Annotated in this window: 59 protein-coding genes and 1 tRNA gene (1 of these 60 cut by a window edge); 26 read left to right on the plus strand and 34 right to left on the minus strand. The window is 68.2% G+C overall.

The window, feature by feature from the left end:
- Positions 1 to 157: 157 nt before the first annotated feature.
- The 3 genes from ACFWUR_RS20875 to ACFWUR_RS20885 form a co-directional block, all read right to left on the minus strand.
- Positions 158 to 1,315 (minus strand): branched-chain amino acid ABC transporter substrate-binding protein, encoded by a 1,158-nt coding sequence (locus ACFWUR_RS20875; protein ID WP_378908929.1) that lies wholly within the window; start codon positions 1,313 to 1,315, stop codon positions 158 to 160.
- Positions 1,316 to 1,587: 272 nt separating this feature from the next.
- Positions 1,588 to 2,199, minus strand: a complete 612-nt coding sequence (locus tag ACFWUR_RS20880; RefSeq protein WP_378908930.1) for an ANTAR domain-containing response regulator — start codon at positions 2,197 to 2,199, stop codon at positions 1,588 to 1,590.
- Between the two features lie 165 nt (positions 2,200 to 2,364).
- Positions 2,365 to 2,451, minus strand: a tRNA-Leu gene (locus ACFWUR_RS20885).
- Between the two features lie 112 nt (positions 2,452 to 2,563).
- Between ACFWUR_RS20885 and ACFWUR_RS20890 the strand changes: the two genes are divergently transcribed.
- From ACFWUR_RS20890 to ACFWUR_RS20900, 3 genes are all read left to right on the plus strand, one after another.
- Positions 2,564 to 3,073 (plus strand): monooxygenase family protein, encoded by a 510-nt coding sequence (locus tag ACFWUR_RS20890; RefSeq protein ID WP_378908931.1) that lies wholly within the window; start codon positions 2,564 to 2,566, stop codon positions 3,071 to 3,073.
- A 185-nt stretch (positions 3,074 to 3,258) separates the two neighbouring features.
- Positions 3,259 to 3,879, plus strand: coding sequence for a low molecular weight phosphatase family protein (locus tag ACFWUR_RS20895; RefSeq protein ID WP_378908932.1), 621 nt, complete (start codon positions 3,259 to 3,261; stop codon positions 3,877 to 3,879).
- A gap of 165 nt (positions 3,880 to 4,044) precedes the next feature.
- The gene (locus ACFWUR_RS20900; RefSeq protein ID WP_378908933.1) at positions 4,045 to 4,428 is read left to right on the plus strand and encodes a hypothetical protein; all 384 of its coding nucleotides are present in this window, start codon (positions 4,045 to 4,047) and stop codon (positions 4,426 to 4,428) included.
- A 68-nt stretch (positions 4,429 to 4,496) separates the two neighbouring features.
- Here ACFWUR_RS20900 and ACFWUR_RS20905 read toward each other — a convergent pair whose 3' ends face one another.
- The 11 genes from ACFWUR_RS20905 to ACFWUR_RS20955 all read right to left on the minus strand — a co-directional run bounded on the left by ACFWUR_RS20905 (position 4,497) and on the right by ACFWUR_RS20955 (position 16,029).
- Complete coding sequence (locus ACFWUR_RS20905; protein ID WP_378908934.1) at positions 4,497 to 5,393, minus strand: acyl-CoA thioesterase; 897 nt, start codon at positions 5,391 to 5,393, stop codon at positions 4,497 to 4,499.
- A 2-nt stretch (positions 5,394 to 5,395) separates the two neighbouring features.
- Positions 5,396 to 6,814, minus strand: a complete 1,419-nt coding sequence (gene pyk / locus ACFWUR_RS20910) for a pyruvate kinase (RefSeq protein ID WP_378908935.1) — start codon at positions 6,812 to 6,814, stop codon at positions 5,396 to 5,398.
- Positions 6,815 to 6,984: 170 nt separating this feature from the next.
- Positions 6,985 to 7,656 carry an amino acid ABC transporter permease gene (locus tag ACFWUR_RS20915; RefSeq protein WP_378908936.1) on the minus strand — a complete coding sequence of 224 codons (672 nt, stop codon included), beginning with the start codon at positions 7,654 to 7,656 and terminating at the stop codon, positions 6,985 to 6,987.
- A 3-nt stretch (positions 7,657 to 7,659) separates the two neighbouring features.
- Positions 7,660 to 8,412 carry an amino acid ABC transporter substrate-binding protein gene (locus ACFWUR_RS20920; RefSeq protein ID WP_378908937.1) on the minus strand — a complete coding sequence of 251 codons (753 nt, stop codon included), beginning with the start codon at positions 8,410 to 8,412 and terminating at the stop codon, positions 7,660 to 7,662.
- Positions 8,413 to 8,588: 176 nt separating this feature from the next.
- Positions 8,589 to 9,116, minus strand: a complete 528-nt coding sequence (locus ACFWUR_RS20925) for an NINE protein (protein WP_378908938.1) — start codon at positions 9,114 to 9,116, stop codon at positions 8,589 to 8,591.
- 223 nt (positions 9,117 to 9,339) lie between these two features.
- A complete protein-coding gene (gene lgt, locus ACFWUR_RS20930; RefSeq protein WP_378908939.1) occupies positions 9,340 to 10,491 on the minus strand; it encodes a prolipoprotein diacylglyceryl transferase in 1,152 nt (383 codons plus the stop codon).
- A 152-nt stretch (positions 10,492 to 10,643) separates the two neighbouring features.
- On the minus strand, positions 10,644 to 11,444 hold the full coding sequence (gene trpA, locus ACFWUR_RS20935; protein WP_378908941.1) for a tryptophan synthase subunit alpha: 801 nt from the start codon (positions 11,442 to 11,444) through the stop codon (positions 10,644 to 10,646).
- A complete protein-coding gene (trpB, locus tag ACFWUR_RS20940) occupies positions 11,441 to 12,706 on the minus strand; it encodes a tryptophan synthase subunit beta (protein ID WP_378908942.1) in 1,266 nt (421 codons plus the stop codon). Before trpB ends, trpA begins: the two co-directional genes overlap by 4 nt.
- A complete protein-coding gene (gene trpC / locus ACFWUR_RS20945; RefSeq protein WP_056824640.1) occupies positions 12,703 to 13,524 on the minus strand; it encodes an indole-3-glycerol phosphate synthase TrpC in 822 nt (273 codons plus the stop codon). Before trpC ends, trpB begins: the two co-directional genes overlap by 4 nt.
- A gap of 124 nt (positions 13,525 to 13,648) precedes the next feature.
- Positions 13,649 to 14,494: a TIGR02234 family membrane protein gene (locus ACFWUR_RS20950; RefSeq protein ID WP_378908943.1), complete on the minus strand. Its 846-nt coding sequence runs from the start codon at positions 14,492 to 14,494 to the stop codon at positions 13,649 to 13,651.
- Positions 14,491 to 16,029, minus strand: a complete 1,539-nt coding sequence (locus ACFWUR_RS20955) for an anthranilate synthase component I (RefSeq protein WP_378908944.1) — start codon at positions 16,027 to 16,029, stop codon at positions 14,491 to 14,493. The genes ACFWUR_RS20950 and ACFWUR_RS20955 overlap by 4 nt, the downstream gene beginning before the upstream one ends.
- Positions 16,030 to 16,165: 136 nt before the next feature.
- Here ACFWUR_RS20955 and ACFWUR_RS20960 point away from each other — a divergent pair, with 136 nt between their 5' ends.
- The 4 genes from ACFWUR_RS20960 to ACFWUR_RS20975 all read left to right on the plus strand — a co-directional run bounded on the left by ACFWUR_RS20960 (position 16,166) and on the right by ACFWUR_RS20975 (position 18,237).
- Positions 16,166 to 16,441 (plus strand): hypothetical protein, encoded by a 276-nt coding sequence (locus tag ACFWUR_RS20960; RefSeq protein ID WP_378908945.1) that lies wholly within the window; start codon positions 16,166 to 16,168, stop codon positions 16,439 to 16,441.
- Positions 16,442 to 16,514: 73 nt separating this feature from the next.
- Positions 16,515 to 16,985 (plus strand): peroxiredoxin, encoded by a 471-nt coding sequence (locus ACFWUR_RS20965; RefSeq protein ID WP_378908947.1) that lies wholly within the window; start codon positions 16,515 to 16,517, stop codon positions 16,983 to 16,985.
- A gap of 67 nt (positions 16,986 to 17,052) precedes the next feature.
- Positions 17,053 to 17,625 carry a permease gene (locus ACFWUR_RS20970; RefSeq protein ID WP_378908948.1) on the plus strand — a complete coding sequence of 191 codons (573 nt, stop codon included), beginning with the start codon at positions 17,053 to 17,055 and terminating at the stop codon, positions 17,623 to 17,625.
- Positions 17,626 to 17,769: 144 nt separating this feature from the next.
- Positions 17,770 to 18,237 (plus strand): MarR family winged helix-turn-helix transcriptional regulator, encoded by a 468-nt coding sequence (locus tag ACFWUR_RS20975; RefSeq protein WP_378908949.1) that lies wholly within the window; start codon positions 17,770 to 17,772, stop codon positions 18,235 to 18,237.
- Here the strand turns inward: ACFWUR_RS20975 and hisI are convergent.
- Positions 18,234 to 18,578, minus strand: coding sequence for a phosphoribosyl-AMP cyclohydrolase (gene hisI / locus ACFWUR_RS20980; protein WP_378908950.1), 345 nt, complete (start codon positions 18,576 to 18,578; stop codon positions 18,234 to 18,236). The two genes, ACFWUR_RS20975 and hisI, sit on opposite strands and share 4 nt — an antisense overlap.
- Positions 18,575 to 19,873 carry a PucR family transcriptional regulator gene (locus ACFWUR_RS20985; RefSeq protein WP_378908952.1) on the minus strand — a complete coding sequence of 433 codons (1,299 nt, stop codon included), beginning with the start codon at positions 19,871 to 19,873 and terminating at the stop codon, positions 18,575 to 18,577. Before ACFWUR_RS20985 ends, hisI begins: the two co-directional genes overlap by 4 nt.
- A gap of 132 nt (positions 19,874 to 20,005) precedes the next feature.
- On the opposite strand from ACFWUR_RS20985, the gene ACFWUR_RS20990 reads away from it, so the two are divergent.
- From ACFWUR_RS20990 to ACFWUR_RS21025, 8 genes are all read left to right on the plus strand, one after another.
- Positions 20,006 to 20,764, plus strand: a complete 759-nt coding sequence (locus ACFWUR_RS20990) for an ABC transporter ATP-binding protein (protein WP_378908953.1) — start codon at positions 20,006 to 20,008, stop codon at positions 20,762 to 20,764.
- Positions 20,761 to 21,486: an ABC transporter ATP-binding protein gene (locus tag ACFWUR_RS20995; RefSeq protein ID WP_378908954.1), complete on the plus strand. Its 726-nt coding sequence runs from the start codon at positions 20,761 to 20,763 to the stop codon at positions 21,484 to 21,486. The genes ACFWUR_RS20990 and ACFWUR_RS20995 overlap by 4 nt, the downstream gene beginning before the upstream one ends.
- On the plus strand, positions 21,483 to 22,361 hold the full coding sequence (locus ACFWUR_RS21000) for a branched-chain amino acid ABC transporter permease (protein WP_378908956.1): 879 nt from the start codon (positions 21,483 to 21,485) through the stop codon (positions 22,359 to 22,361). The genes ACFWUR_RS20995 and ACFWUR_RS21000 overlap by 4 nt, the downstream gene beginning before the upstream one ends.
- On the plus strand, positions 22,358 to 23,398 hold the full coding sequence (locus tag ACFWUR_RS21005) for a branched-chain amino acid ABC transporter permease (protein WP_378908957.1): 1,041 nt from the start codon (positions 22,358 to 22,360) through the stop codon (positions 23,396 to 23,398). Before ACFWUR_RS21000 ends, ACFWUR_RS21005 begins: the two co-directional genes overlap by 4 nt.
- Positions 23,388 to 24,644: an ABC transporter substrate-binding protein gene (locus ACFWUR_RS21010; RefSeq protein ID WP_378908959.1), complete on the plus strand. Its 1,257-nt coding sequence runs from the start codon at positions 23,388 to 23,390 to the stop codon at positions 24,642 to 24,644. Before ACFWUR_RS21005 ends, ACFWUR_RS21010 begins: the two co-directional genes overlap by 11 nt.
- Before the next feature lie 75 nt (positions 24,645 to 24,719).
- Positions 24,720 to 25,472, plus strand: a complete 753-nt coding sequence (locus tag ACFWUR_RS21015; protein ID WP_378908960.1) for a hypothetical protein — start codon at positions 24,720 to 24,722, stop codon at positions 25,470 to 25,472.
- A gap of 86 nt (positions 25,473 to 25,558) precedes the next feature.
- Positions 25,559 to 26,716, plus strand: a complete 1,158-nt coding sequence (locus ACFWUR_RS21020; protein ID WP_378908961.1) for an acyl-CoA dehydrogenase family protein — start codon at positions 25,559 to 25,561, stop codon at positions 26,714 to 26,716.
- A 189-nt stretch (positions 26,717 to 26,905) separates the two neighbouring features.
- The gene (locus tag ACFWUR_RS21025; RefSeq protein ID WP_378908963.1) at positions 26,906 to 27,580 is read left to right on the plus strand and encodes a hypothetical protein; all 675 of its coding nucleotides are present in this window, start codon (positions 26,906 to 26,908) and stop codon (positions 27,578 to 27,580) included.
- A gap of 7 nt (positions 27,581 to 27,587) precedes the next feature.
- On the opposite strand, the gene hisF is transcribed toward ACFWUR_RS21025, so the two are convergent.
- The 3 genes from hisF to priA are packed head-to-tail and all read right to left on the minus strand — an operon-like array spanning position 27,588 to position 29,970.
- Entirely contained in the window at positions 27,588 to 28,403 is an 816-nt protein-coding gene (gene hisF, locus ACFWUR_RS21030; protein WP_378908964.1) for an imidazole glycerol phosphate synthase subunit HisF, read from the minus strand.
- 5 nt (positions 28,404 to 28,408) lie between these two features.
- On the minus strand, positions 28,409 to 29,230 hold the full coding sequence (locus ACFWUR_RS21035) for an inositol monophosphatase family protein (protein ID WP_378908965.1): 822 nt from the start codon (positions 29,228 to 29,230) through the stop codon (positions 28,409 to 28,411).
- 8 nt (positions 29,231 to 29,238) lie between these two features.
- Positions 29,239 to 29,970, minus strand: a complete 732-nt coding sequence (gene priA, locus ACFWUR_RS21040; protein WP_378908966.1) for a bifunctional 1-(5-phosphoribosyl)-5-((5-phosphoribosylamino)methylideneamino)imidazole-4-carboxamide isomerase/phosphoribosylanthranilate isomerase PriA — start codon at positions 29,968 to 29,970, stop codon at positions 29,239 to 29,241.
- Between the two features lie 178 nt (positions 29,971 to 30,148).
- Here priA and ACFWUR_RS21045 point away from each other — a divergent pair, with 178 nt between their 5' ends.
- On the plus strand, positions 30,149 to 30,772 hold the full coding sequence (locus tag ACFWUR_RS21045; RefSeq protein WP_378908967.1) for a hypothetical protein: 624 nt from the start codon (positions 30,149 to 30,151) through the stop codon (positions 30,770 to 30,772).
- A 3-nt stretch (positions 30,773 to 30,775) separates the two neighbouring features.
- Here ACFWUR_RS21045 and ACFWUR_RS21050 read toward each other — a convergent pair whose 3' ends face one another.
- Positions 30,776 to 31,378: a maleylpyruvate isomerase family mycothiol-dependent enzyme gene (locus ACFWUR_RS21050; RefSeq protein WP_378908968.1), complete on the minus strand. Its 603-nt coding sequence runs from the start codon at positions 31,376 to 31,378 to the stop codon at positions 30,776 to 30,778.
- Between the two features lie 154 nt (positions 31,379 to 31,532).
- Here ACFWUR_RS21050 and ACFWUR_RS21055 point away from each other — a divergent pair, with 154 nt between their 5' ends.
- The gene (locus ACFWUR_RS21055) at positions 31,533 to 32,849 is read left to right on the plus strand and encodes a DUF2786 domain-containing protein (protein WP_378908969.1); all 1,317 of its coding nucleotides are present in this window, start codon (positions 31,533 to 31,535) and stop codon (positions 32,847 to 32,849) included.
- Positions 32,850 to 32,956: 107 nt separating this feature from the next.
- On the opposite strand, the gene hisH is transcribed toward ACFWUR_RS21055, so the two are convergent.
- The 11 genes from hisH to ACFWUR_RS21110 form a co-directional block, all read right to left on the minus strand.
- Entirely contained in the window at positions 32,957 to 33,586 is a 630-nt protein-coding gene (hisH, locus tag ACFWUR_RS21060) for an imidazole glycerol phosphate synthase subunit HisH (RefSeq protein ID WP_378908971.1), read from the minus strand.
- Positions 33,583 to 34,197, minus strand: a complete 615-nt coding sequence (gene hisB, locus ACFWUR_RS21065; protein ID WP_378908973.1) for an imidazoleglycerol-phosphate dehydratase HisB — start codon at positions 34,195 to 34,197, stop codon at positions 33,583 to 33,585. The genes hisH and hisB overlap by 4 nt, the downstream gene beginning before the upstream one ends.
- A 23-nt stretch (positions 34,198 to 34,220) precedes the next feature.
- Positions 34,221 to 35,348 (minus strand): histidinol-phosphate transaminase, encoded by a 1,128-nt coding sequence (locus ACFWUR_RS21070; protein WP_378908974.1) that lies wholly within the window; start codon positions 35,346 to 35,348, stop codon positions 34,221 to 34,223.
- Positions 35,345 to 36,682 carry a histidinol dehydrogenase gene (gene hisD / locus ACFWUR_RS21075; protein ID WP_378908976.1) on the minus strand — a complete coding sequence of 446 codons (1,338 nt, stop codon included), beginning with the start codon at positions 36,680 to 36,682 and terminating at the stop codon, positions 35,345 to 35,347. Before hisD ends, ACFWUR_RS21070 begins: the two co-directional genes overlap by 4 nt.
- A 129-nt stretch (positions 36,683 to 36,811) precedes the next feature.
- Positions 36,812 to 38,410: a serine/threonine-protein kinase gene (locus ACFWUR_RS21080; RefSeq protein WP_378908977.1), complete on the minus strand. Its 1,599-nt coding sequence runs from the start codon at positions 38,408 to 38,410 to the stop codon at positions 36,812 to 36,814.
- A gap of 88 nt (positions 38,411 to 38,498) precedes the next feature.
- On the minus strand, positions 38,499 to 40,241 hold the full coding sequence (locus ACFWUR_RS21085; protein WP_378908978.1) for a penicillin-binding transpeptidase domain-containing protein: 1,743 nt from the start codon (positions 40,239 to 40,241) through the stop codon (positions 38,499 to 38,501).
- 67 nt (positions 40,242 to 40,308) lie between these two features.
- Positions 40,309 to 42,357 carry an acyltransferase family protein gene (locus tag ACFWUR_RS21090; protein ID WP_378909030.1) on the minus strand — a complete coding sequence of 683 codons (2,049 nt, stop codon included), beginning with the start codon at positions 42,355 to 42,357 and terminating at the stop codon, positions 40,309 to 40,311.
- A 120-nt stretch (positions 42,358 to 42,477) separates the two neighbouring features.
- Positions 42,478 to 43,338 (minus strand): arylamine N-acetyltransferase, encoded by an 861-nt coding sequence (locus ACFWUR_RS21095; RefSeq protein ID WP_378908980.1) that lies wholly within the window; start codon positions 43,336 to 43,338, stop codon positions 42,478 to 42,480.
- A 65-nt stretch (positions 43,339 to 43,403) separates the two neighbouring features.
- A complete protein-coding gene (locus ACFWUR_RS21100) occupies positions 43,404 to 44,396 on the minus strand; it encodes an alpha/beta hydrolase family protein (RefSeq protein ID WP_378908981.1) in 993 nt (330 codons plus the stop codon).
- A 142-nt stretch (positions 44,397 to 44,538) separates the two neighbouring features.
- Complete coding sequence (locus ACFWUR_RS21105) at positions 44,539 to 45,519, minus strand: TAXI family TRAP transporter solute-binding subunit (protein ID WP_378908982.1); 981 nt, start codon at positions 45,517 to 45,519, stop codon at positions 44,539 to 44,541.
- Positions 45,520 to 45,566: 47 nt separating this feature from the next.
- Positions 45,567 to 47,744 (minus strand): TRAP transporter permease, encoded by a 2,178-nt coding sequence (locus tag ACFWUR_RS21110; protein WP_378908984.1) that lies wholly within the window; start codon positions 47,742 to 47,744, stop codon positions 45,567 to 45,569.
- 176 nt (positions 47,745 to 47,920) lie between these two features.
- Here ACFWUR_RS21110 and ACFWUR_RS21115 point away from each other — a divergent pair, with 176 nt between their 5' ends.
- Together ACFWUR_RS21115 and ACFWUR_RS21120 are read left to right on the plus strand one after the other, a co-directional pair.
- The gene (locus ACFWUR_RS21115; protein ID WP_378908985.1) at positions 47,921 to 48,505 is read left to right on the plus strand and encodes a hypothetical protein; all 585 of its coding nucleotides are present in this window, start codon (positions 47,921 to 47,923) and stop codon (positions 48,503 to 48,505) included.
- 69 nt (positions 48,506 to 48,574) lie between these two features.
- Positions 48,575 to 49,753 (plus strand): winged helix DNA-binding domain-containing protein, encoded by a 1,179-nt coding sequence (locus ACFWUR_RS21120; RefSeq protein ID WP_378908986.1) that lies wholly within the window; start codon positions 48,575 to 48,577, stop codon positions 49,751 to 49,753.
- Between the two features lie 25 nt (positions 49,754 to 49,778).
- Here the strand turns inward: ACFWUR_RS21120 and ACFWUR_RS21125 are convergent, their stop codons facing one another.
- Complete coding sequence (locus tag ACFWUR_RS21125; protein WP_378908988.1) at positions 49,779 to 50,114, minus strand: YnfA family protein; 336 nt, start codon at positions 50,112 to 50,114, stop codon at positions 49,779 to 49,781.
- A 45-nt stretch (positions 50,115 to 50,159) separates the two neighbouring features.
- Complete coding sequence (locus ACFWUR_RS21130) at positions 50,160 to 50,519, minus strand: Rv2640c family ArsR-like transcriptional regulator (protein ID WP_378908989.1); 360 nt, start codon at positions 50,517 to 50,519, stop codon at positions 50,160 to 50,162.
- Positions 50,520 to 50,618: 99 nt separating this feature from the next.
- Between ACFWUR_RS21130 and ACFWUR_RS21135 the strand changes: the two genes are divergently transcribed.
- From ACFWUR_RS21135 to ACFWUR_RS21155, 5 genes are all read left to right on the plus strand, one after another.
- On the plus strand, positions 50,619 to 51,137 hold the full coding sequence (locus tag ACFWUR_RS21135) for an ArsI/CadI family heavy metal resistance metalloenzyme (protein ID WP_378908990.1): 519 nt from the start codon (positions 50,619 to 50,621) through the stop codon (positions 51,135 to 51,137).
- 67 nt (positions 51,138 to 51,204) lie between these two features.
- Positions 51,205 to 51,576, plus strand: coding sequence for an ArsR/SmtB family transcription factor (locus tag ACFWUR_RS21140; protein WP_378908991.1), 372 nt, complete (start codon positions 51,205 to 51,207; stop codon positions 51,574 to 51,576).
- On the plus strand, positions 51,573 to 52,670 hold the full coding sequence (gene arsB / locus ACFWUR_RS21145; protein WP_378908992.1) for an ACR3 family arsenite efflux transporter: 1,098 nt from the start codon (positions 51,573 to 51,575) through the stop codon (positions 52,668 to 52,670). Before ACFWUR_RS21140 ends, arsB begins: the two co-directional genes overlap by 4 nt.
- Entirely contained in the window at positions 52,667 to 53,083 is a 417-nt protein-coding gene (locus ACFWUR_RS21150) for a low molecular weight phosphatase family protein (protein WP_378908993.1), read from the plus strand. Before arsB ends, ACFWUR_RS21150 begins: the two co-directional genes overlap by 4 nt.
- 15 nt (positions 53,084 to 53,098) lie before the next feature.
- The gene (locus ACFWUR_RS21155) at positions 53,099 to 53,509 is read left to right on the plus strand and encodes an arsenate reductase ArsC (RefSeq protein WP_378908994.1); all 411 of its coding nucleotides are present in this window, start codon (positions 53,099 to 53,101) and stop codon (positions 53,507 to 53,509) included.
- A 74-nt stretch (positions 53,510 to 53,583) separates the two neighbouring features.
- On the opposite strand, the gene ACFWUR_RS21160 is transcribed toward ACFWUR_RS21155, so the two are convergent.
- The gene (locus tag ACFWUR_RS21160; RefSeq protein WP_378908995.1) at positions 53,584 to 54,300 is read right to left on the minus strand and encodes an NUDIX domain-containing protein; all 717 of its coding nucleotides are present in this window, start codon (positions 54,298 to 54,300) and stop codon (positions 53,584 to 53,586) included.
- Between the two features lie 78 nt (positions 54,301 to 54,378).
- Here ACFWUR_RS21160 and nadA point away from each other — a divergent pair, with 78 nt between their 5' ends.
- Positions 54,379 to 55,416, plus strand: coding sequence for a quinolinate synthase NadA (nadA, locus tag ACFWUR_RS21165; RefSeq protein ID WP_378908996.1), 1,038 nt, complete (start codon positions 54,379 to 54,381; stop codon positions 55,414 to 55,416).
- A gap of 31 nt (positions 55,417 to 55,447) precedes the next feature.
- On the plus strand, positions 55,448 to 55,515 hold the start of the coding sequence (locus tag ACFWUR_RS21170; RefSeq protein WP_378908998.1) for an L-aspartate oxidase. Its footprint extends 1,582 nt past the window's final position; 68 of the gene's 1,650 nt are visible here — the first part of the coding sequence; its start codon is at positions 55,448 to 55,450; the stop codon falls past the right edge of the window.

The raw sequence follows: 55,515 nt of genomic DNA on the forward strand, positions 1-55,515 counted from the left end.
TCCGTTGACCACCCCCCCGCTGTTTTTCAATCCCCGCCCCCCCCCCCAAAACCCTCCCCCCCCCCCCCACGCCTCTTTTTTCTTTTTCCCCCCCCCGCCCGGGCGGGGGGGGGGGGTGGCTGGCCCCCCCCCCCCACCGCCGCACAGTTCGTAGGAACTACTTGACCTGGTACATCCAGATCTGGATGTTGTCCAGTTCGCCGGTCTCGCTCCACTTGTAATTGCGGGCGAGGCCGGTGCCGCTGTAGTTGCGGACGAACTCGACGAGGTCGGCGCGAGTGACCTTGCCGGAGTCGATGCCCTTGAGCAGGATCGTGGTCAGGTCATAGCCCTCGACGGAGTAGACGCCGGGCGCCTGACCGTTGAGCGCCTTGTAGTCGGCGGCGAACTTCTCGGGCGCCGGGCTGCACGGGCACGACAGCAGCGCGTCCTTCGACGAGGAACCGGCCTGACGGACGAACTCGGGATCGTTGCTGCCGTCGGCGGAAACGAAGGCCGCGGTCACGCCACCGGAACGCAGCTGCTGCACGAACGGTGCCGCCTCCGCGTAGTAACCGGCGTAGAAGATGGCGTCGGGCTCGGCCGCCGACAGCTTCGACACTGCTGCCGAGAAATCCTTGTCACCTTCCTTGACACTGGTGCCGCAGGAGGCGTCGGCCGCGGGACCCGCGGCGGTGATGAACGCCTTCGCCAGACCGACACCGTAGTCGGTGTTGTCCTGCACGACACAGATCTTCTTGAAGCCCTTGTCCCCGGTCAGGTAGTTGGCCACGGCAGGACCCTGCGAGTCGTCGTTGCCAAGTCCGCGGAAGAAGCTCTTCCAACCGTTGCCGGTCAGCGCGGGGTTGGTGGCGGACGCGGTCAGCGTGGGCATGCCCGCCTCGCTGAGGATCTGGCCGGTCGCCTTGGTCTCGCCCGAGAAGGTAGGCCCGATCAGCGCGACGATGCTCGGATCGGCCACGATCGCCGGGATCACATTGGTGGCGATCTGCGGCTTGCCCTCGGTGTCGAATTCCTTCACCGAGACCTGGCAGTCGGGGTTGGCCTTGTTGTGCTTGTCGAGCGCGAGCTTCACGCCCATGATGATGTTGATGCCGAGCGCGGAGTTGGCGCCGGTCAGCGGGCCCGCCATGCTCAGGGTGACCGGCGCGCACTTGGCCTTGCCGTCGCCTGCGGGGTCCGCGGCCGACCCGGAGTCGGTCGTCGCGACCGCTTTGCCCGCGGTGTCGACCTGAACGACCGACTGGATGGACAGGTCGGTCTCGCCGCCCCCGCCGCCATCCGACGACTTGTCACTGCATCCCGACAACACCAACGACGCAGCAGCTCCGATAACCAGAACTCCTCGCGTCGACCGACTGCGCCATGTCGAACTGAGCACGTCTCACCTCTATGTTCTGTGCTCCCCGGGTTCACCGAGGGGGCCGACCACGTTCAGCCCGCAGAGAACATATCGCCGCTGTGTTAGATCTGCATCACATTCGCATCATGTTGGAAGTCAGCTGTCCAGCAATAGTTCACAATATTGTTTCGCTTACGTAAACATTTACCGTTTTCGGCCCACGAGACAGTAAGAGCGGAACCGAGTCACTGCGGAGTGAGATTCTCCAGCACGACTTCGGCGACCGCCTTCATCGTCGTGCGGCGATCCATCGCGGTGCGCTGAATCCATTTGAACGCCTGCGGTTCCGACAAACCCTGGGTCTGCATGAGCACACCCTTGGCGCGCTCGACCAGTTTGCGCGTCTCCAAACGGTCCGACAGATTCGCGACTTCTGTTTCCAGCGCGGTGATTTCGTGAAAACGACTCGCCGCGAGTTCGATCGCGGGCACCAGATCGGATTTGGTGAACGGCTTGACCAGGTAGGCCATCGCACCGGCATCGCGAGCGCGCTCGACCAGATCACGCTGACTGAACGCGGTCAGAATCACCACGGGCGCAACACGTTTCGTGGCGATCTCGGCCGCGGCATCGATGCCGTCACGGCGCGGCATCTTCACGTCCATGATCACCAGATCGGGGCGCAGCTCCTCGGCGAGCTCGACAGCCTGCTGACCGTCGCCCGCTTCACCGACGACGTCGTAGCCCTCTTCCCTGAGCATCTCGACGAGGTCCATCCGGATCAAGGCCTCATCCTCGGCGACGACGACCCGCTTGGCCGCGGCCTCACGCGTGGCGCCGGCTGCATTCGTGCTCATAGGTTCGACCCCTCTGGATTCCGATGCCTGTCGATCACACCACGACTGGCGTTGTAAAGAGTACCTTTCGCTTCAGCGCGGAGAATGCGCCTGCGATGAGATCGCGCACACCCTGCGCCGGATACTCCCCCGCGGAGCGCGGCCGCCTGCGCCGCGCTTCCGCCGTGGTGCCGAGTGTGGGACTCGAACCCACACGTCCTTCCGGACAACGGTTTTTGAGACCGTCGCGTCTGCCAGTTCCGCCAACCCGGCGCACCGCGGTCACTATAGCCCCTCGGCGCGCCGGGAAGCGAACCGCCGGTCGAACCGAAGGCCCACCCGCCCCGTAGTACCTCGAAAGGGCACCACGGAAGGGGCTGCGATCATGCGCGTGCACAGAACTACGGTCGACTTGGATGCCTACCCCGACCTGGTGATGATCCTGCTCGGCATGCGCGTACGCACCCCGCGCGGCATGCTGCGACTGCTCGGCGTCGGCCCGAAGTTGTATCGCTCACACGCCGACCGACCCGACGGACTACTGCTACACGAGGACATCGTCTGGTCGATGTTCCCACCACACTGGGGCGCGCGGCAGTACTGGCGCGATCTGGATTCGCTGGAGCGCTGGACGCGATCGGAACCGCACCGGCAGTGGTGGCGCGAATTCCTGCGTGATTCCGGCGGCACCGGTTTCTGGCACGAGGCCTACTTCCGCCGTGGCGGCATCGACGCGGTCTACGACGACATGTCGGCACCGACGGGGCTGGCCGCGTTCGCGCCGGTCGTGCCCGCGCGCGGGCCGATGTTCTCCACCCGGGGCCGAGTGCACGGCGCCCCGCCGATCGTGCCACCGGTTATTACCGAATCGAATTATTATGATCGGGAACAGTGACGACCGACACATACCATCACGAGGTTTCCATTTCATATCTCGCGGGTATCACGGTCACACACAACAGATTTGCGCATCACGAATGATGTACGGCGTTCAACCGAAAGGTGAATAAGTAGTACCGCGCTTGTGATGGTTACAATTCCTCCCTACTCCGTGACAATCGACCCGATTACGGTATCGGTATGCACGTGCTCTTCGTCTGCAACTCCAATGTCTGCCGTTCGGTGATCGCCGAACGGCTCACTCGGGCGTTCGCGGCGGAGCACGGTCTACCCGGCCTCACCGCGGAAAGCGCCGGTACCCGGGCGCTGGTCGGCTTTCCGCCCGAACCGCTGGCCGCGGAGACCATCGCGAGCCTCGGCGGCGACACCACCGGATTCAAGGCCCGAAAACTCAAGCCCGAGATGGTCGATCGCGCCGACCTGGTGCTGACGATGACCGACTCTCTCCGCGAGCAGGTGGGCGAGCTGGCCTTCGGTATCGCCCCGCGTACCTTCACCCTCGCCGAGGCATATCGCATCGCCAAGGTCACCGGCGCGAAATCCATTGCCGCACTGCACCACGCGCGCAACAACCTGGCCTATGTCGGGCGGGAGAACATCGCCGACCCGATCGGACTTTCGCCGGAGGCGTTCCTCGAAGTCGGCGACCGGATCGCCGAATTGTTGTTCCCCGTGCTGGGGGCGCTGGCACCGTACGAGCAGACGAAATTCTGCGGCGACAGCGATCGGCCGGGGCTGGTGATAGCACCGGGCGGGCCAGGCCCGCTCTCGGCGTTCCTGGCCGCGCAGCGTAGGCGCTGAGGCCCGAAGTCCACCTTCTGCGCTGAACACCGCGCGGGACTGTTCGCCACGGCGCGCAGGGATTACACTTCGGCGCGGACGTGGGTGTTACCCCTTGCAGGATCGACACACGACGGGACTACAGACTTGCCGAAACGCATTTCGGATGTTTCGCTCCATGTGTATGTGACACCGGAGATCCTCGACCGCATCGTGGCCAGTGTCCGGACGGTCCTCGACGACCACGTGCACGACCGCGATGTCTATGCCTGGCGGTTCACGCTGCCCGTCGACGCGACCGACCCGGTCCACCGCGACCTCGAATCACAGTGGCGCGGGAGCTGTCCCGGTGTCGATCCGAGCGCGGAGCGTACCTATGAGATCGCGCTGAGCCTCGTCGGGGACCCCATCGATCTCACCGACGCCGACATCGCCGATCTCGAACGCGGTCTGGCGCTGGCCGTCCACGGCGCGGCACCATCCCGACCCGCCTGCGGGGTGCCCTTCACGCTGCGCGCCCATCAGCGCACCGATGTCGCCGCACCCGAACTCGACTACGAACTGCGCTGACACGGACTGCGCTGCGCCCTGAACTACGCTGCGCCCTGAGGACTCCGCCGCGCCCTCGGGCTGCCCTCTCAGCGAGCCGGGAAGTGCCGGATGACGCCTTCCTGCACGGTAGTGGCGATCAATTCCCCTGTGCGCGAATAGAACCGGCCCGTCGCCAGCCCACGCGAACCCGCCGCGACCGGCGACTCGGTGGCGTAGAGGACCCACTCGTCGAACCGGAACGGGCGATGGAACCAGATCGAATGGTTCACCGTCGCCGCGAGAATCCGGTCGAGCCCCCATGACAAACCGTGCGTGGTGATGATCGAATCCAGCACGGTGGTGTCGGAGGAGTAGCCCAGCGCGGCCACGTGCAGCAGCGGATCGTCGGACAGCGCGCCGTCGGTGCGCATCCAAACCCGGTTGTGATTGAGCTTCTCGCCGGTGCCCTTGAGAATCCACGCCGGATCGTTGGTGTAGCGCATGTCGATCGGGTGCGGTGCCTTGATGAACATCTCCAGCTTGTCCTCGAAGCCGGCGAAGCTCTCCTCCACCCGGGGCAGGGTTTCGGGATCGGGCACGTCCGGGCCCTCGTGCGAGTGCTCGAGACCCTTGCCCCAGTCCTGGAACGCGGCCAGCATGACGAACAGTTCCTGCCCGTCCTGGCTGGCGGTCACCGTCCGGTTGGCCAGCGCGCGACCGTCGCGATGGCGCTGCACGTGGTACTCGATCGGCTTCTTCACATCGCCCCCGCGCACGAAATGCGCGTTGATCGCGTGCAGCGGTCGCTCGCCCGCCGTGCGGCCGGCGGCGACGATCGCCTGCGACACCAACTGGCCGCCGAAGGTGCGGCTCCACACCTTCTCGGGGTGTTTACCCAGGAAGGTGTCCTCGCCGATCGACTCGAGGTCGAGTAGGTCGAGCAACACCCGCAGATCGGGTGTCGGCTCGCCCTTGGTGGTCTCGATCTCGATCGAACTGCTCACTACTAGTGGTCCTCTTCGCCGATGCGGTGCACGTGGATCAGGTTGGTGGAACCGACGGTACCCGGAGGGGAACCGGCGACGATGACCACCAGGTCACCCTTGCGATAACGGTCCAGCGACAACAGCGCCTGATCCACCTGGTGGATCATCGCGTCGGTGGTGTCCACCATGGGCACGATGAACGTCTCGGTGCCCCAGGTCAGCGTGAGCTGGCTGCGCACCTCCGGCAGCGGCGTGAACGCCAGCAGCGGCAGCGGGGTGTGCAGGCGGGCCAGGCGGCGCACGGTGTCGCCGGACTGGGTGAACGCCACCAGTGCCTTGGCGTTGAGCCGCTCGCCGATATCGCGGGCGGCGTAGGAGATCACCCCACGCTTGGTGCGCGGCACGTGGGTCAGGGGTGGCACCCGTGACGTCTCGGACTCGACCGCGGTCACGATGCGGGCCATGGTCCGCACCGCGTCGATCGGCCACGCGCCGACCGAGGTCTCGCCCGACAGCATCACCGCGTCGGCGCCGTCGAGCACCGCGTTGGCGACATCAGAGGCTTCCGCGCGGGTCGGCCGGGAGTTCTCGATCATCGACTCGAGCATCTGCGTGGCGACGATGACCGGCTTGGCGTTCTCGCGCGCCATCTGGATCGCGCGCTTCTGCACCAGCGGCACCTGCTCCAGCGGCAACTCCACGCCCAGGTCACCGCGCGCGACCATCACCGCGTCGAAGGCCAGCACGATCGCCTCGAGGTTGTCGATCGCCTCGGGCTTCTCCAGCTTGGCGATCACCGGCACCCGGCGTCCGACGCGGTCCATGATGTCGTGCACGAGTTCGATGTCGGACGGCGAGCGCACGAACGACAGCGCGATGAAGTCGACACCCAACTCGAGGGCGAATTCGAGATCGGCGATGTCCTTTTCGGACAAGGCGGGCACCGACACGTTCATGCCGGGCAGCGACAGGCCCTTGTTGTTGCTCACCGGGCCGCCCTCGGTGACCCGGCAGACCACGTCGTTGCCGTCGACGGATTCCACCGTGAGGCCGACCTTGCCGTCGTCGACGAGCAGTCGGTCGCCCGCCTTGGCGTCCTGGGCGAGCTCTTTGTAGGTGGTGGAGACGCGGTCGTGGGTGCCGTCGACCTCGTCGACGGTGATCCGCACCTGCTCGCCGTTGGCCCACACGGTCTTGCCGTCGGTGAAACGGCCGAGGCGGATCTTGGGGCCCTGCAGGTCGGCGAGGATGCCGACCGCGCGGCCGGTCTCGTCCGACGCCGCGCGGACCATCTTGTAGTTGTCGGCGTGGTCGGCGTGGTCGCCGTGGCTGAAGTTCAGCCGGGCCACGTCCATGCCACTTTCGACGAGCTCACGAATACGATCCTGGGTGGCAGTGGCCGGCCCCAAGGTGCACACAATCTTCGTCCGTCGCATCACGCCCCTACCCTAATACTCGTCGCCACATGCCTACGACGGCGGTGACAACTGATTTCGTGAACACATGGGTAACGCACGGGTACGCCCGGCCCTGACCCGCCGAAAACCGCCGGTCCGGTCGCCGGACGACGATCACCACCCGGCCGGCAAAGGCGCGGGGAGGCGGACGGTCACCGCACGGCGACATGTCTGGAAAGTCTTGTTTCCAAACGAGTTTGGCCGAATCCGAGGATCAGGCAGATCACCCAGTAGTAGAGCGCCGCGACGCCGTAGAGGGCGAAGAAGTCGAAGGTGGGGGCGGCGGCCAACTGGGCGGTGCGCAGCAGCTCGGTGACCAGAATGGTCGAGGCCAGGGAGGTGTCCTTGACCAGAGAGATCAGCGTGTTCGACAACGGCGGCACCGCGATCCGGGCGGCCTGCGGGAAGACGATGTACCCGAGCGTCTGCACGTAGGTCATGCCGAGCGATTGCGCGGCCTCCCACTGCCCGTGCGCCACGCTCAGGATCGACGAGCGCACCACCTCCGCGGCGTACCCGCCGACATTGAGGCTGAACGCGATCACCGCCGCCGGGAAGGGATCGATGACGATCCCGAATTGCGGCAGCGCGTAGAACACGATGAACAACTGCACCAGCAGTGGGGTGCCGCGGATGATCGAGATGTAGAAGCGGGCGGGCACCGACAGCACCCGCCGCGACGACATCCTGGCCAGCGCGACACCCACCGCGATGGCGAGACCGATGACGAAGCTGATCGCGGTCAGCGGCAACGTCATCGTCACCGTGGCCTTCAGCATCGGCACCAGGTTGTGCCGGATCAGCTCCCAGGTAGCCGGATCCATCCGCTATTTGCTGACGTCGATGCCGAAGTACTTCTCCGACAGCCGGGCCAGGGTGCCGTCGGCGCGCAGCTCCGCGAGTGCCTTGTCGACGTCGGTGATCAACGCGGTGTCGTCCTTGCGGGCGGCGAAGGCCTGCTCGCTGGTCTCGCCGGTCCGGGCCGCGATCTTGATGCCGGTGTCACCGGTCTTCTTGGTGTACTCGCCGACGGCGAGGGTGTCGTTGACCGTGGCGTCGACCCGACCGGCTTTCAGCAGCTGCACGGCCTGGACGAACCCTTCCACCGCTTCGACTTTCGCGCCCGCGTCGGCGGCGACCTTGCTCCAGTTGCTGGTGGCCGACTGCGCGGTCGTCTTGCCCGCCAGACTCGCCAACGAGGTGATGGTCGCGTTGTCGGCCTTGGTGACGATCACACCTTCGGAGGTCGTGTACGGCTGCGACAGCGCGTATTTCGCCGTCCGCTCCGGGTTCACGGTGACCTGGTTGGCGACCAGGTCGAAGCGCTCGGACTCGAGCCCGGCGAAGATCGAATCCCACGGGGTCTGCACGAATTCCACCCGCTTGCCGAGCTTCTCACCGACCGCGCGGGCGACCTCGACGTCGTAGCCGGTGAGCGTGCCACCCTCCTGGTAGCTGAACGGCGCGTAGGTGCCCTCGGTGCCGACTTTGAGCACATTCGGGTCGGACGCGGACGAGCAGGCCGACAGGCCCGTCGCGGCGACGACAGCGAGTACGGCGGCGGCGATGAATTTGCGCACGGACATCCCTTTCTTCGCTGCGCGTAGAGGGCACGCGCAGGCCCAGCGACGCTACGGCGCCGCCACAGACCGACACAGAGTATCGCTCACCGTGATCGCAATGCCGGTGGGGAAACGCGAAAACGGGCGCTCCGCGTGAGCAGAGCACCCGTCCGGATCCCGGTGTCGACGCGGAATCAGTCGCGCAGCGGGCGACCCTGCGTGTCGGGCACCTTGCCGGTGAGCATCATGATGCCGTCGATCAGCGGCCAGATGGCGCCGATACCACAGGTCAGCCAGGTGACCGCGATCTGGGCGATGCCGAGACCGGTGTAGCCGAGGTAGAAGCGGCCGATACCGAAGCTGCCGAGGAAGATCTGCAGCAGACCGGCCATCAGCTTCTGCTTGTCCGAGAAGGGCACGCCGTACATGTCCCGGCCGTAGGGCGCTTCCGGATCGTTGGGGTTGTAGCCCTGCGGCATGACCCCGTACGGAGCGGCGCCGTAACCCGGCTGCGGCTGCTGAGCGTACGGGTCGGCGGGCTGACCGTACTGCGGCTGCGGCGCACCGTACTGCGGCTGGCCGTAACCCGGCTGCGGCTGCTGAGCGTACGGATCGGAGGGCTGACCGTAGGCAGGCTGACCGTACTGCGGCTGCGAGCCACCGTCCTGGGGCTTGCTCAGGTCAGGGCCGTACTGGGGATTGGGGTTGTAGGGGTCGGTCACTCATGTCCTCCATCATTCGTGCGGGTACCCGTCGTGGCCCCCGGCCAGTGGCGATCGGCCGAACGGCGGTGCGCCCGCGACGATCACGGGTCATTGTCGCCGGTACAGTCCATCGTTGTCTTGTCGGGTGCCACCCGATCGGCTCACGCCACCCGTTCACATATCGCGACGGGCGCCCGCAATGTTGCCGGACGCCCGCCGATTCCCCGAAAATTGCCATGGATCAGGGCTTGTTCGTACCCGATTTCGTCGACTCCGGGGCGGCGTCGGTCGCGGACTCGGCGCCCGCGCCGGTCACGCCCGCGGTGTCGGTCGCGTCGCCCGCGGCGGGAGTGCTTTTCGCATCGGCGGGAGCGGTCACACTGTCCGCATCTGTCGAAGCGGGCTTCCGCGCAGCGGAATCCGCCTTCTTCGTCACGTCGACGGCCGCGGAACCGGAGTCCGCCGCGGCGGCAGTGTCGACCGCACCGGCAGCCCGCAGCGCGGCGAACTGCCACGGCCACGGGCGCGGCTGCCAGTCCGGCTGCAACTGCGCCGGCGTCTCGCGTCCCTTGGTCGCCAACGCGAAGTAGGCCATGGCACCGAGGAAGACCAGCGCGGAGGTGAACGAGTTGATCCTGATGCCGAGAATGTGGGTGGCTTCATCGCTGCGCAACAGTTCGACGAAGAACCGGCCGAAGCTGTAGCCGGCGACGTAGAGCGCGAACAGCCGCCCGTGCCCGATCTTGAAGCGCTTGTCCACGAGCACCAGCGCGATGACGACCAGCACGTTCCAGACGAGCTCGAACAGGAACGTCGGCTGCACGATCTCGAGCACCCGTCCGGTCGACACCCCGTTCATCATGTCGCGCGCGCCCGTCTCCGGGTCGAACCGCTCATAGATCTCCAGGCCCCACGGAGCGTCGGTGGGGCGTCCGTACAGCTCCTGGTTGAAGTAGTTGCCGAGGCGGCCGATGGCCTGGGCGAGCAGCACCGCGGGGGCGACCGCGTCGCCGAGCGCGGGCAGCGGGATCTTGTACATCCGGCAGCCGATCCAGGCGCCGATGGCACCGAAGAACACCGCACCCCAGATGCCGAGGCCACCCTGCCAGATATAGAGCGCCTCGACGGGATTCTTGCCCTCGCCGAAGTACTTCTGCCAGTCGGTCGCCACGTGATAGATCCGGCCGCCGATCAGGCCGAACGGCACCGCGAACATCGCCACGTCGAGGATGGCGCCCGGCTGACCACCGCGCTCGCGCCACCGGCGTTCACCCCACCAGATGGCGACGACGATGCCGAGAATGATGAACAGTGCGTACGCCCGCAGCGGGAAGGGCCCGAGATGCCAGACCCCCTGGGGCGGACTCGGAATATAAGCCAGGACTGAGTTCACGCGGCCCACGTTAGTGGAATGGCTTACGAGTGCGTTGCCGCGACCCGGACGGCGGGCGGCCACCCGACCGCACGTCCGTGAATTCCGGCCGGGTCCAGGCGCGTGATTTCCAGCTCAGGCGGCAGGCGGGCAGGTCGGAAGTCGACGTGTCCTCACGAAACGGCGTGGGCCGAACGCACACCTTCGGCCAATTCCGCGGTCAGCGCGCGGACTGCGTCGAGACCTTCCGACACGGCCGAGACCAGCGCCGATCCGACGATCACCCCGTCGGCGTAGGCGGCGATCTCGGCGGCCTGAGCTCCCGAGCGCACGCCGAGGCCGACACCGATCGGGATGTCGGAGTGCGTGCGGATTCGCGAACACAGCGCGGGCGCGGCCGAGGAGACCGCGTCGCGAGCACCGGTCACGCCCATGGTCGAGGCCGCGTAGATGAAGCCTCGCGAGGCTTCGAGCGTCTTGACCAGACGCTCTTCGGTCGAGGACGGCGCGACCAGGAAGATGCGATCGAGGTTGTGGGTGGACGAGGCGACGAACCAGTCGTCGGCCTCGTCGGGGATCAGGTTCGGGGTGATCATCCCGGCGCCACCGGCCGCGGCCAGGTCGCGGGCGAAGGTGTCGACGCCGTAGCGGAGCACCGGGTTCCAGTAGCTCATCACCACGGCCTGACCGCCTGCGTCGGCGATCGCCTCCACGACGGAGAACACGTCGCGCACGCGCACCCCGCTGCGCAGGGCCTGCTCGGCGGCGGCTTGGATGACCGGGCCGTCCATCACGGGATCGGAGTAGGCCACGCCCACTTCGACGATGTCGCACCCGGCTTCGACGAGGGCGCGGCACGCGGCGATGGACCCGGCCAGATCGGGGAAGCCCGCGGGCAGGTAGCCGATCAGGGCGGCCCGACCTTCGCTACGCGCGGCGGCGAAGGTGTTCGCAAGACGCGACTGCTGACTCACTGCTTGTGCTCCTCGGCATCGTCATCGAACAGACCGAACCAGCGCCCGGCGGTGTCCATATCCTTGTCACCGCGCCCGGACAGGTTGACCAGGATGACCGCGCCCTCGCCGAGTTCGACACCCAGCTTCAGCGCGCCCGCGACCGCGTGCGCGGACTCGATCGCGGGGATGATGCCCTCGGTGCGCGAGAGCAGCAGCAGCGCGTCCATCGCCTCGGTGTCGGTGATCGGCCGGTATTCGGCGCGGCCGATGTCCTTGAGGTGGGCGTGCTCGGGTCCGACACCCGGGTAGTCCAGACCGGCCGAGATCGAATGCGATTCGATCGTCTGGCCGTCCTCGTCCTGCAGCAGATACGAGTAGGCGCCTTGGAACGCGCCGGGCGTGCCACCGGTGAAGGTGGCGGCGTGGCGTCCGGTTTCGACGCCGTCACCGGCCGCCTCGAAACCGACCAGGCGCACGCCGGTGTCGGGAATGAAGGCATGGAAGATGCCGATCGCGTTGGATCCGCCGCCGACGCAGGCCACCACGGCGTCGGGCAACCTGCCCGCCTGCTCGTGGAGCTGGATCTGCTCACGCGCTTCCAGCCCGATCACGCGCTGGAAGTCACGCACCAGCAGCGGGAACGGGTGCGGACCCGCGGCGGTGCCGAAGCAGTAGAACGTGTCGTCGGCGTTGCTGACCCAGTCGCGCAGTGCCTCGTTGATCGCGTCCTTGAGCGTCTGCGAACCCGAAGTCACCGGAATCACCTCGGCGCCGAGCAACCGCATGCGGGCCACGTTCAGTGCCTGGCGGGCGGTGTCGACCGCGCCCATGTAGATCACACAGCCGAGGCCGAGCAGCGCGCACGCGGTGGCGGTGGCGACGCCGTGCTGGCCCGCACCGGTCTCGGCGATCACGCGGGTCTTGCCCATCCGCTTGGCGAGCAGGGCTTGGCCGAGCACATTGTTGATCTTGTGCGAGCCGGTGTGGTTGAGGTCTTCCCGCTTGAGGAAGATCCGCGCGCCACCGGCGTGTGCGGCCAGGCGGGTGCACTCGAAGACCGGCGAGGGGCGGCCGGTGTAATCGCGCTGCAACCGGTCGAGCTCGTCGAGGAAGGTCCGGTCGGTGCGGATCTTGTCGTATTCGGCGGTGACCTCTTCGATCACGGCCATCAGCGCCTCGGGGACGTGACGTCCGCCGTAGACGCCGAAGTGGCCGCCCGCGTCGGGTTCGTAGTCGGAGTGCTGGGCGACGCCGGCGCTCGCCGGGGGAAGCACCGTCACCGGATGCTCCGTCGAGCGGGCTTCGGGCAGGACGGGTGCGTGCCCGCGGTCACCAGTTCGGACACCGCCGAACGCGGGTTTCCGCTGGTCACCAGGCCCTCGCCGACGAGCACGGCGTCGGCGCCCGCCCCGGCGTAGGCCAGCAGATCGGCGGTACCACGGATGCCGGATTCGGCTACCCGGATGACCTCGGAGGGCAGGCCGGGCGCGATCCGCGCGAACACATCGCGGTCGACCTCGAGGGTCTTGAGATTGCGCGCGTTGATGCCGATCACCGTCGCACCGGCTTCGAGGGCGCGGTCGGCCTCTTCCTCGGTGTGCACCTCCACCAGGGCGGTCATGCCGAGGGATTCGGTGCGGTCGATCAGCGAGGCGAGCACGTCCTGCTCGAGCGCGGCCACGATCAGCAGGATCACGTCGGCGCCGTGGGCACGGGCCTCGTGGATCTGGTACGGGCCGACGACGAAGTCCTTGCGCAGCACCGGGATGTTCACGGCGGCGCGCACGGCATCGAGATCGTCGAGCGATCCACCGAAGCGGCGGCCCTCGGTGAGCACGCTGATGATGCGCGCGCCACCGTCTTCGTAGGCCTTGGCCAGCACGGCGGGATCGGGGATGTCGGCCAGCGCGCCCTTGGAGGGGCTGGCTCGCTTCACCTCGGCGATGACACCGATTCCGTCCTCGTGCAGCGCGGCGTGTGCGTCCAGCGGCCCCTTGACCGCGGCGGCAGCAGCTTTGATCGCTTGAAAATCGAGGAGGGCTTCGCGAGCGGCAACATCCGCTCGGACCCCGTCGAGAATCGAGTCGAGTACCGTCATCTGGCTCGAATCCTTTCTGGGGAGACGCACTTCTCGCCCGAGAGTCCCCTCGGGCGCTGTCTCACCGATGCTGGTAAAGAATAAATGCCCGCCACCTGTGTCACTGCGGCGGGGGTGCTGCCGGTCACTTGTTCCGCTCCGCCGGACCGCGCCCGGCGCCGGGGGTATCGGTGGTGTCGGTCGGGTCGGTGCCCGCGTCGAGCGCGTCCCACAGCACCCGGTCCGACAGTGGCGCCGCGGTTCCGCTCGCCGCGTTCTGTTCACTCACCGCGGCGCTGGCATCGGCACGACGAAACACCGGATTGTCGTACTTGCCGGAGAGCTCCGTGCGTTCGTCGGCACGGCGGGTGAGCAGGATGCCCGCCGCCAGGGCCAGGCTCGCGGCGAAGATCGACAGGATCGCGGGGCCCAGATGCGTGTCGGCACCGCTGACGACCGCGCGCACCGGCAGTTCGGCCAGGGTGCCCGCGCGATCAGCGGTTCTGCCCGCGCCGACGGCCAGCGCGAACCCCGGCACGGCGGCGGCCGCGGCGACCACCGAGATCACCACCCCGAGCAGCTGACGCAGCACGCCCTTGACCGCGAACACCGCCGCGATCGAGGCGACCAGCACCAGGGCCAGCGGGGTGAGCGCGCCGAACCAGACGCTGCCGTTGAGGTGATCGGTGCGCGGTTCGGTGAGACCGTCGGCGGAGTGCACCGTCACCCAGGTCATCCGCGAGGACGCCCACAGTCCGGCCGCGGCCGACGCCAGCAGGACGACCGGCACGATCGGCTTCGCCGCCGCGGGCTTCGCGTCGGTGCGCCCGGTGGACGCGGCCACCGGATCGGTGCCCGCGGGCTGTGTCGCGCCGGCGGTCTTCGGATCATCGGCGCGGACGTCGTCCGCCACGGCAGAACCGTCGGCGCGTGTCGGGTCGAGGACCGGATCGGGGTTGCGGGTGGGATCTTCGCCGGGGGCGGCCGTCACAGGTCCCCGCCTCCGTAGGTGCGCAGGGTCTGTGCCGCCGCGATCGCCTTGAGTACCGCCATGGCCTTGTTGCGGGCTTCGGTGTCCTCGGCGATCGGGTCGGAGTCGGCGACCACGCCCGCACCCGCCTGGACATAGGCGGTGCCGTCCTTGAGCAGGGCGGTGCGAATGGCGATGGCGGTGTCGGCGTCGCCGGCGAAGTCGAGGTAACCGACCACGCCGCCGTAGACGCCGCGCCGGGTCGGTTCCAGCTCCTCGATCAGTTCCATCGCCCGCACCTTCGGCGCACCGGACAGCGTGCCCGCGGGGAAACAGGCCCGCACCGCGTCGAGTGCGACCTTGCCCTCGGCGAGCATTCCGGACACGGTCGAGACCAGGTGCATCACGTGGCTGTACCGCTCGACGTGGCGGTACTGGGTGACCTTCACCGTGCCGGGGCGGCAGACCCGGCCCAGATCGTTGCGACCGAGGTCGACGAGCATCAAGTGCTCGGCGTTCTCCTTCTCGTCGGCGAGCAGGTCCTTCTCGAGCAGGATGTCGTCCTCGGCGCTGGCGCCGCGCCAGCGGGTGCCCGCGATCGGATGCGTCGTCGCGACACCGTCTTTCACGGTGACCAGCGATTCAGGACTCGATCCCACGATCGAGAACGCGGTGCCACCGGCACTGTCGGGAATGTGCATCAGGTACATGTACGGACTCGGGTTCGAGGCCCGCAGCATCCGGTAGACCGCGAGCGGGGACCCCGTGTAGTCCATCTCGAAACGTTGCGAGAGCACTACCTGGAACGCCTCCCCCGCCTCGATCTCCTTGATCAGGCGGCGCACGCCCGCACCGAATTCCTCGGTGGTGCGCCTGCGCAGGAACTGCGGTTCGGGCTGGTCGAAGACCGACACCGTCGAGGGCGCGGGGGTGGCCAGCGCGGCGGTCATCCGGTCGAGCCGGGCGACGGCGTCGTCGTAGGCGTCGTCGACCCGGGAGTCGGTGCCGTCCCAGTTCACCGCGTTGGCGATGAGCGTGATCGCGCCTTCGTGATGGTCGAAGGCGGCCAAGTCGGTGGCCAGCATGAGCACCAGTTCGGGAAGCTGCAGGTCGTCGGCGGCGATGTCGGGCAGCCGTTCGATGCGGCGCACCGCGTCGTAGCCGAGAAAGCCGACCATGCCACCGGTCAGCGGGGGCAGACCGGGCAGCCGTTCGGTGCGCAGCAGTTCGAGGGTCTCGTGCAGCACGCGCAGCGGGTCACCGCCGGTGGGCGCGTCGGCGGGCACCGTGCCGAGCCAGGCGGCCTCACCGTCGACGACGGTCAGCGCCGAGGGGCTGCCCGCGCCGATGAACGACCAGCGCGACCACGAGCGCCCGTTCTCCGCGGATTCGAACAGGAAGGTGCCCGGCCGGTCGCCGGCCAGCTTGGAGTAGGCCGAGAGCGGAGTTTCGGAGTCCGCCAGCACCTTTCGGGTCACCGGGACGACCCGGTGCTCGGCGGCGAGCAGCCGGAACTGTTCGCGGGTCGTGGTGGTTGGTGTCGACGCGCCCTGCATGTGCCCATCATCCCAGGCGTGCCGCCGACGACGCGCGCGGACCCGACCCCGCGCCGAACAAGGCGGTGACCGGCATCACTACACTCGCGCGCGTTCCATGTCGCATGCGGTAATCCCCTTTCCGAGAGGAGCAAGGTTGTACCCCTCGCACCAGGGCGCACAGGACAGCCGTCTGGCTGTCCCGTCGCAGCAGCACTTCGGTCCAGGCCAGCAGGCGGTGACGACGAGCGCGATCCATACGTTCGTCACCTACGCCAAGGCCATCCAGGACCTCGACAAGAATAATTTCCCCGACGAGTACGCCGGGCACAGCGACCGCATCCGCGAGCTAGAACCACTGTTGCGCGCGCACGGCATCCTCGACGTGATGCAGATCCGCAATCCCGACGTCGCGGCCCTGCTCGGGCAGTAGGCGGCGTGGATCCCCGTTCGCGCCCGCGAACGGGGATCTTCCTAACTCGCCCGGCGGTCGTTACTGTCTGGGCATGCAGCCAGGCCAGCGCGCTCCGCAGTTCGAGCTTCCCGATCAATCCGCCCAGCTCCGCTCGCTCGACGGCTTGCTCGCCGACGGCCCGCTGGTGCTGTTCTTCTACCCCGCCGCCAATACCCCGGTGTGTACCGCCGAGGCCTGCCACTTCCGCGATCTGAGCGGCGAATTCGCGGCGCTGGGCGCCTCCTGTGTCGGCATCAGTACCGACAGCACCGAGGTGCAGGCCGGTTTCGCCACCAAGCAACGCCTGGACTATCCCGTACTGTCCGACCACGACGGCGCGGTGGCCGCCGAATTCGGCGTCAAGCGTGGACTGCTCGGCAAGCTCGCCCCGGTCAAGCGTCATACCTTCGTCATCGATACCGATCGCACGATCCTCAAGATCGTCACCGGTGAGCTGCGGGCCGCCGTCCATGCCGACGAGGCACTGGCCTTCCTGCGCGAACGAAGCACCACCCCGGAGTAGCACCGGCCGAAGAATCGCCGGGCGTCGGATCGACGCCCGGCGCCCCCGCCGCACCTACGCTGAGCAGATGACAACCGACGAGGTGCGGTCGAGCGGTCAGAAGTCCACGGCTGTTCTGTGGCGCAACCGAGCGATCATGGCGCTGGCCACGCTGGCGGTGCTGGTGATCGCCTACTTCATTCTGTCCTCGTTCATCCCTCGATGGTGGGCACAGCGGCTGGCCACCACCGTGCACGGCAGTTTCAGCTCGGGCATCTGGTGGGGTCTGGTGTACGGCTTCGTGTTCACCCTGGCACCGCTGTTGCTGCTGGTATCGGCGGTGCGGGTGTGGAAGCGCAAGGGCGGCAAGTTCATCGCGGGCGCGGCGGTGATCGTCGCGCTGGCCTGCGCACTGCCGAATCTGATGACCCTGACGATCGTGCTCGGCGGCAACAATGCCGCACACGCCGGACAGCGCATTCTCGATGTCGACGCGCCCGCCTTCCGTGGCGCCTGCTTGGTCGGCGCCATCATCGCGGCGGTGCTGTTCGCGCTGGTGCTCGCTCTGATGGGCAAGCGTGGATTCAACCGTCACAAGGCCGCCAAGGCCGCGACCCGCCCGCCCGAGCCGACCGTGCCGCCGATGACCGGAGACCGGTAGCCCACATCCGCGCCCCTACGCCGATGTGAGTGACCTCACGACCACCGCCAACTCGCGGACGCCACAGCGACGTCGTGGCAAACTCTTTCTCGTGCGCGCCTCACTCCATCATGTACGCCGTACGGCCGCGAGGCAGTACCGGCGATGACCCAGTGGCTCGACCCCGTCGAACAGCGCGCATGGCAAGCGATCGTCGCGCTCATGACCCGGATTCCCGGTGCGCTGGACACCCGACTGCAACGCGAGGCCGGGCTCACCCATTTCGAGTTCCGGGTGCTCAGCCTGCTCTCGGAAGAGGCAGGCCATCGCCTGCAACTGAGTGATCTCGCCCACAAGGCAAATGCGTCGCTATCGCGGCTGTCGCATGTGGTCTCGAAACTCGAACGCCTCGGTTGGGCGCGACGCGACACCACCGCGGGCAGGCGCGGGGTGTACGCGGTGCTCACCGACGCGGGCTTCGAGAAGGTGATCGAGGCGGCTCCCGGCTACGTGGAGGCCGCGCGCAGGCTCGTCCTCGACGGTCTCACCGACAAGCAGACCGCGCAACTGGCGGTGCTCGGCGAAACCCTGTCCGAGCGGCTGAATCGAATCCTCGTCGACGACGGCGACTAGTCCGCGGCGAGCAGTACGTCGGTGTCGAAGCAGGTGTGGGTGCCGGTGTGACAGGCCGCGCCTTCCTGATCGACGATCAGCAACAGCGTGTCGCCGTCGCAGTCCAGGCGTACCTCGTGCACGTATTGAGTGTGCCCGGAAGTTTCGCCTTTGACCCAGTACTGCTGACGCGAACGCGAGTAGTAGGTCGCCTTGCGCGTGTCCAAGGTACGGGCCAGCGCCTCGTCGTCCATCCACGCCATCATCAGCACGTCACCGGTGGCCTTCTCCTGCGCGATCGCGGCGATCAATCCGTCCTCGGTGCGCTTGAGGCGGGCGGCGATGGCGGGATCGAGGCTCATGCCTCGTTTATAACAGCAGCCAGTTCGATGGCCACCAGCAGTTCGACGAGGTCGTTGACGCTGCGCACATTGCGACCGGTGAGTTCCTGGATCCGACCCAGCCGGTATTTGGCGGTATTGAGGTGGATGTGCAAGGTGTCGGCGGCCTCGCGCAGATTCATGTCGGCGGCCGCGAACGCGCGGATCGTCTCGGCCAGTGTCCCGCCGCGCACGCGATCCTCGGCCAACGCGCTGCCGATGCGCGGGTCCACCAGCTGACGGGTGGTGTCGTCGGCGCGCAAGAGCAGGTATTTGAACGGGGTGAGTTGCGGGAGCGCGAGCACCCCGCCCCCTTCGGGCAGCAGCTCGAGTGCCGCCTGCGCCTGGCGATAGGCGCGCGGAATCTGGGTCACCTCGGTGACCGCGGTGCTCACCCCGATGGCGAGCACGATGCCCTCGGCGCCGAGTTCGTCCTGCATCACGCGTAGCCGTTCACACAGTCCCTCGGTCGCACCGCCGGTGCCGAGCGCGGGCACGGCGACGATCTCGGTTCCGCGCACCACCGACAGTGTCCGCAAACCGTTGACCGTGCACCGCGCCATCGCCGCGGACACCATTTGTCGGGCCTGGCCGAGCTGTTCGGTGGAGTCCTCGCCGCGTTCGGCCCGGTCGAGCACCACCGCGGTGACCACCACCACCGGCGCGGTGCGTTCGGCCCCGATGCCGTGGGCGGTGGCCACCGACAGGTGCGGACCGCTCGCCGGCAGCGCCCCGTCGAGCAGCGCGTCCATCAGGGCCTGCGAGTCGCGCCCGGATTCGGCGGCCACGTACTGCTGGAACTCCAGATACGCGTCGGTGGCCTGGGTACTGATCAGATCGGTGTAGCGAGCCAGCGGCCCCGCCAGCGACAGCACCGCCGCGCGCCCGGCCTCGGAATCGCCCGCGTGCGCGAGCAGCGACTTCCAGATGGCGCGCTGGCCGAGCCGGAACGCGGCGATGTAGTCGACCAGCGGCAGCCCGGTGCGGGCCCGGCGCGCCGCCGCCTGCCGCGCGTAGGCGACATCTGCCGGACAGACGCGTCGATGCTCGAGCAACGCACCGAGCCCGGTACGGCTCAGCCGAGCGAGCTGATCGTGCACGTCGTCGAGCACGCCGGGGGCCGCGGTGGCATAGCCGGGCAGCTGGTCACGGATCTTGACCATGACGTCGTCGGCGATCTCGTCGGCGTGGTCATAGGCGCAGCCCGCTATCCGCCGACGCTCGGCTTGGACCTGATCGGACTCGGTCGTAACGGATAAAAGTGATCCAGCTGACATATTCCGGGAGTGTGCATGGGGGCGGCGGTGGTGTCAACCACGTCACACTGTCCGCAGCGGACGACTCTCGGCCGAGTTCTTGGTCCGCAACGTCCGATGTGGGCGCCGACCTGCGAACTTAGTGTTCTCCGCATGCTCGAGATTTCCAACCTGACGGTGCGCTTCGGCGGCATCACCGCCCTGCAGGACGTCGGGTTCACGGTCGCCGCCGGTGAGATGGTCGGCCTGATCGGACCAAACGGCGCAGGCAAGACCACCCTGTTCAACTGCATGACCAGGCGCAACCGGCCGACGTCGGGCACCATGCGCTACCGCGACACCGACCTGTCGACCGTGCGCCCCGATGCTCTCGCCGGGCTCGGCATCGCCCGCACCTTCCAGAATCTCGGCCTTTTCCCTCGCCTTTCGGTGCGCGACAACATCCTCGTCGGCGCGCATCACCGGGCTTGCGCCGGCTTCGTGTCGGCGGGACTGCGATTGCCGAAGGTCCGCAGGGAGGAAAAGCTGCTGCGCGCCGAAGCCGACGAGCTGCTCGAGCGCCTCGAGCTGACCGCGGTCGCCGACCACCCGGCATCGGGACTGCCCTTCGGCACGCTCAAACGCATCGAGCTGGCCAGAGCGCTGGCGGTACGGCCCCAACTGCTGCTGCTCGACGAGCCGGTGAACGGCCTGAGCCACGGCGAAGTCGACGAATTCGCCGACCGCCTGCGCGCGCTGCAAGCCGACCTCGACCTGACCGTGATCGTCGTCGAACACCACATGGGGTTCGTGATGGGCACCTGCGATCGAGTGATCTGCCTCGAGTTCGGCCAGGTGATCGCCGAGGGCGAACCCGAAGCGGTGCAGCAGAATCCGGCCGTCATCCGCGCCTACCTCGGAGCGTCGGCATGAGTGAATTCTTGACCGTCACCGACCTGCACGCCGGGTACGGCGCGGCGAAAGTCCTGCACGGCGTGAGCTTTTCGGTCGAGCAGGGCACGGTGTGCGCGATCCTGGGCCCCAACGGCGCCGGCAAGACCACCTTGCTGCGCGCCCTGTGCGGCATGGTCAAGGTGCGCGGCAGCTTGCTGCTCGACGGCGACGAAGTGGCCGGTCGCGCACCGGAAATCATGGCGCGTCTCGGTGTCGCCCATGTGCCCGAGGGCCGCGGCACCTTCGCTCCGCTCACCGTCGAGGAGAACCTGCGCCTGGGCGCCTACCCCCGACGGGACCGCGCCGGCGTCGAAGCCGACCTGCGCCGGGTCTACGACTACTTCCCGATCCTGCGCGACAAGCAGCGCGACGCCGCGGGCGGGCTGTCCGGTGGTCAGCAGCAGATGCTGGCGATCGGCCGGGCGCTGATGCTGCGCCCGCGGCTGTTGCTGCTGGACGAACCCTCGCTCGGGCTCTCGCCGTTGGTGACCCAGGAGTTGTTCGGGATCGTGCACACCATCAACGAAGAGGAACGCACCACCGTGATAGTCGTCGAACAGAACGCTCACCTCGCCCTCGGCGTCGCGCATCAGGCACACGTGCTCGAAACCGGTCGAATCGTGTTGTCGGGCACAGCGGCTCAGATCAGGGCCGATGAGCAGGTCATCCGCTCCTACCTGGGATACAAGGTGGCGCCGTGACCGATTTCGTCCAACAGGTCGTCGAGGGGCTCTCGGCGGGTGCGATCTACGCGGGCCTGGCGCTGGCGCTGGTGCTGATCTACCGGTTCACCGGGATCGTCAACTTCGCGCAGGGCGAGCTGGCCATGTTCTCGGCGTTCCTGGCGTGGCAGTTGAGCCAGACCATGCCGTTCTGGGCGGCGCTGATCATCACGCTGGCGATCTCCTTCCTCGCGGGCATGGTGATCGAGCGGGTGGTGATCCGCCCGGTCGAGGGCGCCCCCGAGATCACGCTGGTGATCGTCACCGTCGGCCTGTTCTTCACCGTGCACGCGGCGGCGGGCTGGATCTGGTCCTACCAGGTGAAGTCGTTCCCGAATCCCTTCCCCGAGGGGGCGTTACGCGGCGGCGGCCTCAGCGTCGGGTACGGCAGCCTCGGGATCTTCGCGGTGGTCGGGGTGGTGATGGCGCTGCTGTATCTGCTGTTCCGCTACACCAGGATCGGGCTGGCGATGCGCGCGGTGGCGTGTAATCCGCAGTCGGCCAAGCTCGTCGGCATCCGGGTCGGCACCGTCCTCGCACTCGGCTGGGGCCTGGCCGCGCTGGTCGGGGCGGTCTCGGGAGTGCTGTCGGCACCACTGTTGTTCCTCGACCCCAACATGATGGGCGGGGTCCTCATCTACGCCTTCGCGGCGGCGACGCTGGGCGGGTTCGACTCCCCCGGCGGCGCGGTGGCAGGCGGCCTGATCGTCGGCGTCGCCGAAACCCTCACCGGCGCCTACGTCGACGCGATCGGCACCGAACTCAAGATCGGTGTGCCGCTGGTGATCATCCTGGGCGTGCTGTTGCTGCGCCCGCAAGGTCTGTTCGGACACGCGGCGGTGGAACGAGTATGAGCGAATTGAACGTTGCGACGCCACCTTCGACCGCACCGGCGGCGACCCCGCCACTGCACCGCCTGAAAACCCTGCGCTGGTCCGCGATCGCCACTGCCGCGGTGCTGCTGATCGCCTGCGTCGCGCCCTTCCAGTTGGTGCCCTTCCACACCTTCCAGCTGGCCATGGCGATGATCTACGCGGTCACCCTGCTCGGGCTCAACCTGCTGGTCGGCCACACCGGCCAGATCTCGCTCGGCCACGGCGCCTTCTTCGCCATCGGCGCCTACACCGCGGCGATCGCGATGGAGCACTGGGACACACCGTATTTCGCGACGATTCCGATCGCCGCGGTCGTCACCTTCGTGCTCGGCTTCGCCCTCGGCGTCCCGGCCCTGCGGCTGCGCGGGCTGTACCTGGCGCTGGTCACCCTGGCCATCGCGATCTTCCTGGTGCCGCTGCTCAAGCGGTTCGACGGATTGACCGGCGGTTCCATGGGCCTGACCGTCACCAAGCCCACCCCACCGGCGTGGACCGGGTTGGCCGAGGACCAGTGGCTGTACTTCCTCGCACTGGCCACCACCGTGGTGAGCTTCGTCCTGGTGGCGGGCATGCTGGGCTCCCGGGTGGGGCGCGCGCTGCACGCGATGCGCGACAACGAGATCGCGGCCGAGGTACTCGGCGTGAATCTGGCGCACTACAAGACGCTGGCCTTCGCCTGGAGCGCGCTGCTGGCCGGTGTCGCGGGCTGTGTCTACACCTGGGTGATCGCGTTCGTCTCGCCCGACTCCTTCGCGCTGACGCTGTCGATCACGCTGCTGGCCGGGCTGGTCGTGGGCGGGCTGGGCACCACCTGGGGCCCGCTGCTCGGCGGACTGTTCGTGATGTTCGTTCCCAGCTTCGCCCAGGACGTCAACAAGGCCGCCCCTGGCGTCATCTTCGGACTGCTGATCATCGCGGTCATGTACCTCGCGCCCAAGGGTTTGGCCGGCCTGGTCACCCAGTGGACGCAATGGCTCGGACATCGCGTCCGGAAAGGGAAAACTCATGCGCACTAAGGCAATCCGCTCCATCGGGATAACGGCCGCGCTACTCGCGACCCTCACCGCGTGTGGTGGCCGTGGCGAGGAGACCGGCACGGTCGGTCAAGGCGACTGCAAGGGTCAGCAGACCACCGGTATCACCGACAGCACCATCAAACTCGGCGGGGCGTACCCGTTGTCGGGCCCCGCCTCCGCCTACAGCGAGGTACCCAAGGGCGCCAAGGCCTACTTCGACTACATCAACGCCGAGCAGGGCGGTATCGACGGGCGCAAGGTCGAGTACGTGGTGCGCGACGACGGGTATCAGCCGCCCAAAACCGTGGAGGAGACCCGACGGTTGGTCGAGCAGGATCAGGTGTTCGCGATCTTCCAGACCCTGGGCACGGCCACGTCTTCGGCAGTGGTCGACTACCTCAACCAACGCAAGGTGCCGCAGATCTTCGTCGGCACCGGGGCGACGAAGTTCGGTTCCGGCACCGAGCACCCGTGGACCATCGGCTGGCAGCCCAGCTACCGCACCGAGGGTCTGGCCTACGCGCAGTACGTGAAGGCGCAGCGGCCGAACGCGACCGTGGCGGTGCTCTACCAGAACGACGACTTCGGCAAGGACCTGCTCGCGGCCTTCACCGAGGGCGTCGCAGGCAGCGGGGTGAAGGTGATCGCCGAGCAGAGCTTCGAGGTCACCGACCCCACTGTCGACGCCCAGGTGCGCAACCTTGCCAATTCCAAAGCCGATGTGCTGCTGAACTTCTCGACGCCCAAGTTCGCCTCGCAGGCACTCGCCGCCGATGTGCGCAACGCCGACTGGAATCCGTTGCACGTGCTCGCTGTGGTCTCCAACACCATGGCCACCCTGCGTCCGGTGGGGCTGCCCAACGTCCAGGGCACGGTGACCGCGGCATTCCTCAAGGACGCCGCCGACCCGCGCTGGGCCACCGACGCGGGCATGCAGACCTACCGATCCAAGCTGGCTCAGTACGCCCCCGGCGCCGATCCCGAGAACCAGCACGCCATGGCCGGATGGACGATGGCCGAGAGCTTCCGCAAGACCATGGAAGCCGCGAAGTGCCCGACCCGCGAGGGTCTGCGTGACGCGATGCGCTCGCTCGACAACGTCTCCACCGACCTGATGCTGCCCGGTATCGCGATGAAAACCGGTGCCGACGACGGCTATCCGCTCGAGGCCGTCGGTATCCAGACCTTCGTCGGCGAGCACTGGTCGCTGACCGACGGCGGCCTGATCGACACCACCGGCAAGTAACCGCTCCCCCTCGTTGCGCAGCGCGTCCCCGCGTGCGCGGCATGTCCGAAATACCCCGACCGATGAGGATCACAGATGAAGATGTCAACCACCCTGGCCACTGCGGCCCTGACCGCGCTGGCACTGTGTGTCGGCACCGGAACCGGCAACGCCGATCCGGCACCGGCACAGACCGAGGTGCACTACGAGGTCAGCAGGCAGGGTGACTCAGCGGTGCTGAGCACCACCGACGGCAAGCTGCAGATCGCCGACGGCCAGCTCGTGCTCACCACCGGCGCCGACACCCCGGTCGCGGCACTGCCGCTGACCTACCGCATGGACGACAAGGTGTTCCCGATCGCCGCCACCATCGACGGCACCACCGCGACCCTGACTCCGTCGCGGGAGGGCGGCGCCCCGGTGGCCGCGGCGACGAACGTGATCACCCAGGACGCGGCCGCCCAGCAGATCGCCGAGTCGTTCACTCCGCGCGATCAGGCCGCGCTCGGGGTGCTCAGCCAGCGCCTCGGCATCGGCAGTGCGGTGGCGGCGATCGTCGGCGCGGTGGTCGGCGGCGGTATCGGTTGCCTGGTCGGCGGTGCCGCGGGTGCGGCGATCGCCAGCCCGGTGATCGTGCTGCTCGTGCCGTGGGTCGGTGCCACGGTGGCCGGATGCGTGCTCGGCGCGGCCACTCTCGGCGCGGTCGGCACGATGCTGGGCCTGGTCACTGTCGGTGGCCCGTTGGCGGTCTTCTCCGCCTACCAGTACTTCTCGACCATTCTCGCGCCCTGCCCGACCGAACTCGGCGCCTACTGCAAGGATCCCGCGGTTCCCGCACCGCCGAAGTAGTCTCTTTCCGCCGTCTCGCCGGCCCGCCCGATCAACTCGTCGGGCGGGCCGGCTCGTGGCCGTTGCAGGCCGGTAAGGAACGTCCCATGCGCAGACCAGTTTTCGATGCCGAGCACCGGAACTTTCGGGCCACGATGCGCGCGTTCATCGAGTCCGAAGTGGTGCCGAGTTTCAGCAAGTGGTACGACGACGGGCGGGTGCCGCGCGAATTCTATTACCGGTTGGGCGAACTCGGGGTCCTCGGCATGGAGGTGCCCGTGGAGTACGGCGGCTCCGGCCTCGCCTCGGTCCGGTACCGGGCGGTGCTCGCCGAGGAGATCGCGCGCGCCGCGGTGTCTTTCGGCGGTTCGAGCGCCCACGTGTCACGCTGCCTTCCTCTGATCATCGACCTGGCGACCGCCGAACAGCGGCAGCGTTGGCTGCCGGGATTCGTCACCGGCGAAACGATGTTCGCGCTCGCGGTCGCCGAACCGGGTACCGGCACGGAGCCGTCGGACATGCGTGTCACCGCGCCGATGTCGCTCGACGGCACCGAATACCTGCTCAACGGATCGAAGACCTACGTCACCGGCGGTGTCCACGCCGACCGCGTGATCGTGTGCGCGCGCACCGCGCCCCCGAACGCCGAAGACCCTTCTTACGGGCTGTCGCTGTTGGTCGTCGATACCACCGCCCCCGGCTACCGAGTCGGCCGCGCCCTCGAGACTCTCGGCCGAAAGGTCTCCGACACAGCCGAACTCACCTTCACCGATGTCCGCGTGCCGGTGACCGATCGCCTCGGCGAGGCCGACCAGGGCGGCGCCCACCTCGCCGCGCAGCTGCCACGAGAACGCCTGACCATCGCCGTCGGCGCCCACGCACAGGCCAGGGCCGCCGTCCGCTTCGCACACCGGTTCACCGCCGAGCGCACCGCGTTCACGCAGTCGGTGGCGAGCTTCCAGAACACCAAGTTCGAGCTGGCCGCCTGTCGCGCCGAGGTCGACGCCATCGAGGCGGTCGTCGACCGTGCGCTCGCCGCCCACGACCGCGGCGACCTGACCCCCGCCGACGCGGCCTCGGCCAAACTGTTCTGCACCGAGTCGGCGGGCCGAGTGATCGACCGCTGCCTCCAATTACACGGCGGCGTCGGCTATCTCGCGGACTCCCCCATCGCCCGCCTCTACGCCGACCACCGTGTCGACCGCATCATCGGCGGCACCAGCGAGGTCCTCCACACCGTCATCGCCACCGAGATGGGACTGTGACGCCCGGTCGACGGGACCAGCAGCGGGTCGGCGCCACCGAGTCCAACACTTCGTTCCCGGCACCGCCCGACGGGTCGACGCCGACAACACCATCAGGCCAGGGCGGTTGCGGCATCGAGTGATTCGACAGTCCGGACGGGGGCTGCCTACTATCGCGGCGATCGACGTTCTGACATCAGGGGGATTCTCATGCATCCGCAGCAGCCGTACCAGTCGGGCTATCCGCAACAGGCTTACCAGCCAGGAGCTCAGCCGAGCCACCCGCAACAGCCGTACCCATCGGGTTACCCACAACAGACCTACCAGCCAGGAGCTCAGCCAGGCCACCCACAACATCTCGGTCCCGGCACCCGGGCCGATGGGTCGATCGAGGTCGCCTACGTCTGCGACGACAAGACCGCGCGGCGCCTGAACCGCGGTGCCGCCCTGGTGAATTGGCTACTCCCTGCCAAATTGGGGCTGTTGTTGGCGATCCCCGCCTTTCTGCTGGCACGCGGGACCTTGTCGCTGGTGACCAACGGCGGCGACGCCGACCTCGGCGAGATGATGGGCGCGTTCTTCATCGTGCTCGGCTTCGAGGTCGTGTGCGTCGTCCTGATCACTTGCTGGCAGTTGGCCCGGGTGAACCTGAGATTCGCCGCCGTGGCCGGCCCCGGGCATCGGATCACCGCGCACTACACCCACGACACGATGCACCTGCAGCAGACCACCGGAGCCGTCGCCAACCGCTATGCCGACTTCACCCGGATCAGAGTCGTCGGCGACGTAGTGTTTCTGCAGCCCAGGGGAACTCGAGGCTTCATGCTGCCCGGCGAGGTCGTTCCCGATGCCGCGCTCACCCGACTGCGGGGTGGGCGAGGCTGAGCTGATGTCAGCGGACGGTGATGCCGTCCGCTCGCATCGCGTCTTTCACCTGGCCGATGGTGAGGTCGCCGAAGTGGAACACGCTCGCGGCCAGGACCGCGTCGGCGCCGGCGTGCACGGCGGGCGGGAAGTGTTCGATCGCGCCCGCGCCGCCGCTGGCGATCACCGGCACGCGCACCGCGGCGCGCACCGCGGCGATCATCGGCAGGTCGAAACCGGCCTTGGTGCCGTCGGCGTCCATCGAGTTCAGCAGGATCTCGCCCACACCGAGTTCGGCGCCGCGGATGGCCCATTCGACAGCGTCGATGCCGGTGCCCCGCTTGCCGCCGTGCGTGGTGACCTCCCAGCCCGACGGTGTGTCGGGCCGGCCGTCGGGCACGGTGCGCGCGTCGACCGAGAGCACGATGCACTGGGCACCGAAGCGCTGTGACATCTCGAACAGCACCTCGGGGCGCGCGATGGCGGCGGTGTTCACCGACACCTTGTCCGCGCCCGCGCGCAGCAGCCGGTCGACGTCGTCGACCGTGCGCACGCCGCCGCCGACGGTGAGCGGGATGAAGATCTGCTCGGCGGTGCGAGTCACCACGTCGAGCATGGTGCCGCGGTCGCCGGTGGAGGCGGTGACATCGAGGAAGGTCAGCTCGTCGGCGCCCTGGGCGTCGTAGGTCGCGGCCAATTCCACCGGGTCGCCCGCGTCGCGCAGGTTCTGGAAGTTGACGCCCTTGACCACACGACCCGCGTCGACGTCCAGGCACGGGATCACGCGGACCGCCAGCGTGCTCGGCGCGGTGGTGCCGGATCGTTCGTCGGTGCGCGGTGCCATGGGGTTCACCCTCGTTCTTCTTCGCTGACGGTACAGATCATTTCCAGCAGTTCCTGGTGCACACCCGGTGCGGCGGCCAGCACCGATCCCGAGGTGATCGTCCACGGCGCGCCCGCCAGGTCGGTGACCACGCCGCCCGCCGCGCGCACCAGCGCGACACCCGCCGCGTTGTCCCACGGATGGTGCCCGAAGACCACTGCCCCGCCGAGCGCCCCGGACGCGGTGAACGCCAGGTCGATGCCGGTTGCGCCGTGCATGCGAACCCGCGAGGACAGTCGGCTCAACGCACCGAGCAGGTCGAAGCGGAACTGGCCGGGGATGCGACCGGCCGAGTCGAGGTTGAAGGCGCCGAACCCGATCATCGAGTCCGACAGTTTGGCCGGTGCCAGCGGCGGCAACGCGACACCGTCGAGATAGACCGGTCCACCGGTCACCGCGGCATAGCGGCGGCCGAGCATCGGCAGCCAGGTCAACCCGATCACCGGTTCGCCCTCGTGCACGAGCGCCAGCAACGTGCCCGACATGGGATGGCCCGAGGAGTAGTTGAAGGTGCCGTCGATCGGGTCGAGCACCCAGGCCGTGCCGGAGGTGAGCGCGGGCCCACCGAATTCCTCGCCGTGCACCGCGATGCCGGTGCGCTGCTGGAGCTCGGCGGAGATGGTGCGTTCCAGCTCGAGATCGAGTTCGGTGGCGAAGTCGTTGCGGCCCTTGGTCACCGCGCTCGGAGCGCCGAGTCCTTCGACGAAACGCGGCACCACCGCGTCCAGCACCCGGGTGGCGACGGTCAGCAGATCGGTGAGTTCGGCGGTGCTCGGCGCGGCGGTCATCGGCGGGATCAGCGCACCGCGGCCAGGGCTTGCGGCAGGGTGAACCGGCCCGCGTACAACGCCTTGCCGATGATCGCGCCCTCCACGCCGTCGTCGGTCAGGCCCGCGATGGCGACGAGGTCGTCGAGCACCGAGATTCCGCCGGATGCGATCACCGGCGCCTCGGCGGCGTTGGCGACCTCGCTCAGCAGCTCGAGGTTGGGGCCGGTCAGCGTGCCGTCCTTGGAGACGTCGGTGACGACATAGCGCGCGCAACCGTCGCGCTCGAGGCGTTCGAGCACCTCCCACAGGTCGCCGCCGTCGGTCACCCAGCCGCGACCGCGCAGCCGCCACTGTCCGTCGATCTGCTTCACGTCGAGGCCGACCGCGATCCGGTCGCCGTACTCGCCGAGCACCCGAGCGCACCACTGCGGGTTCTCGATCGCCGCGGTGCCGATGTTCACTCGCGTGCACCCGGTGGCCAGTGCGGCCTTCAGCGAGTCGTCGTCGCGGATACCGCCCGACAGCTCCACCTTGACGTCGAGCTCACCGACCACCTGCGAGATCAGTTCCCGGTTGCTCCCCTTGCCGAAGGCGGCGTCCAGATCGACCAGATGCACCCACTCGGCCCCGGCCTGCTGCCAGGCCATCGCCGCGTCCCGAGGCGACCCATAGCTCGTTTCGCTACCGGCCTCCCCTTGCACGAGGCGCACGGCCTCACCATTGGCGACATCGACAGCGGGCAACAGCACAAGACTCACCCATTCAGACTAGTAGGTCTGCGTCCTCGTCCCCGCAACGGTCCGCGGCGGTGAGGCCCGTGTCACGCGAACCCTGCGCCCAGACGTGGCCGAGGACGTCGAGGCGAGTCGACCCGAGTGTCTCGACGGCGGTGCTACTCGACCTGGCGACTCTGACGCTTGTCGAAGGGCGGTGTTCGTGCAGCGCAAAGTAAACGATCTGGACTACGACGAGATCGCTGGCACCGCAGTTGCACCGATCCTGTTGAGCGGGAATCAATTACAGTTCAGATCAGCGGTGTGGGATACAGTCCGCTGCGACACGCGGATCCGCGTCGGCTGGTCCGATCAATGGAGAATTGTGTTCCGTAAAGGCGTACTGGGTGGTTTGCTGGGTTCGATCGCGATGGCGGCGGTGATCGTAGCGCCGAATGCCGCGGCAGGCGCCCCGGATGCGGCGCGGCTCGCGGGCTGCGATTTCGGCCGTGAAGTATCGACCTACGACCACGCACACGACCTCGACGGCTACTTCGAGCGTGTCCTCGACCGCAGCACGGGCGCATTCCATGCCGAATTCACCCGGTCCAGGGACGCACTGGCAGCAGCCATGCGTCAAGCGGAGGTTCGCTCCACCGTCGAAAACATCACTTGCGGCGTGGTGAGCGGCGATTTCCTCAACGCCGATGTTCTGGTGACGATGACACAGATCCGTTCCAACACGAACACTGCCGAACCCGAGCGCCTGAATATGGCCATCAACGTCAAGCTGACCAATGTGTGGGGCCGTTGGCTCGCGCACGAGCTCGATTCCCCGCTGCTGTAGTAGTCAGCCGAGACGGCGGCGAAGCTCGGGGAGGCCGTCGCCGGAGAGGTCGTCGAGGGCGACGGTGCGGCCGACTACGGCGAGGGCGATGGCCTCGCCGGGGCCGCGGACCTCCGGACCTTTGCCCGAGGACCAGGCGACGTCGGTGGCCTCGAAGCGCAGTCCCTTGGTGTACCTGCCGGGTAAGGCGAAGGGGTCGGGGTAGGACAGGACGGCGGTGAGACGGTCGGTGGGGATCGTCCGCGGGCGGCCGAGCGGACGGCGGATATCCTGGTGGTGGACCATCAGGTCGGACAGCATCAGCCGCGGCGAGAACTTCGACAGTCGGCCCGACTCGTTGGCGAGCTTGTCCACCAGCTGCTCGGTCGACAGGCCCGAGAACGACCGCGCGAGTGCGTTGTTGGTTCGATTCACCGATCCACGACTCTTCACCACCACCGCCGCGTAACCCAGCGGACTCAGTGTGTCCTGCAGCAGATGCCCGACAACATCGCGCACCCGCCATCCCGCGCACAGCGACGGCGTCTCCCATTCCCGCTCGCTCAACCCCCGCAGCAGTTCGACCAGTTCGGCCCGTTCCTCGATCAACATCCCCCGATAGCTCATCTCGCTACCCTAGGGTCCGCCGGGCACGTTCCGAATCCACCCACGGTCGGATTTGTTGGGCCGGAACCGAATATGACTCGCTGATCAGAGGCGATCGGCCGACCGGCGACTCCGTTGGCATCACCCCGCCTCCCCGCCTGTGCGATGCGCGACAATGGACGCCGCGAACTTCGCTCCGCTGCCCGTCTCCATCGCGAGTAGCAACTTCCACGAACAGGACCCTGCTCCCTTGGCCAAGCAGAATCGTCGACGTCGCACGGGCCGTAAACCGGCGGCCGCTCCCGGCCTTCCGATCGACGCCGCGCTCTCGGGCGACCCGGCGCAGGTCGCCGACGCGATCGCGACCGTCGCCTTCCTCGCGGCCCAGGGCGACAAGAACGCGATCGAGCGCTTCGTCGAACAGGTGGCGGGTGCGCCGTTGGCTCCCGGAATCCAGCCCGCCGGGCAGCGAATCATCGCCCGCGCCTTCGAGTTCGGCTGGCTTCCCACCGACATCCACGAGGCCGCGCGCCGGCGGGTGGACGAGTTCGCGGTCGGCTACCTGACCGACCTGATGGCCGAACACCGCGCCGGTTACCCCGCTGAATCCGTCGACGAGATCTGGCAGGCGCAACTGGACGAGCTGCGCGCCGCGGTCTGGTGGACATCCGAGCGCTCCCATGTCGAACAGTGGGCCGATCGTGCCCTGCTCACCGCCGCGGAGGCCATCACCACGGCCCTGAGCGCCCTCGCCCTGCTCATCCAGCTCCCGAAGCTCGAGCAGATCCTCCCGCTCCCTGGCACCGGCGCACGCACCATCCCCCACCACCACGTCGACGAGAAGACCCTTGGTCGAGTCCGCGGCCTGCTGGCCAAAGCCGAGTCCACCCCCTTCGCCGAGGAGGCGGAAACCCTGTCCGCCAAGGCGCAGGAACTCATGACCAAATACGCCATCGACCGTGCCCTGCTCGACGCCCGACGCACCGACCCCGAGCTCCCGGCCGCCCGCAGAATATGGCTCGAAACCCCCTACACCGACGCCAAAGCCCTACTGATCGACATGGTCATCAGAGCCAATCGCGCCCGCGCCATCTTCGTAGCCGACTGGGGTTTCGTCACGGTTGTCGGCGACGAGACCGACCTCGACGCGGTAGAGATCCTCGCCACCTCGCTGCTCGTCCAAGCAACCCGAGCGATGATCGACAACGCCACCACCGAGGAATCCCGCTCCCGCCACTACCGCAAAGCCTTCCTCACCGCCTACGCCTCCAGAATCGGCGAACTCCTGACCACAGCCGCCGAAGCCACCATCGCCGACTCCCCCGACCCCACCCACCTGCTCCCGGCACTGGCCTCCCACCAGCAACGAGTAGACCGAGCCTTCGACACCTACTTCCCCACAGTGCGCTCCCGCGGCATCACCATCCGCAGCGCCGAAGGCTGGACCGCAGGCACCGAAGCCGCCGACCGAGCCCACTTCGACAACCCCTGACCATCTTTTTCGATCATCCGATCTACACCACCACAGCCGACCTGCCGCAGGAGGACGTCAGCCGTGGTGGCGCAATCCCACCGTCGGCCGCGTGGTACCGCGCTGCGTCAGAGCGACCCGATCCAGTTGCGCAGCAACTGAGCACCCGCGTCCCCGGACTTCTCCGGGTGGAACTGGGTAGCCGACAGCGGGCCGTTCTCGACGGCGGCGAGGAACGGCACGCCGTGCTCGGCCCAGGTGAGTTTCGGCGCTGCGATGTGCTCGTTCTCGGGCAGCTCCCACTGCTGGGCGGCATAGGAGTGGACGAAGTAGAACCGGGTGTCGGCGTCCATCCCGGCGAACAGGGCGCTGTCGGCGGGGGCTTTCACCGTGTTCCAACCCATGTGCGGCAGGACCGGGGCATCCAGGCCCGCGACCGTGCCGGGCCATTCACCGCACCCTTCGGTCTCCACACCGAACTCGACGCCACGGTCGAACATGATCTGCATGCCGACGCAGATGCCGAGCACGGGACGACCGCCCGCGAGGCGCTGGCCGATCATCCGGTCACCGCGCACCGACAGCAGCCCGGCCATGCACGCGGCGTACGCGCCGACGCCGGGAACGACGAGCCCGTCGGCCGCCAACGCGGCCTGGGGATCGGCGGTGACCTCCACCTGGGCGCCCGCACGCACCAGCGCGCGCTCGGCGGAGTGCAGGTTGCCGGAACCATAGTCGAGCAGCACAACCGACTTCACAGCACACCCTTCGTGGACGGCACACCACTGACCCGGGGGTCGATCTCGACGGCGGCCCGCAAAGCCCGTGCGACAGCCTTGAATTCGGCCTCGGTGATGTGGTGCTGGTCGCGACCGTAGAGCACCCGCACATGCAGGGCGATCCGGGCGTTCTGCGCGATCGACTCGAAGACGTGCTTGTTGAGCACCGTCGAGTACGAAGCGCCGGGGCCCGCGCTGGGAATGATGGTGTGCACCAGGTGCTCCGGCTCGCCGGTGAACACGCAATACGGCCGACCCGACACGTCGACGGCTGCGTGCGCGAGGGTTTCGTCCATCGGGATGAACGCGTCGCCGAAGCGGCAGATCCCCTTCTTGTCGCCCAACGCCTGCCCGAGCGCCTGGCCCAGCACGATCGCGGTGTCCTCGACCGTGTGGTGGGCTTCGATCTCGATATCGCCTTCGGCCCGCACGACCAGGTCGAACCCGGCGTGCGCGCCGAGTGCGGTCAGCATGTGGTCGTAGAACGGCACCCCGGTGGAGATCTCGGTCTGCCCGGTGCCGTCGAGGTTCAGCTCCACCAGAATCGAGGACTCTTTGGTGACGCGTTCCACCCGCGCTGTTCTGCTCATGATGTGTTCCTCCACAGGTGGATTCAGTGAGTAAGGTCGGTGCCCGCGATATCGCGACTCACGCGCAGGAATTCGTCGTTCTCGGCGCCGAGGCCGATGGTGGCGCGCAGATATCCGGGGATGCCCACGTCGCGGATCAGCACGCCGGCGTCGAGGTAGTGCTGCCATGCGCCGCCCGCGTCGGTGAACCGGCCGAACAGCACGAAGTTGGCGTCGCTGGGGATCACATCGAAACCGAGCGACACCAGCGCGGCGGCGACCCGATCACGCTGGGCCGCCAATTCCGCGACACTGGCGAGGGTTTCGTCGGCGTGGCGCAGTGCCGCGCGCGCGGCGGCCTGGGTGACGACCGACAGGTGATACGGCAGGCGAACCAACAGAATCGCGTCGATCACCGCGGGTGAGGCGGCCAGATAGCCCAGACGCCCACCCGCGAAGGCGAACGCCTTGCTCATGGTCCGGGTGACCACCAGCTTGGTCGGGAACCGGTCGATCAACGTGATCGCGCTGGGGGTCGCCGAGAACTCGCCGTACGCCTCGTCCACGACGACGATGCCGGGCGCGACCTCGAGTATCCGCTCGAGCTCGTCGATCGCGATGCTGTGCCCGGTCGGGTTGTTGGGGCTGGTCACGAACACCACATCGGGCCGGCGTTCGACGATCTGGGCCACCGCGTAGTCGATGTCGAGCGAGAAGTCACCGCTGCGCTGCGCCTCGACCCATTCGGTGTCGATGCCCTCGGAGATGATCGGGTGCATCGAGTACGACGGCACGAAGCCCAGCGCGCTGCGCCCCGGACCGCCGAACGCCTGCAACAGCTGTTGCAGAATCTCGTTGGACCCGTTGGCCGCCCACACATTCGCGGTGTCGACGGCGACGCCGGTCTGGCGGGTCAGATACTCGGCCAGGTCGTGGCGCAGTGCGACGGCATCACGATCCGGGTAGCGGTGCAGGTCAGCGGCGGCGGCGCGCACCGATTCGGCGACATCGTCGATCAGCGCCTTGCTAGGTGGGTGCGGGTTCTCGTTGGTATTGAGCTGCACCGGCACCGTCAACTGGGGTGCGCCGTAGGGAGACTTGCCACGCAGGTTCTCACGCAGCGGCAGCTGATCCAGCGTCGCCGAGGCACCGGGCACGGTGGGAGTGCTCACGACAGCGCCTCGAACCGCGCCTGCACAGCCTGACCGTGTGCGGGCAGGTCCTCCGCGTTCGCCAGTGCCACAACATGTCCGGCGACATCCTTCAACGCCGCCTCGGTGTACTCCACGATGTGGATGCCGCGCAGGAACGTCTGCACGCTCAACCCCGAGGAGTGCCGTGCGCAACCCGCGGTCGGCAGTACGTGGTTCGAGCCCGCGCAGTAGTCGCCCAAGCTCACGGGCGCCCACGGCCCGACGAAGATCGCACCCGCACTGCGCACCCGGGCGGCGACCGCCGCGGCATCGGTGGTCTGGATCTCGAGGTGCTCGGCGGCATAGGCGTCGACCACCCGCAGACCCTGCGCGATGTCGTCGACGAGCACGATCCCGGACTGCTTGCCGCTCAACGCTTCCCGCACTCGATCGTTGTGCTTGACCACGGCGAGCTGCGCGTTCAGCGCGGCGTCGACCGCATCGGCCAGCGGCACGGAATCGGTGACGAGAACGCTCGCGGCGAGCACATCGTGCTCGGCCTGGCTGATCAGGTCGGCGGCGACGTGCACCGGATCGGCCGTGGCGTCCGCCAGCACCGCGATCTCGGTGGGACCTGCCTCGGCATCGATACCGACCAGCCCCCGGCACAGCCGCTTGGCCGCGGTGACGTAGATATTGCCCGGTCCGGTGATGAGGTCGACCGGTTCGAGCGCGCCGCCATCGGTATCGGTGCCGCCGTAGGACAGCAGTGCCACCGCCTGCGCGCCACCGACCGCCCACACCTCGTCGACGCCGAGCAACGCGGCGGCCGCCATGATCGTCGGGTGCGGCAGCCCATCGAACTGCGCCTGCGGCGGCGAGGCCACCACCAACGACTCGACGCCGGCGGCCTGCGCCGGGACCACGTTCATCACGACCGAGGACGGATACACCGCGTTGCCGCCGGGCACATACAGCCCGACCCGCTCCACCGGTAGCCACTTCTCGGTCACGGTTCCGCCGGGAACGACCTCGGTCACCGTGTCGGTGCGCCGCTGATCGGCGTGCACCTTCCTGGTGCGCTCGATCGCCACCTCGAGCGCGGCGCGCACGGCCGGGTCCAACTCGGCGAGAGCTCTGGTCAGCTCGGCGACGGGCACCCGCACCACGGCAGGCCGCACACCGTCGAACTTCTCGCTGTAGTCCAGCGCCGCCGCGGCACCCCGGTCGCGGATGTCCTCGACGACCGGCCGCACATGATGCAGCACCGAGTCGACGTCGACCCCTCCGCGCGGCAGCGCGGTGCGCAGCTCGGCAGCGGAGGGAGTACGACCGCGCAGATCGACGCGGGCGAGCTCGATGCGGGAAGTCATATCGGGGTACGGTCCTGTTCTGTGCTGGGGCTCAGGTCGGTTACCAGCCTAATGGTCGACCGCCATCGCTTTTCCAGCACATCCCGCCGAAGCGACGGACCCGACCGGCGGATCCGTCGCACGCACCAGCTAGCGGGTGTCTCCGTCGATGCGCAGACTGCCCCCGGAGTTCACCACACGCATGACCATGGCCTTGGTGGAGCCGTCGATGGTGATGCTGGCCAGGCGCATGTTCGTGGAGCCGTCGGCGTTGTTGCCGCTCACGGCGGTGATGCTGGCGAAGTTGTTGACGGTGCGGGCGTCCCAGTATTCGCGGAACGCGGCCTCACTGCCGTAGACCTGCTGTGCGGCGGGGGTCAGCAGCGACCAGGAACCGGCGGGGTTGCTGAAGAAGTTCTCGACCAGCAGACCGGCCGATCCGATGTCGACGGTGCCCACATTGGTGGCCTGCCCGAGCGGGGGCACAGTCACGCTGGGCGTGGGGGCCGCCGAGGACTGCGCCGAGGTGAGCGGGCTCGCCTGCACCGACGGCGAATCCGAATCGGAGCTGCTCAGCGCACTGATGGTGACGGCGATGGCCGCGACCACCGCGCCGACGCCGGACCCGATCAGCACCGCGCGGCCCTTGCCCGCCTGCTTGCGCGGGGCGGGCATGGGGTGGGCCTGGGTGCGCGGATGCGCGGCGGTGTCCTGACGGACCTGCGGACGCGGATTCGAGCGAATCTGGCGGGTCGTGGCGGTGGACGCGCCCGCATGGGAGGTCCGGCCGCCGGACTGCCGGATCACCTGGGTGGTCGCCGAGGAGTTGCGGCGACCGAAAGCCTCACTGGCAGGAACGAATCCGGCCGGCACCGCGTTCTCGTCCTCGGCGAAATGAGCCAGCGCTTCGCGCGCCTCGGTCATCGTCGGGCGGTCGAGGGGGTCCGGGCTGAGCAGGTCGAGCAGGAAATCGGTGGCCGGGCCCGCGTTGTGAGGCTCGCGCACCTGCCCGTTGGCGGCGGCGTAGAGCACCGCGAGCGGATTGGAGTTGGCGCCGTAGGGCGGCTCGCCTTCCAGCGCGTGGAAAAGCGTTGCGCCCAGGGCGAATACGTCGGCGGCGGGCGTCGGGTCGGAGCCGCGCGCGACCTCGGGAGCCAGGTACGCGGCGGTGCCGCAGATCAGCCCGGTCTCGGTGAGCGTGACGTCACCGGCCGCGCGGGAGATGCCGAAGTCGGTGATTTTCACCTCACCGTGGTCACCGAGCAGGATATTGCCCGGTTTCACGTCGCGGTGCACCAAACCGGCCTGGTGGGCGGCGATCAACGAGGACGCGACCATCTCACCGATGCGGGCGACCTCGAGCAGCGGCAGCGGGCCCTTCTGGCCCAGCTCACCCGCGAGGCTGACCGACTTCAGGTACTCCATCACCAGGCACGGATCACCGTTGTGCTCGGTGATGTCGAATACCACGATGGCGTTGGGATGCTGGAAGCGCGCCGCGTTGCGGGCTTCCCGAATGGCACGCTGACGCAACACATCCCGCTCACCCTCGGGCAAGCTGGGTTTGATGTGGATCTGCTTCACTGCCACGGAGCGTTGGAGGCGTTCGTCGACAGCACGCCATACAACGCCTGTGCCGCCGCTACCAATACGCTCGACCAGGCGGTAATGCTCCGCGATCTTCTGACCGGTATCGATGGCGCCTACTCCGAACCTTCTCGAAATTGTGACATCCCGCGTATTGACCATGGATATGGTCCGCCGACGAGTGTAGCTGGCTGGGTGATGACCGCGTGCGGCAGCGGGGGGATTGCTCGCCTGCGGAGGGAAAGACGACTCATGGTGTCACACGTAGCATCCGTCCCGCTGCCTCGACCGCCGGTCCGGAGCTTCCGGCGTCCGCGACGAACACCGCGAACGCCAGGTCACCGTCGATGCCGACGAACCATCCGTGGGCGTGGGTGTCGTCGAGGTACTCGGCGGTGCCGGTCTTGCCGAGCAGGCCGGGAATATCGCGCAGCGCGGTGGCCGTGCCCGCGGTCACCGTCTCCCCCATCATGGTCTTCAGCTGCGACGTCACCTCCGCGGGCACCGGCGCCGACGGCCGATCCGGGGTGCCGGGACGGCCGCGGATGATGCTCGGAGCGGGCGCGGAGCCGTGCGCGAGGGAGGCCGCGACGAGCGCCATCCCGAACGGCGAGGCGGTCACCGTGCCCTGTCCGATGCTCGATTCGACCCGCTGCGCCGGAGTTTGCGCGAGTGGAACCTTCCCTGTGACAGTCGTCAAGCCGGGTGTCACATAGTCGACTCCGAGACCCAACTGCTGGGCGGCCGCGGTGAGTCCGTCGGCAGGCAATTTCACTCCCAGTTCGGCCATCGTGGTGTTGCACGAGCGTGCGAACGCGGTGTGCAGGGGCACCATACCCAGGTCGAAGCCGTTGTCGTTGGGAATCGTGCGGCCCTCGATGGTGGCGCGGCCCGGACACGGCAGCACGGTGTCGGGGGTGAGGCCGCCCGCCTGCAGTGCCGCCGAGACCGTGACGGTCTTGAACGTGGACCCCGGCGGGTAGAGCCCGGTCAGCGCGATCGGACCCTGGGCGTCGGCGGGCGCGTTCTGGGCGAGGGCCAGTACCTCGCCGGTCGATGGCCGCAGGGCGACGATGGCGGCCGGGGTCGCGATCGGGGTGAGCGCGTCCTCCGCGGCGTGCTGTAGGTCGATGTCGAGCGTGCCGGCGATGTCGGCGGTCGGTTTCGCGTCCGGTCCGGCGATGCGCTGGGTGCCGTCGGGGGTCTGCGCGCGGATCGCCCAGCCCGCGGCGGCGTCGGCCTGCTCCTGCCAGACCTCGGCCAGCCCGGCGAGGGTGGGTCCGGCGAGGGTCTTGTCGACGGTGAGCAGCCGGGTCTGCGGGGCGAGCGTGACTCCGCGCACGCCGGTCAACCCCTGCTGCACGGGCGCGATGTCGACATCGCGCAGGGCTACGGCGGTGATCGGTTTGCCCTGTGCCGCAGCGAGATCGGCCTGCAAGGTGGCCACGGTGACCCCCTGCGGCGCGAGCAGCGCCGCGACGGCGGGCAGGTCGGCATCGGGGGCCACGTTCACCAGCGTGACCGTTTGCTGGGTCATCAGGTCACCCCCCGAGGCGTCGAGCACTCGCGCCGGTTCGGCGGCGACCGGGCTGTAGGCGAGCGGGCCGAGGTCGAGGCCGGGCGCGACCGTGGTCGGCTGCCAGGCGATTTTCCAGTCGTCGGCGCCGGTGGTGGTTCCGGTGGTGGTGTAGGTCCACGCGTTGCGGCCCTCGGGGCCGAATTTCCAGGTGGATTCCAGCGTGAAGGAGGTGTCGTCGGTGGCCGACACCCGCACCGTGTCGTTCTTGCCCAGGTTGTCGAACAGCGCGGTCAGGACCGGCAGAGCCCGCTCGGGTGCGTCGGTGAGCGCGGCGGCCGCAGCCGCGTCCGCGCTGGTCAGCGCGGCGGCGAAGGATTCGGCGACGGTCTGGGGTTGATCGGGTCCGGATGAGCAGGCCAGTGGCAACACAGCGAGCGCGACGAGCAGGACCGGAGCCTTCCGTGGGGTGCGCACGGGTCCGAGGGTAGCCGGATCGGTGGGGCCGGTGGGGTTGTTGTGGCAGCGGTACGGAGTCCGCTCGCTACCACCAACCCGTGATCGCCCCGATCTGGCGACCGAGTTCGGGAGCGAGCGAGCGGGCGTAGCTGGCGGTCAGATGGTGTTCGTCGCGATAGATGAGCACATTGCCCTCCACCACCCGGCAGCGCTGCGGTCGGCAGACGGCGTCGGACAGATCGAGCGGATGGACATTGGGATACCCGGCCGCCGGTTCCGCGGCGGGATCGCGCGCGTCGAGGGCGTCGGCGCGATCGAGCCCGCAGCTGTCGGGGTCGCCGCGGTGGGCGAGGCAATCGGTGGCGCGGTAGAGGACACCGTCGCGACGCAGCCGCGGCGTGTCACGCAGCGCGAGCACATTGAACCCTCGGTCCTGCATCGCCGTCCACACCTCGAGGTATTCGGCGGGCACCTCGTCGCCCACCCCGTTCATGCGGTAGCGGGTGGACAGGGTCAGCACCCAGTTCGGTGGTTCGGCGGAGAGCCGGTCGAGCACCTCGACGGACCATTCGTGGCATTCGGGAAACGGCCACTCAGCGTAGGACGGCTGATCGGCGAGGACCACCGGGCACCCTTCCTTGAGATAGGAGACCACCCGGAAGCCGTGTTCGACGGCGAGCGGTTCCAACGCGGGCAGCCAGTGCTCGGAGTGCGAGCCGCCGACCAGCGCGATCGAGCGGGTGGCGGTGGGGTCGCCGTAGGTACAGACGCGGACTTCGCGATTGGGGGTGATGCAGCCGTCGGTGGTCGGCGGCGGAGTGTCGGCCTGCCCTTCGAAGACGGTGGGGCGCATGGGTTCCGTTGCGAACTCGGCGCCGGAGAGCAGGGCCGCGGCGCCCGGATAGCGGTGGGTGTCCAGTGCCTGCGGCGGCGCGGCCGGGTTGGCCACCAACACCACCTGCCAACCCAACGAGGCGATCAGCACCGCGACAGCCGTGCCGGTGACCAGCGCCCCGGTCACCGGCCGGTTCTCCACCCGCCGGCCGCGAGGCGGCATCCGCAGGGGTGTCTCGATGAGGCGGGTGGTCGCGTAGGCCAGCACCAGCGAGGTGCCGATCACCACCAGCCCGTCGACGACCCCCGCGTTCGCGCGCCCGGTCTCACCCAGATAGAAGATCAGGATCGGCCAGTGCCACAGATACAGCGGGTAGGCCAACGTGCCGAGTTCGGTGCACACCCGTCCGGCCAGCAGCCGATTCGGCCACGCCTGCGCGCTGCCCCCGAACCCCGACGCGATCACCAGGCAGGCCGCTGCCACCGGCCAGAGCGCCGCGACACCGGGGAACTGACTCGCGCCGTCGAACAGCGGCCCGCACGACAGCACCATGGCCAGCCCGATCGCCGCCGCCGCCGCGCGCAGCCGGGTCGGTATCCGCGACCACGGGGCAGCGACAGCCAGAATCGCACCGGCCAGCAGCTCCCAGCCGCGCGCGAGGCTGTCGTAGTAGGTCCATGCCTGATGCTGCCCGGTGCCCGATGCCGCGTACCAGAACGAGAGCAACCCCAGCCCGGCCAGCACGAACACCAAAGTGAGGCGCCCGGCCGAACCGCGCCTGCGCAACCAGGCCCACCCCGCCAGCAGCACCAGGATCGCCAGGTAGAACTGCCCCTGTACCGACATCGACCACAGATGCTGCATCGGGCTCACCGACGGATCGGGTGAGAGATAGTCGAGCTCGGCGGTGGCCAGATACCAGTTCTGGCCGTAGAACATCGAGGCCAACGTCTGCGCGGCGGCCTCGCCCAGCTGCGTATACGGGCGCAACACCACCGTGGCGAGCAGAATCGCCGCCAACACCACGACCAACGACGGCATCAACCTGCGCACGGTCCGTCGCGCGGTCTCCCGCACCGACACCCCGCCGCGCCGCTCCACCCCGCGCACCACCGCGCCGGTGAAGAAGAATCCCGACAGCACCAGAAAAACGTCGACACCGCCGGATACGCGACCCGCCCACACGTGGAACGCCACCACGAGCGCGATCGCTATCCCGCGCAGTCCGTCCAGATCCTGACGCCGTGCGACGGTGCCCCCGACCGCCGCACCCGCCACCAACGGCGATGCGGTCCGGATCTTCGGCACCAACGACCCCACAGAATCTGCCCCCACAAAGAAAAAGTTTCCTGGCAAGTAACCATCAATTTGCCGTAGCGACACCCAGGAAGCAAACCGGCATGCCGTGGGGGGAGGGTGCTATCGCGCTCGCCAGGGAGTGGTCGCGAGGGTGGCGGCGTCGGTTCCGGCGAGGTCGATGTCGAACACCTCGGCCAGTATCTCGGTCAGCTCGGTGGGGTCGATGTCACGCGAGGTGGCGGTGCCGTCGGGATATTCCGCGCTCAGGGTCAGGTCGTCGAGCACATGGTGGACGTCGGGCAGGAACCGCTGGAGGAAGGGGCGCGTGGTGAACGGCGAGCGTGGCGAGGTGGACACGAAGTGGTTGCCGACCGCGTAGTCGATGCGGAACTGCGGGTTCTCGGTGAAGGTATAGCGGTCGATCCAGCCGGCGCCGCCGAACTGGTACAACACCCACAGGCCCTCGGCCCCGCGCTCCAGCCGATAACGCCAGGCACCGAGCGTGAATTCGCCGCCGCTGTCGACCAGTTCGAACGGCTCCAGCGGCCCGAAGCCGAACCCGACGTCGCAGATCCAGACGCGATCGTCGTCGGGGGTGGTCACGCGCAGCAGGGCGTGGGTCGCGGGCCGGAGCGCGCCGGTGGCGGCCGCTCCGTAGGTGACCCGGCCGCTGAGCCCGGTGACACCGAATCCGAGCCGTTCGAGCGCGGCGGCGAAGACGCCGACGTTCTCGTAGCAGTATCCGCCGCGTCGTTGCCGCAACAGCTTGTCCTGCAGGGTTTTCAGGTCCAGCGCGATACCGCGGCCGAGGATGATCTCGAGATTCTCGAAAGGGATCGTGGTCGTGTGGGCGCGCACCAGGGCGCGCAGGGTGTCGACCGACGCCGTGCGTGGCCCGTCGTAACCGATCCGCGCCAGATAGGCGTCCAGATCGAGCTCGCCACCCTGCCAGCCGTGATCGTCGGGCACTTCGTCGGTCATCGCATCCTCGTTCCGGTCGGTGTCTGTGTCGCACAACCTCGGTACCGCGGACGTTGTTCCCCCGCTCAGGCCGCGCACTTCGCGCCCGCGGGGGCCGCCGGTGCGGTGACCAAGCCGTGCTCGACGTCGACGACATAGTCACTGACCTGCGGTGCCAGCGGCTCGGTCCCCGCGAGCAGCCGCAACACCACACACCCGCCCTCGAACAGCGCGGGCCCGACCGAGTGATCACCGGCCACGACCGCGCCGGTGAGATCGCGCCCGCTGACCACGGTGTAGAAGGAGAACGGTTTGCCCGCCGCGGTCAGCGCGGCACGCAATTCCACGCTGGTCGCGAAGGGCACCACCGTGTCGGCGGTGCCGTGGATCAAGAAGGCCCTGCGCATCGACATCCGGTCGGCGAGCAACGCGGGCGAGCGCTCGACGTAGGCGAGTGGGCAGATCATCGGTGTGCAGCCGCCCGCGTCCCGTTCGATCTGGCGGGGCAGGGCAGGGTTCACCGACCCGCCGGCCGCCCACATGGTGAAATCGTCGGCGGGACCGTAATTGTCGACCCAGTAGTCGAACAGCCCGGGCGGACCGTGCGCCACCGCGAGGCCGCTGGTGACGCCGCCCTGGCTCCACCCCCACAGGACCGTGGACTCGATGGTGGGATGCTCGCCGCGATACCACTGGGTCGCGGCCACGAGATCGCGCCAACCCGCCCACAGATTCCAGTCCCCGGTACGCCACGGCCCGTCGGCGCTGCGCAGATCCATCAGCAGGATCGGCGACCCACCGGTCAGCGCGAGCGCGGACATGTACGGCGCGAAATCGGCCGACGAACCACCGTGTCCGTGCACCGCGACCACCAACTTCGCGGCCGGGCTGTCGCCGGGGACGCAGCGATACGGCTCGTACACGCGCCCGGTCGCCCGCTCACCGTCCACGGTGATCGCGACCTGGCGCAGGTCGACACCGGGAGCGCACGGCGGTTGCGCTCGCACGGCGGGTCCGAGGGCGCCCGACACCACGAACAGCAACGCGCACACCGCCACGACGACCCCGACCCGCTTCATGCCGCGATTGTCCGGCACCCACCGACGGCGGTCCAGCACATCGTCGCGCGTTCCTTCGCCGACCCGACACGGGCCTCGCATCCGTGGGGGATGCGAGGCCCGGCGGCACCCGAGTGTCGGCACGGCTCCGTTCGAGGTGTCCTCAGCGCAGCGCGACCTCCGAGCCACGATGCAACTGCACCGGGGCCGTCGCGCTCGCGGTGTCGGCGTCGATCCCCTTGGCGGCCGGATTCGCCTGTTCGAGTTGGGGTTTGCGTTCCAGCAGCGTCTCGGTGAGCACGCAGGCCAGGTTCGCGTCGAGGTCGTCGCGGACGACGAGCAGGTTGGGCACCACGATGGTCGGCGCGTCGGCGGGCAATCCGTAGGTGGCGGCCGGGATCGAACCCGTCTCGTAGACCGGGTTGATCTCCTTCAGTTTCGGCAGCACTCCGGTGATGTCGAGGAAGCGCACCTTGTCCCCGGCGGTGGTGAACAGGTCGGTGATGCCGGGCGTCGGCAGGCCCCCGGACCAGAACATGGCGTCGATGGAACCGTCCTTGAGCCCGTCGACGGTCTTGGTCAGGTCCAGGCGTTGGCCGGAGACGTCGCTGTCGGGGTCGAGGCCCGCGGCCTGCAGCACTCGCTGGGCGATCACCTCGGTGCCGGATTTGGGCGAGCCGGTGGAGACCCGTTTGCCGCGTAGATCGGCGAGGGAGTTGATGCCGGCGTCGGTGCGCACGATGACCTGGGTGTAGTTGTCGTAGAGCCGCGCCAGTGCGCGAATCGGCTGCGCGCTGGTGAAACTGCCCTTGCCCGCGACCGCGTCGGCCGCGGAGTCGGCGAGCGAGAAACCGACCTGATAGGTGCCGCCGACGACCTGCTGGATGTTCTGCACCGAGGCGCCGGTCTCGGCCGCGGTCGCCTTCACGGTGCCACCGGTGGCGGAGGAGATCTGCTCGGCGTAGGCGTTGCCCAGCGCGAAGTACACGCCGGTGGCATTGCCGGTGGCGATACCGATCCTGGTGTCCTGCTTCACTTCACAGCTCACCTCGCCACCCGCGTCGGCCGTCGGGGTGTCCTGCCTGCCACCGCAGCCGGTGAGCAACGCGGCGGCCGCGACCACCGCGACAATTGTTCTGACCATGAGGTCCCCTTCCGTCGACGGCCGAGCCGCCTGCCGATTCCCACGGATCACGGTGTGTCCGTGGATGTTCTGTTCGCCCGGTCGACGAGACCCGCCACCGCCGCGACGACCAGCAACCCGAGTCCGATCCCGGTGGCGACCGGGTTCGGGTACAGCAATGTCAGACCCGCGGCGGCGGCGATCGCGCGCGCGATCGGCCCGATCGCACCGATCCCGAACAGCCAGCCGCCGGTGGCCGCCGCCAGCGCCGCGACACCCACACAGGCCGCCGCGCTGACCCACAGCACGTCCAGCACCGCCCCGCGCCCGAGCAGGTGCTGCCCGGAATCGGTGAGCACGAACATCAGTGGCACCAGGAACGCGGGCAGCGCGTAGCGCAGGGCGTGCCACATCGTCGGCATGGCCTTCGCGCCGGTCACCGCGGCCGCGCCGACGGCGGCCAGCGCGGTCGGCGGCGTCACCTCCGAGAGCACCGAGAAGTAGAAGACGAACATGGCGGCGGCGGGTGCGGCGACGTGCAGGTCGAGCAGCGCGGGCCCGATGATCACCCAGCCGATGACGAACGACGCGGTCACCGGGACCGCGAGGCCGAGCAGCGACAACGCGATCGCCGCCAGCACCGCGGTGGTCGCCAAGACGACGGCGGGATTGTCCGACAGTGCCGAACCCGCCTTCACCAGCAGCGCGGCCAGTTGCGCACCGAGACCGGTCTTGGTGGTCATCGCGGTGATCACGCCCGCGGCGGCACACACCGCGACCACGGGTAGCGCCGAGCGCATGCCGTACGACAGCGCGCGCAGTGCCTCGATCGCGAACCGAACCGAACTCTGTCGTGACCAGCGCTGCCCACTCGTTTCCGAGACCGGGGAATCGACTGCGAGCGCGGCCGATTCCGGTGCGGTCGGCGGTTTCGTGAGGTCGGTGGCCGTAGTCGCCGGACCGATGCGGTCCTCGGCCGGCGAGGTGCCTCGCAGGATCCGGTCCGGGATCGCGAGCAGCAGCGCGAGCAGTGTCGCGTAGACGACCGCGCGGGTCGCGCTCATTCCGGCCAGCAGGAGCACCACGATCACGATCAGTGACGAGAAGTGGTATCCGAAGCGCCCCAGCAGTTTCCACCACGGCGTGGGCAGCGGACCGTCGGCCGGATCCGCGGGGGTTCGCCCTTCGGCGTGAATCCGGCGTGCGTCGATCTCGACCGACAGCAGGATGCCGAGGTAGTACAGCAGCGTCGGGATGAGTGCCCAGCCGAGCACCGTCACATACGACACGTTGAGGTATTCGGCGACGATGAACGCCGCGACGCCCAGCGTGGGCGGTGACAGAATCGCACCGACGCCCGCCGCGGCGAGCATTCCGCCCGCCTGTTCGGGCCGATAGCCCGCCTTGCGCAGAATCGGCCAGGTCACCGCGCCGGTGCTCACCGCGGTCGCGGTTCCCGATCCCGACACGGTCCCGAGCAGAAACCCCGACGCCACCGCCGTACGCCCTGCCGCGCTGTGCGATCGACGAAACAGCGACACCGACAGATCGACGAAGAACCTCGCCGCGCCGGAGAATTCGAGCACCGCCCCGTACAGCGTGAACAACACGATGTAGCTGGCGGCCACGTCGAGCGGTGTGCCGTAGAAGCCGCTGCCGGAGTTGTACAGAGCGTCGACGATCTGATCGACATCGAGCCCCGCGTGGGCGATCTGCCAATCCTGCGGCAACAGACCGCCGTAGTACCCGTACCCGAGGAACACCAGGCACACCACCGGCAAGATCACCCCGGTGGTCCGCCTGCACGCCTCGAGCACGAGCACCAACAGCAACCCGCCCATGACGACATCGAGCGGTGCCAGCATTCCCTGCCGGTCGAGAAACGCGTCGTATCCCCCACCCGCGTCACCGATCCGAAACGGCAACACCGGATACAGGCACACCACCACCGTGACCACGGCCAACACCCAGTCGAGCACCGAGGGCCCGTCGGCCCGATCGAGCGGACCCCACCACGACCGATAGCTCAGATACACCAGCGGTAGCGCGACAGCCAGAAAGATGACGAGGTAGTACTGGCTACCCTGCGCCAACGGCCGAAACACCTGCCACACCGACAACAACGCGAGCCCGAGCGCGACAACACCGACCAGCCGACGCGGGAATCCGGACAGCACCCGAGCGGGCCGCTCCTCATCGTCCACCCCCAGCTCAGCCGCGGTGACAACCGGTGGCGCTGCGCTCATGAGCGGACGATAGCAACGAGATTCACACCCGGTGACGAAATCGACCACCGCACAGTCTGTACAAAATGGACACTACGCACAGCTGCGAGTCGCCTACCTCGACACCCACTCCCCCGTTCTCGGTCCCACGACTGCGAGTAGCCACCGATCGGCGCCCGAGCGCTGTCGGAACGGCCGTGGACAATGAGGTAGTGGACGCGACGCGACGAATCGTTGTGGTGGGGACATCGGGCTCGGGCAAGAGCACGCTGGCCCGCCGCATCTCTCACCGGCTCGATATCCCGCACATCGAACTGGACGCGATCCACCATCAACCGAACTGGACACCGATGTCCGCACCTGATTTCCAGGCCGCCGTCGCCGAGCGAATCGCGCAGGATGCCTGGGTCGTCGACGGTAACTACCGGAACAAGCTAGGCGACCTGGTGTGGCAGCGCGCCGACACCGTGGTCTGGTTCGACCTGCCCCGATGGCGGGTGATGCGACAGATCATCGGCCGAACGGTGGGCCGCGCGCTGACCGGGCGCGAGCTGTGGAACGGCAACCGGGAACGCTGGCGCGAGATGATCTCGCTCGACCCGGCGCGGTCGGTGATCATGTGGGCTTGGACGACCCACGCAAACAATCGGGCGAGTTACCTTGCAGCACAGGCAGACCCGATATTCGCTGATCTCAGCTTCGTCCGGGTGGGCTCACATCGCGAGGCCGCCGCCTTCCTCGACGGACTCGGCGGTCGCGCCGCGTCATCACCGCGAAAGTAGCTCGCCTTCACCATCGCGGTCCGGCTCGGGCCTCGCACGGTTGTCGGTGCCCCCGCCTACGATCCGCTCATGCTCTCGATCGATACCGCACAGCGTCGCGCCCGCCTGGCGATCAGGCATCGGCTCGCGCCGTCGGCCCGCGCGAACGACCCTGTCGACATCGCTCGTTCGATGGTGGTTCTGCACGCCACCGATCCGGCGACAGTGTTCGTCTCGGTCGGTGCTCGCGGCATCGATCTCACGCCGGCCGATGTCGAGAAGGCGCTCTACGACGACCGCACCCTGATCCGCATGCTCGCCATGCGGCGCACCATGTTCGTCGCGCCGGTCGAGTTGCTCGCGGTGTTGCAGGCTTCTACGTGCGATGCGCTGGCGCACAAGCAGCGCCGTACCTACGGGCGCTATATCGAGCAGGCGGGCGTGGTCGACGGTGACATCGGGAGTTGGCTCGCCGAGGTCGAAGCCGAGACCCATGCGGCGCTGCTGGCCCGTGGCGCGGCGACCGGTGTCCAGTTGAGCAAAGAGGTGCCGCGCCTGCGCACCCAGATCGACACCGCCCCCGGAAAGTCCTACTCCAAACCGACCAGCATCACCACCTGGGTGCTCGTCGTGCTCGGCGCCGAGGGCCGCATCGTGCGCGGCCGCCCGAACGGCAGCTGGACCAGCAGCCAGTACACCTGGGCACCCGTGGAAACCTGGCTGCCCCAGGGTTTCGCACCGCTGCCCGCGGAGGCTGCCAGGGTGGAGCTGGTGCGACAGTGGTTGCACACCTTCGGCCCGGCACCGATCACGGACCTGAAATGGTGGACCGGCTGGACCCTGGGCGAAGTCCGAAAAGCCTTGGCAGTACTGGACACAGTCGAGGTGGACCTCGACGGCACCCCCGGTCTGATCCTCGCCGACGATCTCGCGCCCGTGCCCACCCCCGAACCCTGGGCAGCCCTGCTCCCCGCCCTCGACCCCACCCCCATGGGCTGGCAATCCCGCGACTGGTTCCTCGGCCCCCACGCCCCCGCCCTCTTCGACACCAACGGCAATATCGGCCCCTCCATCTGGGCCGACGGCCGCATCGTGGGCGGCTGGGCCCAGCGCCCCGACGGCGAGGTGGTCACCCGACTGCTCGAAGACGTGGGCGCCGACACCGAGAAACTCATCGACGCCGAAAAAGCACGCACCACAACATGGTTCGGCGAGGTACGAGCCATCCCCCGATTCCGCACACCCCTACAACGCGAACTCACCGCCTGAGCGGGCCGACCGCCCGGAGCGAGGGTCAGGCAGGGCGCGGCGCGTACATGATGACCGCGACGCCGACGAGGCAGATGATGGCCCCGATCACGTCCCATCGATCGGGGCGAAACCCGTCCAGAGCCATGCCCCACAGCAGAGACCCGGCGACGAACACCCCACCGTAGGCGGCGAGGATCCGCCCGAAATTCGCGTCGGGCTGCAACGTGGCGACGAAGCCATACACGCCGAGGGCGATCACACCGGCACCGATCCACGCCCAGCCACGATGCTCCCGTACTCCCTGCCAGACCAGCCAGGCCCCGCCGATCTCGGCGATCGCGGCCAGGACGAACAGCAGGATCGAGCGCAGCACGGTCACCGACGAAGCCTAGATGCCGCTGCGCCTGGTCGACGAAGGCGTCGATCAGGTGCAGCAGTTGGGGTCGAGCACCGTACACAGCGCCGACAGCGCGTCGCGGCGGGCACGGTGGATCGTGTTCATCCCGCGCCGCTGCGACGTCACCAGGCCCGCTTTGCGCAGCTGGCCCAGATGATGAGAAACCGTGGACTCGCCCAGGCCGACCGCGGCGGCCAGGTCGCCACCGTTCTCCTCGCCGAGCGGGCTGGTCAGCAGCAACGACAGCAACTTGACCCTGGCCGGGTCGGCGATCGCCTTGAGGCGTAGCGCCACCTCCAGCGCGGCGGCATCGTCGACGGGCCCCGCCGCGACGGGTGCACAGCAGACAGGGGCGGACATGTCGATCAGGGGTAGCGCCTTGGGCATGAAATCAACCCTACCCGCGGTATTGACATATGTCGAAAAGGTGAGCAGACTCAGCAACACAAGTTCTTCGATATATGTCACACAAGTGGAGGTTCGATCATGTCTCGTATCCAGCTGGCCCTCAACGTCGACGACCTCGACACCGCCGTGCGGTTCTACTCCACCCTGTTCGATACCGAACCGGCCAAGCGCAAGCCCGGCTACGCCAATTTCGCGATCACCGAGCCCCCGCTCAAGCTCGTGCTGATCGAGAACGCGGGCCAGGGCGGCTCCATCAACCACCTCGGAGTCGAGGTCGAATCCTCCGAGCAGGTACACGGCGAGATCGCCCGACTCTCCGAGGCCGGCCTGTTCACCGAGGAGCAGATCGCAACCACGTGTTGCTTCGCCACCCAGGACAAGGTGTGGGTGACCGGGCCGGGCGCCGAGCGATGGGAGGTCTACACGGTGCTGTCCGACAGCGAAACCTTCGGCACCGCACCCGAACTCGGCCGCACCGACGCCGAGGCGCTCGACGTGTGCTGCGGCACCGCCGCCGACGCCGAGGCCGAGGGCGCCTGCTGCGCCACCGAGGCCAAGACGAAGGCCGTCGCCTCGGGAGCGAGCTGCTGCGGCTGACCGCGAGCGAGCGAGTTCACTCGGTGTTCGCTTGCCTTCTTGATTAGACATCGGTCAATATCGACATATGTCGAACCAAGATCTGCCGCTGAGTGTGGCCTCACCCCCGTGTGAGGCCACGCCCCGCACCCGCCCACCGATGACCGGTGAGACCGCCGCCGAGCTGGCCGTGCTGTTCAAGGCCCTCGCCGACCCGGTTCGGTTGCGGCTGCTCTCGGCGATCGCGTCCCGCGCCGACGGCGAGGCGTGCGTGTGCGACCTGTCGACGGGGATCGACGTCACCCAGCCGACCATTTCCCACCACCTGAAAGTGCTGCGCGAAGCCGGTTTGCTGACCAGTGAGCGCCGCGCCTCCTGGGTGTACTACCGGGTCGTCCCGCACGCGCTGGCGCGGTTGTCGGATGTGCTCGCGGTCGAGGCAGGAGCGGTGAGCACATGAGTACCACGACCGACCAACCCGCCGTCGTGGGCAAATTGTCGACGCTCGACCGTTTCCTTCCCGTCTGGATCGGCGTGGCGATGGCCGCCGGACTGTTGCTCGGGCGAATGATCCCCGGCCTCGGCGACGCGGTGAGCGCGGTCGAGATCGACGGCATCTCCCTGCCGATCGCCATCGGGCTACTGATCATGATGTATCCGGTCCTGGCCAAAGTTCGCTACGACCGCCTCGACTCCGTCACCGGCGACCGCAAACTCCTGATCAGCTCCCTGGTGTTGAACTGGATCCTCGGACCCGCGCTGATGTTCGCCCTGGCCTGGCTGCTGCTTCCCGATCTGCCCGAATACCGCACCGGCCTGATCATCGTGGGCCTGGCCCGCTGCATCGCCATGGTCATCATCTGGAACGACCTGGCCTGCGGCGATCGCGAAGCCGCCGCGGTACTGGTCGCCTTGAACTCGGTTTTCCAGGTCTTCATGTTCGCCGTGCTCGGCTGGTTCTACCTGTCGATCCTGCCCGGCTGGCTCGGCCTCGAACAGACCACCATCGACGTTTCCCCCTGGCAGATCGCGAAATCGGTTCTGATCTTCCTCGGCTTTCCCCTGCTGGCCGGATTCTTGACCCGGCGCCTCGGCGAACGCGCCAAGGGGCGTGAATGGTACGAATCGACATTCCTGCCCAAGCTCGGGCCCTGGGCGCTCTACGGCCTGCTGTTCACCATCGTGATCCTGTTCGCCCTGCAAGGCGAGCAGATCACTTCCCACCCGCTCGACGTGGTCCGCATCGCCATCCCGCTGCTGGCCTACTTCGCGATCATGTGGGGCGGCGGCTACGCGATGGGCGCGGCCATCGGTCTCGGCTACGAACGCACCACCACCCTCGCCTTCACCGCCGCGGGCAACAATTTCGAACTGGCCATCGCCGTAGCGATCGCCACCTACGGTGTCACGTCCGGCCAAGCACTCGCCGGTGTCGTCGGCCCGCTCATCGAAGTCCCCGTACTGGTCGGGCTGGTCTATGTCTCCCTGGCGCTGCGCAAACGGTTCGAGCCCGCCTCGACTTCGTCCGTCGACGAGGGGGTGACGCGGCGATGACCACGCCTTCTGTGCTGTTCGTCTGTGTCAAGAACGGCGGCAAATCCCAGATGGCCGCGGGCCTGATGCGCGCCGTCGCCGGTGACCGGGTCGAAATCCATTCCGCCGGAACCGAACCAGGCACCTCGGTCAATACCCTGTCGGCGCAATCGCTGCTCGAAGTCGGCGTCGACATCCGCGCCGAGATCCCCAAACCGATCGACCCCGCACTCCTGCGCGACGTCGACCTGGTCGTCACCCTCGGCCGCGAAGTCCGTATCGCACCGATCGAGGGCGTGCGAATCATCAACTGGGACACCGACGAACCCTCCGACCGCGGCATCGACGGCATCGAACGAATGCGCCTGGTCCGCGACGACATCACCGCCCGCGTTCGGCACCTTCTGGCCGACCTCGACCTCCCGGCCAGCTGAAAGGCATCGCCCCCCATGACCACCAAACCCAGTGTGCTGTTCGTCTGCGTCCACAACGCCGGACGATCGCAGATGGCCGCCGGATTCCTCACCCACCTCGCCGGTGACGCGATCGAGGTCCGGTCCGCGGGCAGCGCACCCGCGGCGACGATCAACCCGTCCGCGGTCGCGGCGATGGCCGAACTCGGTATCGACATCGCCGACCAGACCCCGAAGATCCTCACCTACGACGCCGTGGAAACCTCCGACGTCGTCATCACCATGGGCTGCGGCGACACCTGCCCAGCATTCCCCGGCGTGAGCTACCGCGACTGGGTCCTCGAGGATCCCGCGGGCAAAGGCGTGGAGGCAGTCCGTCCGATCCGCGACGAGATCAAGTCCCGCGTCGAAGCCCTTGTCGCCGAATTGCTGCCGACCAGAGCCTGAATCTCGCCCGCGTCCCGACCGTCACGAGCCTCGCAACCCCGACCCGTCGGGTGCGAGGCTCGCGCCGTTCGCGCTCAAGCCGGCGGACGGAGGGCGGCGAATTCGTCGGTGACCCGCAGGCCGGAGTCGGTGAAACGGTAGAGAGCCGCGGGGCGGCCCCCCGCTCGCCCGGAGGGAGCGGTGGCCCCGGTGGGGGTGATCACCTTGCGGCGGGTGAGGACTCGTTGGAGGTTGGTGGTGTCGACGTCGTAGCCGAGTGCGGCGCAATAGATTTCGCGCAGGGTCGACATGGTGAACGTGTCGGGGGCCAGGGCGTAGGCGATATTGGTGTAGGAGAGTTTGGCGGCCAGGCGAGTGCGGGCGTGGTCGACGACGGTCCGGTGGTCGAAGGACATGTCGGGCAGGTTCGACACCGGGTGCCAGGTGGTGTCGGACGGGAGTTCGGGCTCGGTGGTCAGGGGCACCAGGCCGAGATAGGCCGAGGCGATGCGGCGGGGCCCGGGGACTCGATCAGGGTTGCTGAACACCGACAACTGCTCGAGATGGGCCAGTTCTCGCACGTCGACTTTCTCGGCGAGCTGGCGACCGGCCGAGGTGTCGAGGTCTTCGTCGTCACGGAGGCGACCCCCCGGCAGCGACCACGTGCCCTTCTGCGGGTCTAGCGCACGTTCCCACAGCAGAACCGCCAGTTCGGGATGCTTGGCGCCTCTACCTGCGTAAACACTGTCGGGGAAGCGGCGAACCTGGAACACCGCGGTGAGCGTTTCGTGGATGGTGTTACTATGGGGCACGTTTTCGATTATAAGTCGAAAACCTGGTTTGGTGCGAATCGCGGCGACGGAGCCGCTCGCACGAGGAAGGGAGCCACCATGGCGACGACGACTGCACAGCAGACGCTGATGGGTTCGGTGTTCGACGGACCCACGGGCTACGCGGGTGTCGAGGCGACGCCGGAATGGGCGCAGGAGGTGCGCCGCCTGGCGCGCGAACGCAATGCGACCATCCTCGCGCACAACTATCAGCTGCCCGAGATCCAGGACGTGGCCGACCACGTGGGCGACTCGCTGGCACTGTCGCGCATCGCGGCCGAGGCCGAAGAGGACACCATCGTGTTCTGCGGCGTGCACTTCATGGCCGAGACCGCCAAGATCCTCAGCCCGGCCAAGACCGTGCTCATCCCCGACCAGCGCGCGGGCTGCTCGCTGGCCGACTCGATCTCCGCCGAGGAACTGCGCGCGTGGAAGGCCGAACACCCCGACGCGATGGTGGTGTCCTATGTGAACACCACCGCCGAGGTGAAGGCACTCACCGACATCTGCTGCACCTCCTCCAACGCCGTCGACGTGGTCGACTCGATCGATCCCGACCGCGAGGTGTTGTTCCTGCCCGACCAGTTCCTCGGCGCGCACGTCAAGCGCGAGACCGGACGCGAGAACATGCACATCTGGGCCGGTGAGTGCCACGTGCACGCTGGCATCAACGGCGACGAACTCACCGAGCAGGCCCGCACCCACCCGGATGCCGAACTGTTCGTGCACCCGGAGTGCGGTTGCGCCACCTCGGCGCTGTACCTGGCCGGCGAGGGCGCGTTCCCGGCCGAGCGGGTACACATCCTGTCGACCGGCGGGATGATCGACGCGGCGAAGGCCTCGCGCTCCACCCAGGTGCTGGTGGCGACCGAGGTCGGCATGCTGCACCAGCTGCGCAAGGCGGCGCCCGGGATCGACTTCCAGGCCGTCAACGATCGCGCGTCCTGCAAGTACATGAAGATGATCACCCCGGCCGCGCTGCTGCGCTGCCTGGTCGAAGGCGCCGACGAGGTCCATGTCGACCTGGCGATGGCCGAGGCCGGTCGGGCCTCGGTGCAGCGCATGATCGCCATCGGAAATTCCGGTGGTGGCGAGTGAGCGCCACCACGGGGTCGAGCGGGTAACGACGATGACGGTTCCGGTTTCCTGGGAGGCCGAGGCCGACCTGGTGGTGATCGGCGGCGGCGTCGCGGGGCT

Source organism: Nocardia sp. NPDC058633 (genome assembly GCF_042717045.1).
Taxonomy (GTDB): domain Bacteria; phylum Actinomycetota; class Actinomycetes; order Mycobacteriales; family Mycobacteriaceae; genus Nocardia.

What these genes read in the sequence shown, in the direction of transcription:
- ACFWUR_RS20880 (WP_378908930.1), bottom strand. Translation starts at nt 2,199, where the DNA reads ATGAGCACGAATGCAGCCGGCGCCACGCGTGAGGCCGCGGCCAAGCGG.
- ACFWUR_RS20890 (WP_378908931.1), top strand. Translation starts at nt 2,564, where the DNA reads ATGCGCGTGCACAGAACTACGGTCGACTTGGATGCCTACCCCGACCTG.
- ACFWUR_RS20895 (WP_378908932.1), top strand. Translation starts at nt 3,259, where the DNA reads ATGCACGTGCTCTTCGTCTGCAACTCCAATGTCTGCCGTTCGGTGATC.
- ACFWUR_RS20915 (WP_378908936.1), bottom strand. Translation starts at nt 7,656, where the DNA reads ATGGATCCGGCTACCTGGGAGCTGATCCGGCACAACCTGGTGCCGATG.
- trpC (WP_056824640.1), bottom strand. Translation starts at nt 13,524, where the DNA reads ATGACGGTACTCGACTCGATTCTCGACGGGGTCCGAGCGGATGTTGCC.
- ACFWUR_RS20955 (WP_378908944.1), bottom strand. Translation starts at nt 16,029, where the DNA reads ATGCAGGGCGCGTCGACACCAACCACCACGACCCGCGAACAGTTCCGG.
- ACFWUR_RS20965 (WP_378908947.1), top strand. Translation starts at nt 16,515, where the DNA reads ATGCAGCCAGGCCAGCGCGCTCCGCAGTTCGAGCTTCCCGATCAATCC.
- ACFWUR_RS20970 (WP_378908948.1), top strand. Translation starts at nt 17,053, where the DNA reads ATGACAACCGACGAGGTGCGGTCGAGCGGTCAGAAGTCCACGGCTGTT.
- ACFWUR_RS20975 (WP_378908949.1), top strand. Translation starts at nt 17,770, where the DNA reads ATGACCCAGTGGCTCGACCCCGTCGAACAGCGCGCATGGCAAGCGATC.
- hisI (WP_378908950.1), bottom strand. Translation starts at nt 18,578, where the DNA reads ATGAGCCTCGATCCCGCCATCGCCGCCCGCCTCAAGCGCACCGAGGAC.
- ACFWUR_RS20985 (WP_378908952.1), bottom strand. Translation starts at nt 19,873, where the DNA reads ATGTCAGCTGGATCACTTTTATCCGTTACGACCGAGTCCGATCAGGTC.
- ACFWUR_RS20990 (WP_378908953.1), top strand. Translation starts at nt 20,006, where the DNA reads ATGCTCGAGATTTCCAACCTGACGGTGCGCTTCGGCGGCATCACCGCC.
- ACFWUR_RS20995 (WP_378908954.1), top strand. Translation starts at nt 20,761, where the DNA reads ATGAGTGAATTCTTGACCGTCACCGACCTGCACGCCGGGTACGGCGCG.
- ACFWUR_RS21005 (WP_378908957.1), top strand. Translation starts at nt 22,358, where the DNA reads ATGAGCGAATTGAACGTTGCGACGCCACCTTCGACCGCACCGGCGGCG.
- ACFWUR_RS21010 (WP_378908959.1), top strand. Translation starts at nt 23,388, where the DNA reads ATGCGCACTAAGGCAATCCGCTCCATCGGGATAACGGCCGCGCTACTC.
- ACFWUR_RS21015 (WP_378908960.1), top strand. Translation starts at nt 24,720, where the DNA reads ATGAAGATGTCAACCACCCTGGCCACTGCGGCCCTGACCGCGCTGGCA.
- ACFWUR_RS21020 (WP_378908961.1), top strand. Translation starts at nt 25,559, where the DNA reads ATGCGCAGACCAGTTTTCGATGCCGAGCACCGGAACTTTCGGGCCACG.
- ACFWUR_RS21025 (WP_378908963.1), top strand. Translation starts at nt 26,906, where the DNA reads ATGCATCCGCAGCAGCCGTACCAGTCGGGCTATCCGCAACAGGCTTAC.
- hisF (WP_378908964.1), bottom strand. Translation starts at nt 28,403, where the DNA reads ATGGCACCGCGCACCGACGAACGATCCGGCACCACCGCGCCGAGCACG.
- ACFWUR_RS21035 (WP_378908965.1), bottom strand. Translation starts at nt 29,230, where the DNA reads ATGACCGCCGCGCCGAGCACCGCCGAACTCACCGATCTGCTGACCGTC.
- ACFWUR_RS21050 (WP_378908968.1), bottom strand. Translation starts at nt 31,378, where the DNA reads ATGAGCTATCGGGGGATGTTGATCGAGGAACGGGCCGAACTGGTCGAA.
- ACFWUR_RS21055 (WP_378908969.1), top strand. Translation starts at nt 31,533, where the DNA reads ATGGACGCCGCGAACTTCGCTCCGCTGCCCGTCTCCATCGCGAGTAGC.
- hisB (WP_378908973.1), bottom strand. Translation starts at nt 34,197, where the DNA reads ATGAGCAGAACAGCGCGGGTGGAACGCGTCACCAAAGAGTCCTCGATT.
- hisD (WP_378908976.1), bottom strand. Translation starts at nt 36,682, where the DNA reads ATGACTTCCCGCATCGAGCTCGCCCGCGTCGATCTGCGCGGTCGTACT.
- ACFWUR_RS21080 (WP_378908977.1), bottom strand. Translation starts at nt 38,410, where the DNA reads ATGGTCAATACGCGGGATGTCACAATTTCGAGAAGGTTCGGAGTAGGC.
- ACFWUR_RS21095 (WP_378908980.1), bottom strand. Translation starts at nt 43,338, where the DNA reads ATGACCGACGAAGTGCCCGACGATCACGGCTGGCAGGGTGGCGAGCTC.
- ACFWUR_RS21100 (WP_378908981.1), bottom strand. Translation starts at nt 44,396, where the DNA reads ATGAAGCGGGTCGGGGTCGTCGTGGCGGTGTGCGCGTTGCTGTTCGTG.
- ACFWUR_RS21105 (WP_378908982.1), bottom strand. Translation starts at nt 45,519, where the DNA reads ATGGTCAGAACAATTGTCGCGGTGGTCGCGGCCGCCGCGTTGCTCACC.
- ACFWUR_RS21110 (WP_378908984.1), bottom strand. Translation starts at nt 47,744, where the DNA reads ATGAGCGCAGCGCCACCGGTTGTCACCGCGGCTGAGCTGGGGGTGGAC.
- ACFWUR_RS21120 (WP_378908986.1), top strand. Translation starts at nt 48,575, where the DNA reads ATGCTCTCGATCGATACCGCACAGCGTCGCGCCCGCCTGGCGATCAGG.
- ACFWUR_RS21130 (WP_378908989.1), bottom strand. Translation starts at nt 50,519, where the DNA reads ATGCCCAAGGCGCTACCCCTGATCGACATGTCCGCCCCTGTCTGCTGT.
- ACFWUR_RS21135 (WP_378908990.1), top strand. Translation starts at nt 50,619, where the DNA reads ATGTCTCGTATCCAGCTGGCCCTCAACGTCGACGACCTCGACACCGCC.
- ACFWUR_RS21140 (WP_378908991.1), top strand. Translation starts at nt 51,205, where the DNA reads ATGTCGAACCAAGATCTGCCGCTGAGTGTGGCCTCACCCCCGTGTGAG.
- arsB (WP_378908992.1), top strand. Translation starts at nt 51,573, where the DNA reads ATGAGTACCACGACCGACCAACCCGCCGTCGTGGGCAAATTGTCGACG.
- ACFWUR_RS21150 (WP_378908993.1), top strand. Translation starts at nt 52,667, where the DNA reads ATGACCACGCCTTCTGTGCTGTTCGTCTGTGTCAAGAACGGCGGCAAA.
- ACFWUR_RS21155 (WP_378908994.1), top strand. Translation starts at nt 53,099, where the DNA reads ATGACCACCAAACCCAGTGTGCTGTTCGTCTGCGTCCACAACGCCGGA.
- nadA (WP_378908996.1), top strand. Translation starts at nt 54,379, where the DNA reads ATGGCGACGACGACTGCACAGCAGACGCTGATGGGTTCGGTGTTCGAC.